Annotated in this window: 49 protein-coding genes and 1 tRNA gene (1 of these 50 only partly in view); 23 read left to right on the top strand and 27 right to left on the bottom strand. The window is 60.0% G+C overall.

Annotation, left to right across the window (positions count from 1 at the left end; genetic code table 11):
* The 8 genes from IH944_03220 to IH944_03185 all read right to left on the bottom strand — a co-directional run.
* Positions 1–132 carry the start of an efflux RND transporter periplasmic adaptor subunit gene (locus IH944_03220; protein ID MCH7903559.1) on the bottom strand. The gene continues 1953 nt to the left of window position 1, outside the view, so the window shows 132 of its 2085 coding nt (coding positions 1–132); its start codon is at positions 130–132; its stop codon lies beyond the left edge, outside the window.
* A 15-nt stretch (positions 133–147) separates the two neighbouring features.
* Entirely contained in the window at positions 148–771 is a 624-nt protein-coding gene (locus IH944_03215; protein ID MCH7903558.1) for a hypothetical protein, read from the bottom strand.
* A gap of 76 nt (positions 772–847) precedes the next feature.
* Positions 848–2188 (bottom strand): TolC family protein, encoded by a 1341-nt coding sequence (locus IH944_03210; protein MCH7903557.1) that lies wholly within the window; start codon positions 2186–2188, stop codon positions 848–850.
* A gap of 819 nt (positions 2189–3007) precedes the next feature.
* Positions 3008–3862: a hypothetical protein gene (locus IH944_03205; protein ID MCH7903556.1), complete on the bottom strand. Its 855-nt coding sequence runs from the start codon at positions 3860–3862 to the stop codon at positions 3008–3010.
* 367 nt (positions 3863–4229) lie between these two features.
* Entirely contained in the window at positions 4230–5246 is a 1017-nt protein-coding gene (locus IH944_03200) for a hypothetical protein (protein ID MCH7903555.1), read from the bottom strand.
* A 30-nt stretch (positions 5247–5276) separates the two neighbouring features.
* A complete protein-coding gene (locus tag IH944_03195) occupies positions 5277–8540 on the bottom strand; it encodes a molybdopterin-dependent oxidoreductase (protein ID MCH7903554.1) in 3264 nt (1087 codons plus the stop codon).
* 25 nt (positions 8541–8565) lie between these two features.
* Positions 8566–9753, bottom strand: coding sequence for a polysulfide reductase NrfD (nrfD, locus tag IH944_03190; GenBank protein ID MCH7903553.1), 1188 nt, complete (start codon positions 9751–9753; stop codon positions 8566–8568).
* A 10-nt stretch (positions 9754–9763) separates the two neighbouring features.
* Positions 9764–10741 carry a 4Fe-4S dicluster domain-containing protein gene (locus IH944_03185; GenBank protein MCH7903552.1) on the bottom strand — a complete coding sequence of 326 codons (978 nt, stop codon included), beginning with the start codon at positions 10739–10741 and terminating at the stop codon, positions 9764–9766.
* A gap of 471 nt (positions 10742–11212) precedes the next feature.
* On the opposite strand from IH944_03185, the gene IH944_03180 reads away from it, so the two are divergent.
* Complete coding sequence (locus IH944_03180; protein ID MCH7903551.1) at positions 11213–12823, top strand: NAD(P)/FAD-dependent oxidoreductase; 1611 nt, start codon at positions 11213–11215, stop codon at positions 12821–12823.
* A gap of 104 nt (positions 12824–12927) precedes the next feature.
* Here IH944_03180 and IH944_03175 read toward each other — a convergent pair whose 3' ends face one another.
* On the bottom strand, positions 12928–13539 hold the full coding sequence (locus IH944_03175; protein MCH7903550.1) for a hypothetical protein: 612 nt from the start codon (positions 13537–13539) through the stop codon (positions 12928–12930).
* Positions 13540–13688: 149 nt separating this feature from the next.
* On the bottom strand, positions 13689–14597 hold the full coding sequence (locus IH944_03170; GenBank protein MCH7903549.1) for an NmrA family NAD(P)-binding protein: 909 nt from the start codon (positions 14595–14597) through the stop codon (positions 13689–13691).
* Between the two features lie 493 nt (positions 14598–15090).
* On the opposite strand from IH944_03170, the gene IH944_03165 reads away from it, so the two are divergent.
* The 4 genes from IH944_03165 (at position 15091) to IH944_03150 (ending at position 18638) form a co-directional block, all read left to right on the top strand.
* Positions 15091–15375, top strand: a complete 285-nt coding sequence (locus IH944_03165; protein MCH7903548.1) for a hypothetical protein — start codon at positions 15091–15093, stop codon at positions 15373–15375.
* Positions 15372–16019 (top strand): MOSC domain-containing protein, encoded by a 648-nt coding sequence (locus IH944_03160; protein MCH7903547.1) that lies wholly within the window; start codon positions 15372–15374, stop codon positions 16017–16019. The genes IH944_03165 and IH944_03160 overlap by 4 nt, the downstream gene beginning before the upstream one ends.
* 391 nt (positions 16020–16410) lie before the next feature.
* Complete coding sequence (locus IH944_03155; GenBank protein MCH7903546.1) at positions 16411–17451, top strand: alpha/beta hydrolase; 1041 nt, start codon at positions 16411–16413, stop codon at positions 17449–17451.
* A 149-nt stretch (positions 17452–17600) separates the two neighbouring features.
* Positions 17601–18638 carry a zinc-binding dehydrogenase gene (locus tag IH944_03150; protein MCH7903545.1) on the top strand — a complete coding sequence of 346 codons (1038 nt, stop codon included), beginning with the start codon at positions 17601–17603 and terminating at the stop codon, positions 18636–18638.
* 208 nt (positions 18639–18846) lie between these two features.
* On the opposite strand, the gene IH944_03145 is transcribed toward IH944_03150, so the two are convergent.
* The 7 genes from IH944_03145 to IH944_03115 all read right to left on the bottom strand — a co-directional run bounded on the left by IH944_03145 (position 18847) and on the right by IH944_03115 (position 26312).
* Positions 18847–19251: a carboxymuconolactone decarboxylase family protein gene (locus tag IH944_03145; GenBank protein ID MCH7903544.1), complete on the bottom strand. Its 405-nt coding sequence runs from the start codon at positions 19249–19251 to the stop codon at positions 18847–18849.
* A gap of 128 nt (positions 19252–19379) precedes the next feature.
* Positions 19380–19787: a hypothetical protein gene (locus IH944_03140; protein MCH7903543.1), complete on the bottom strand. Its 408-nt coding sequence runs from the start codon at positions 19785–19787 to the stop codon at positions 19380–19382.
* 27 nt (positions 19788–19814) lie between these two features.
* Positions 19815–21320, bottom strand: coding sequence for an apolipoprotein N-acyltransferase (lnt, locus tag IH944_03135; protein MCH7903542.1), 1506 nt, complete (start codon positions 21318–21320; stop codon positions 19815–19817).
* Between the two features lie 68 nt (positions 21321–21388).
* The gene (locus tag IH944_03130) at positions 21389–22891 is read right to left on the bottom strand and encodes an AAA family ATPase (GenBank protein MCH7903541.1); all 1503 of its coding nucleotides are present in this window, start codon (positions 22889–22891) and stop codon (positions 21389–21391) included.
* Between the two features lie 6 nt (positions 22892–22897).
* A complete protein-coding gene (locus tag IH944_03125; protein ID MCH7903540.1) occupies positions 22898–24106 on the bottom strand; it encodes an amidohydrolase in 1209 nt (402 codons plus the stop codon).
* Between the two features lie 67 nt (positions 24107–24173).
* Entirely contained in the window at positions 24174–25271 is a 1098-nt protein-coding gene (locus IH944_03120) for a histidinol-phosphate transaminase (GenBank protein MCH7903539.1), read from the bottom strand.
* A 156-nt stretch (positions 25272–25427) separates the two neighbouring features.
* On the bottom strand, positions 25428–26312 hold the full coding sequence (locus IH944_03115; protein MCH7903538.1) for a PD40 domain-containing protein: 885 nt from the start codon (positions 26310–26312) through the stop codon (positions 25428–25430).
* A gap of 140 nt (positions 26313–26452) precedes the next feature.
* On the opposite strand from IH944_03115, the gene IH944_03110 reads away from it, so the two are divergent.
* Entirely contained in the window at positions 26453–28792 is a 2340-nt protein-coding gene (locus IH944_03110; GenBank protein MCH7903537.1) for a M1 family metallopeptidase, read from the top strand.
* Between the two features lie 72 nt (positions 28793–28864).
* On the opposite strand, the gene IH944_03105 is transcribed toward IH944_03110, so the two are convergent.
* Together IH944_03105 and IH944_03100 are read right to left on the bottom strand one after the other, a co-directional pair.
* Entirely contained in the window at positions 28865–29524 is a 660-nt protein-coding gene (locus IH944_03105; GenBank protein MCH7903536.1) for a CoA transferase subunit B, read from the bottom strand.
* A gap of 78 nt (positions 29525–29602) precedes the next feature.
* Positions 29603–31951 carry an MCP four helix bundle domain-containing protein gene (locus tag IH944_03100; GenBank protein MCH7903535.1) on the bottom strand — a complete coding sequence of 783 codons (2349 nt, stop codon included), beginning with the start codon at positions 31949–31951 and terminating at the stop codon, positions 29603–29605.
* A 313-nt stretch (positions 31952–32264) separates the two neighbouring features.
* On the opposite strand from IH944_03100, the gene IH944_03095 reads away from it, so the two are divergent.
* Positions 32265–32891 carry a hypothetical protein gene (locus tag IH944_03095; GenBank protein ID MCH7903534.1) on the top strand — a complete coding sequence of 209 codons (627 nt, stop codon included), beginning with the start codon at positions 32265–32267 and terminating at the stop codon, positions 32889–32891.
* Positions 32892–32897: 6 nt separating this feature from the next.
* Here IH944_03095 and IH944_03090 read toward each other — a convergent pair whose 3' ends face one another.
* Positions 32898–33182, bottom strand: a complete 285-nt coding sequence (locus IH944_03090) for a hypothetical protein (protein ID MCH7903533.1) — start codon at positions 33180–33182, stop codon at positions 32898–32900.
* Between the two features lie 360 nt (positions 33183–33542).
* Here IH944_03090 and IH944_03085 point away from each other — a divergent pair, with 360 nt between their 5' ends.
* Complete coding sequence (locus tag IH944_03085; GenBank protein ID MCH7903532.1) at positions 33543–34625, top strand: hypothetical protein; 1083 nt, start codon at positions 33543–33545, stop codon at positions 34623–34625.
* Between the two features lie 124 nt (positions 34626–34749).
* Here IH944_03085 and IH944_03080 read toward each other — a convergent pair whose 3' ends face one another.
* The 3 genes from IH944_03080 to IH944_03070 all read right to left on the bottom strand — a co-directional run bounded on the left by IH944_03080 (position 34750) and on the right by IH944_03070 (position 36487).
* The gene (locus IH944_03080) at positions 34750–35286 is read right to left on the bottom strand and encodes a hypothetical protein (protein ID MCH7903531.1); all 537 of its coding nucleotides are present in this window, start codon (positions 35284–35286) and stop codon (positions 34750–34752) included.
* 5 nt (positions 35287–35291) lie between these two features.
* On the bottom strand, positions 35292–35993 hold the full coding sequence (locus tag IH944_03075; protein MCH7903530.1) for a CoA transferase subunit A: 702 nt from the start codon (positions 35991–35993) through the stop codon (positions 35292–35294).
* Between the two features lie 170 nt (positions 35994–36163).
* Complete coding sequence (locus IH944_03070; protein MCH7903529.1) at positions 36164–36487, bottom strand: hypothetical protein; 324 nt, start codon at positions 36485–36487, stop codon at positions 36164–36166.
* A gap of 82 nt (positions 36488–36569) precedes the next feature.
* Between IH944_03070 and IH944_03065 the strand changes: the two genes are divergently transcribed.
* Together IH944_03065 and IH944_03060 are read left to right on the top strand one after the other, a co-directional pair.
* The gene (locus IH944_03065; GenBank protein ID MCH7903528.1) at positions 36570–37826 is read left to right on the top strand and encodes a thymidine phosphorylase; all 1257 of its coding nucleotides are present in this window, start codon (positions 36570–36572) and stop codon (positions 37824–37826) included.
* Complete coding sequence (locus IH944_03060; protein ID MCH7903527.1) at positions 37823–38398, top strand: hypothetical protein; 576 nt, start codon at positions 37823–37825, stop codon at positions 38396–38398. Before IH944_03065 ends, IH944_03060 begins: the two co-directional genes overlap by 4 nt.
* 258 nt (positions 38399–38656) lie before the next feature.
* Here the strand turns inward: IH944_03060 and IH944_03055 are convergent, their stop codons facing one another.
* Positions 38657–39400, bottom strand: a complete 744-nt coding sequence (locus IH944_03055; protein ID MCH7903526.1) for a phytanoyl-CoA dioxygenase family protein — start codon at positions 39398–39400, stop codon at positions 38657–38659.
* A gap of 6 nt (positions 39401–39406) precedes the next feature.
* The gene (gene maf, locus IH944_03050; protein ID MCH7903525.1) at positions 39407–39979 is read right to left on the bottom strand and encodes a septum formation protein Maf; all 573 of its coding nucleotides are present in this window, start codon (positions 39977–39979) and stop codon (positions 39407–39409) included.
* Between the two features lie 92 nt (positions 39980–40071).
* Here maf and IH944_03045 point away from each other — a divergent pair, with 92 nt between their 5' ends.
* The gene (locus IH944_03045) at positions 40072–41193 is read left to right on the top strand and encodes a DegT/DnrJ/EryC1/StrS family aminotransferase (protein MCH7903524.1); all 1122 of its coding nucleotides are present in this window, start codon (positions 40072–40074) and stop codon (positions 41191–41193) included.
* 61 nt (positions 41194–41254) lie between these two features.
* Entirely contained in the window at positions 41255–42370 is a 1116-nt protein-coding gene (locus IH944_03040) for a TIGR03790 family protein (protein ID MCH7903523.1), read from the top strand.
* On the opposite strand, the gene IH944_03035 is transcribed toward IH944_03040, so the two are convergent.
* Positions 42367–43368, bottom strand: coding sequence for an iron ABC transporter permease (locus tag IH944_03035; GenBank protein MCH7903522.1), 1002 nt, complete (start codon positions 43366–43368; stop codon positions 42367–42369). The genes IH944_03040 and IH944_03035 overlap by 4 nt on opposite strands.
* A 96-nt stretch (positions 43369–43464) precedes the next feature.
* Between IH944_03035 and IH944_03030 the strand changes: the two genes are divergently transcribed.
* From IH944_03030 to IH944_03020, 3 genes are all read left to right on the top strand, one after another.
* Positions 43465–44592, top strand: coding sequence for a pyridoxal phosphate-dependent aminotransferase (locus IH944_03030; GenBank protein ID MCH7903521.1), 1128 nt, complete (start codon positions 43465–43467; stop codon positions 44590–44592).
* On the top strand, positions 44589–45293 hold the full coding sequence (gene rnc / locus IH944_03025; GenBank protein ID MCH7903520.1) for a ribonuclease III: 705 nt from the start codon (positions 44589–44591) through the stop codon (positions 45291–45293). The genes IH944_03030 and rnc overlap by 4 nt, the downstream gene beginning before the upstream one ends.
* Positions 45294–45522: 229 nt before the next feature.
* On the top strand, positions 45523–46236 hold the full coding sequence (locus IH944_03020; GenBank protein ID MCH7903519.1) for a PEP-CTERM sorting domain-containing protein: 714 nt from the start codon (positions 45523–45525) through the stop codon (positions 46234–46236).
* 64 nt (positions 46237–46300) lie between these two features.
* Here the strand turns inward: IH944_03020 and IH944_03015 are convergent, their stop codons facing one another.
* Positions 46301–47407 carry an aminopeptidase P family protein gene (locus IH944_03015; protein ID MCH7903518.1) on the bottom strand — a complete coding sequence of 369 codons (1107 nt, stop codon included), beginning with the start codon at positions 47405–47407 and terminating at the stop codon, positions 46301–46303.
* A 62-nt stretch (positions 47408–47469) separates the two neighbouring features.
* On the opposite strand from IH944_03015, the gene IH944_03010 reads away from it, so the two are divergent.
* From IH944_03010 to IH944_02975, 8 genes are all read left to right on the top strand, one after another.
* Positions 47470–47543: transfer RNA gene (locus IH944_03010), tRNA-Gln, on the top strand.
* Positions 47544–47602: 59 nt separating this feature from the next.
* On the top strand, positions 47603–49117 hold the full coding sequence (locus IH944_03005) for an erythromycin esterase family protein (GenBank protein ID MCH7903517.1): 1515 nt from the start codon (positions 47603–47605) through the stop codon (positions 49115–49117).
* Positions 49118–49175: 58 nt separating this feature from the next.
* Complete coding sequence (pruA, locus tag IH944_03000; protein ID MCH7903516.1) at positions 49176–50807, top strand: L-glutamate gamma-semialdehyde dehydrogenase; 1632 nt, start codon at positions 49176–49178, stop codon at positions 50805–50807.
* Positions 50808–50906: 99 nt separating this feature from the next.
* Complete coding sequence (gene cadA / locus IH944_02995; GenBank protein ID MCH7903515.1) at positions 50907–52982, top strand: cadmium-translocating P-type ATPase; 2076 nt, start codon at positions 50907–50909, stop codon at positions 52980–52982.
* Between the two features lie 42 nt (positions 52983–53024).
* On the top strand, positions 53025–53546 hold the full coding sequence (locus tag IH944_02990; protein MCH7903514.1) for an RNA polymerase sigma factor: 522 nt from the start codon (positions 53025–53027) through the stop codon (positions 53544–53546).
* Between the two features lie 68 nt (positions 53547–53614).
* Positions 53615–54184, top strand: a complete 570-nt coding sequence (locus IH944_02985) for a rhodanese-like domain-containing protein (protein ID MCH7903513.1) — start codon at positions 53615–53617, stop codon at positions 54182–54184.
* Positions 54185–54186: 2 nt separating this feature from the next.
* On the top strand, positions 54187–55617 hold the full coding sequence (locus IH944_02980) for an MBL fold metallo-hydrolase (GenBank protein ID MCH7903512.1): 1431 nt from the start codon (positions 54187–54189) through the stop codon (positions 55615–55617).
* Positions 55618–55931: 314 nt separating this feature from the next.
* Complete coding sequence (locus IH944_02975; protein ID MCH7903511.1) at positions 55932–57605, top strand: DUF4091 domain-containing protein; 1674 nt, start codon at positions 55932–55934, stop codon at positions 57603–57605.
* Positions 57606–57671 lie beyond the last annotated feature (66 nt).

Below are 57671 nucleotides of genomic sequence, written 5' to 3'. Positions count from 1 at the left end.
GATCTGTACGTCAGGAACGACGATCTCCGCTCCCGCAGACTGGGCAAAGGCATACGAAGGCGTCAGCGCGAGCAGCGCGAGCCCGCCGAGCAGAACGCCCTTTGCCTGTACCTTACGAATGCATTTGCCCATGTTGCTCACCGCCTCCTACTTCAGCGCTCCCTCCGGATAGATCTCCGCGATCGCGTCAAGGACGGTCTGAAGCCGCTTGTTGAGCGCCTCAGTCTCGTCCTGCTTTTCGTCGTCTCCGGCTTCGTCAAGTTCAGCTGCGAGGCTGACGACCGATCCGACGCCTTTGGCTAGGTCGGCTTTTGCGTCGCCAGAGAGATCGTGCGACTTGTCCGGCAGCATTTTGACGAGGTCTCGGATCGCGAACGCAGCCTTGTGGACGTCTAAGAGCTCCTTGGAGGCAATTATGCCGTCCAGCTCTGTTTTCAAAGTCATGACCTCGGCCCAGACGGCTACCACGTCATCGAAGGATGCGGAGGAGAGGTCGGACTCTCCGTCCTCGCCATGGCCGTCATCATCCTCATCATCGTGGTGTTCGTCGTCATCCTCGTCATCGAGATGATCCTCGTCGTCATCGTCATGGTTGTCCGCGGCGGTTGTGCCGGATGTTCCGACGTCGCTCGCGTCCACGGTACTTGAGCCATCGCCGGACTCGTCGGAGTCAGACGGGCCGCAGCCGGCGACGAATGCGACGACCGCGAAAACGGCAGCAAAGGCGAGTATTGCCGACAAAAGCGGCAGTTTTTTCAGTTTTTTAATCATGATAGGCTCCTGGATTTCTCCGCGAACGGTACTGGTCTAGCTGCCCTCCGTGGCAGCCTCAGAACTAAGGTTCTCTTCATTGATGACCTCCGTTCACGGACGTGTCTTGGTTGAAACTTGTTGTTGCCGGAGCGAGCCCCCGGCCGACCGCTCGGTCGAGGTCGGCGCGTGCCTTGGCGTTGTCTGCGAGCGCGACCAAGTACTCGAGCTGCGTCGATCTGTACGTGCGCTGTGCTTCCAAGAATTCGAGCAAGGTCGATCCACCGCGGGCGTAGCCGAACTCCGCTTTGGCAAGAAGATCTTGCGCACTCGGCAGAATCGCGTCCACATAGCGGGAAACGAGAGTCTCGGTCATTCGAACGCGGGTGAAAGCGTCGGCCACGTCCAGTGACACGCGGAATCGTGTGTCGATCAAGACGTACTCCATTTCCTTCACATGGGACTCTGCCTCGCGGACTCTGCCTCGGATGCGCCCTGTGTCAAAGATCGGAAATACAAGCGACAAGCTGAGCCCGGTCGATCGTGGATTGTAGAAGTCTCGACTCCTCACGTCGGTGTTCTGGAGCAGGCTCAGCTCAAGATCCGGCCGGTAGTCCGATCTCTCCAATCCGACGTTTGCCTTGGCAGCGCTTACGGCTGACTGGGCTGCTGCGATTTCCGGACGCGACCGCTGGGCTTCTGCTATCAGTTCGTCGAGTTCGGCGACGAGGCGAGCGAAAGTCGTCGGTTCAGCAGCTGTCGTTGGAAGCTCCACTGCCCTTCCGATGGTTACGTTGAAGACTTGACTGGCCCTGTCGCGCACGCTCCGCGCCCGCAATGTCTCTAGCTCTGCCCGCGAGAATTCGATGTTAGCTTTGACTAGCTCTTGGGCCGGAATTTCGCCGACTTCGACCTGCTTTTCAACGCTGTCGCGGAGCCGTCCAATCACATCGGCGACGTCGATTGCGACTAGTACCCCGCTTTGGGTCTGGACAAGGTCGGCGTAAGCCGACTTGATGTCTCTCACGAGATCCCGCTCGGCCGCATCGTACTGTCTCTGGTCGATCTTCAGCTCGTGCTGAGCGACGGCGGTCCGTGCTGAACGGCGGCCACTGATTTCAAACACTTGCGTGACGACCGCGACTGCTTCTTCGCCACCGATCGATATACCAGGATCGAATTCAAGCGGCAGGAGCGAGCGAGCGCTTAGTAGACGACCACGCCCTGCGGCGACGCGTGCTCGGGCTGCGGCAAGCACAGGACTGTGAGCAACTCCGAACGCAATGGCGTCCTCCAGCGTGAAGGCGAGCTGATAATTCGAGTCTTGTGACTCAACGCCGTGGCTCGCTTCGTCGGAAACAACCCCGGCGGCGAGCGGAGGCTTGACGGCCTGCGCCTGACTGATCGCGACCGCCAAAGAGGCGATGATGTTCAACATTTATGATTATCTGTGCTTAAAAGTAAGGGACTTGCGTCAACGACGAACCCCGCTCGCCAGTTATGGCGGGCAGGCGGTTACGCAACGTGCACAGGAGGGGCGCGACCAAAAAACGAACACGGCGGTCGCCGATACGGTGGTCCAGAGTCCTGACTGAAGATTCCAGGCTCCGTTGTCGGGGTAAGCCGGACCTCGATAGCCGGGCCCGCTAGAAGGATAACCGGAAGATCGGTAGAAGTCGGTAAGCGGAAAGCGACTGCCCCGGCGACTACTAGTTCGGTGCCGGACCAGAACAGCTGTTGACAGCAGTTGGCGGAATCTTCGTCCTGGTCGCCGTGATGTCCATCGTGACTCTCGGAGCTGTTCGACCCATCGTGGCTACCGTGGTGGTGGCTCTCGGGATCGTGCCCTGCCTTGGAGTGAGAATGAACAACGCTGGAATCCAAGGCACAGAACATGGCGAACGCGCTTGGGGCCGCTAGCGCAAGGAGCGCGAGCGCGGCCACCAGAGCTTTTGCCGGTCTGTGCCAACTGAACACGATACTAGGCTACCACAACACGTTTTGCGAGCGTGTCGTTGCGGCAAGATCGCCGACGGCTGTCCTTCGCTTCGAATGAACGGGATAGATGACGCGTTGCTGCCAGTTCATCGTCGTGCGTGGTCAAGCCGGCAAATTGCATCGCGAGCGAGTACCGGGAATCCCTTCCCACCGGTATGGAGAACAGCCTCCGCAGATCGTCGGCGTACGAGGTCGTGGCGCTACCCTGATCGCAAACGAGTCACGAATTTTGAGAACCTTCGATCGTGCCAATCTGACTTTAGTCGCAGATGATCCACACCGTCTGATCGATGCTGACCAGCCACGGGTATGAGAGTATTATGCCGGCTTCCAGGTAGCTGACCTTGGCTGTCATCTCCTTCGTGCCCGCCTGTACGTACCGCCATGGATCGTTTGTGATGGTGACCTCGACGATCGAATCTACCGTCGTCGCGATCATGAAGTCGACAAGATCGTACGAATTCGTGATGTAGTTAAACAGTTCGATCCATTGACCGATGTTGTTGATGTCGGCGTGGGCCTCCACTCTGAACCGAAGCTCGGTGGGGTTTTCCGTCGGAGCAGTACCGATGACGATTAGCTGCACTGAGGGCTCAGTCTGCCCCAGCGTGATCCCCGGTCGAACCGTCATCCAGCTGTCGTCGCTCGCAAGCAGTTCGTTCAGCCCGCCGCCAGTCAGAATCCCGCGGAAAAGCCAGAAGCTGTCAGGACGCGTGGGCGGCACGATCGAGAGATCGCCGTTGCTGATGTCGTAATAGTCCGTACCAGAGTTATCCATGCGGACCCGAACCCTCACTTGATTCGAGGCGTCATCGGGCACGGTCCAATCGTAGGTGTGAATACTGCCGACAGCGAAGCTTCCGGGCGGCAGATCCATAGCGATCGCAATCCAAGGGCCTCCGGAACCGGTTGTGGAATACCAGAGGTCCCAATTCAACTGGTTGTGCTGGATGTCGATTCGCCAGCGGATCTCGACTGTGCAACCCACTCCCAGCACTTCGCCCCCGTTCGGAGCCTGCAGGGTCACGTGCGCCCACGCGGGCGACACCGTTGCACACATGCCGACAAGAAGCGCAATGGACTTGACGACTGATTTACCTAGAATCCCGTTCATTTGGATTTCACCTCTCCGTGTCGCGGTTCAACACCGCCATCTCCCGAACACGTTCCTCAGCTAGGATACCTGTCCAAGCGCGGCTCGGGCCTAGATGGATCGGAAAAGTGCATGTTGTCGTGCGTACCGTATACATATGCCGACTGTTCCTTCACGATGTTTTGCACGACACGAACTACTCCTGTACTAAGGATTAGTGCCCCGTTACTACCCGGTTTTTACCAAGACGCACCTTCAATCGGGTGGAGGACTCCCTCTCTCTTCGCCAGATTCCCTTTGAGGTTCAAGTGAACCTGGCCATTTGGTCGCCGCCTCCTTCACGCAAATGCAGGCAAGATGGCGAGCACCCTTCCGGCGTTCTGCGTCCTTAGAACTTGACGGAAAACGTCATGCGGACGAACACGTTGTCAGCGACGCCTGACCCGTCGTACGTCACGAACTCGATGTTCGGAATGAACCGGACGTTCTCTCTCACCTCCATGTCCAGACCGACTATGTAGAGCGTCGGTATCGCGTCCGGCGAAAGCGACAGGTACGAGATATTCTCGGCGCCCGGCACAGGCGCATTGAGCTTGTCGACGCGGACGAAGAGTTTCGACCTGTCCGAGACTCTAACGTCTGCGTACAGGGACCAGAGGCTTACCGTGAAGTTTCCTCCGCCGCTTACCTGCCTCCGCTGGTCCGCCCACAGCAGGCCGGCTCGAAAGCCGCCTTTCTTATACGCAAGAAATACCTGTGTCGTTTCCCGGTCCGTGTGCCCAGGCTTGTCCCAGAAGTCTCTGTACACCATGACCGACACGCTGTCGGACACCTTGTGATCCAGCGAGAGATAGATCGTCTTGCCAGCGTCCGTCTCGCCGCCTGTGCCGCTGCCGTTGCCAATCATGAGCGTGTACTTCGTGGCGCTGCCCAGTTTGCCTTGCACTGATACGCCCTGGTCCCGCGAGGACCCCAGCTTGAACAGGTCGAGCGGAGTCTTCTCGATCGGCCGATACCCGAACGCGTTCTCCAGCGTCGACCAAGTCGGCGTCACGTGGAGACCGAGGTAGTAGGTCATGTCGTTCTCGGTGAACTTCAGGTAGGCGTCTTTGAAGAACGGCGTCATCTTGCTGCTCGAGCTAAAGTCTCCCGGACTCGCCGCCTCGAATCTGAGCCGCAGCATAAGGTTCTCATCGATCGTTCGGTCGTACGTCAGGTAGATCCTGCGGAACCAGAAGCCGTTCATTCCTTCTATCGAGTTGTCGTGGTGCCCTCCGACGTAGTAGATGTCTCCGAACACCGTGCCAGAGATCTTGCCTGGGTCAGATCCGCTCTGGGAGAGTGCAGCAGATGCTGCGCCGAGTCCGACAGCGATCACGATCATCTTCCGTAGTTTCATCTTCATGGTTTGATACCTTCTGTTCGTTAAGGGAAGTTAAACCCTCGCTACTTTTACCATCGAGTCGTAGAACGCGACGCTCGCGCCGATGTGATCGGTGAGAGAGACGTTCTTGAGGATCGGATCGACGCGGTTCGCTGCGTTCAGGTGGCAGCCGCGGGATCTCCGAGCGTCGCCCTTCACAGTCTGTCCGTCGATCTCTATATCTGCCGCTCCGTACGCCCAGTGGCCGAACCCCAGCGCGAAGGAGACGTTACCCGGTCGCATTCCCTGCATGACCTTCGCTTTGATGTGCAACGGCACTACTTGTCCGTTGGCCAGGTCCCAGAACCCCTCGGGGTTGGACGGAGACGTCACTTTGACCAAGTCGCCGTCCGAGATTCCGAGTTTGCCCGCGTCCTTTGCGTTGATCAGCAGCGAGTTCTCGGGCAGAATCGCTGACAGCCAGTAGTTCCCGGAGGTGCGCGACTTCGTAGCCGTGATCTCGCGGTACGTCAGGAGCTTCATGTTGTATTTGGGATCCTCGACGATGAGGTTCCCTGCCGAGTCTTGCATGGGCTGTTCGTAAATCGCCACGCCGCTGAAGTTCTTTCCAGACATCGAGTTCTTTACGCTCGCTGTGTTCTCTGCGTAGAAGTTCAGGAACTTCCCGTGCCTGTGGGCGACCCATTCTCCTTCGTAGCCGTCTTCGAAGTCCTCCCATCGTCCGCCCCGGTTGAGGACGTACACGACCTTCGGCCACACCTTTTCGCCGACAGCCGCCTTCCAGACGTTTACGTCGTACACGCTTGGCGGGAGGTGCCTTCGGGCCTTCTCGAACAGCGCCATCTCCTCCTTGCTCGCGTCCGGGAGCATCTGGCCCTCCTTCTCGCCAGCCGCGATGTTTGCGACTATCTTGAGATACAGGTGCTCTTGCCTAGTCAGGTCCATTCCAGGACCGAGCGCATCGGGACCGAAGCCTGAGCTGCCCAGCTTCTCAGCGAACGCCATCAGCATCGACTCGAGCGAGATCGGCTGCCTCTCTCCGAAGACGGTGACCTCCTCAGGAATCGGGGAGACCGCCGGCTGGCGCACCGGAGCGATCTTGTTCGCGAACGACGGGTGGCTCCCTTGAAACTCCCACCGCTCCAGGTAGGACAGGTCGGGGAAGATGTAGTCGGCGTACATCGAAGTCTCGCCGACCACTATGTCGTTGGCGATGTACAGCGGAATCTTCTTCGTGTCGGTCAGGATCGGGATCAGTTTGTCACCGGCCGGCAGCGCGTATACGGGCGAGCCCATGTAGGTGATCAGGCACTTGCACGGATACGGGTATCCGTCGCCCATGCTCGGGATGATCTCCTGGTAGATGTCGGTCGCCAACGGGTAGAACGGACGCTTCGCGGGATACCCCTCAAAAAGCGTCGTGTCCTCGTACCTGACCAAGTGCCGGATGATGGAGATCCCCATCTTCTTCATCTTGCCGTCGTGCGTGGACTTCCACTGGAACGGCTGCCCGCCGTACTTGGTGCCGTCCTCGTTCCAAGAGTGCTTCTTGATGAAGCCGCCCTTCCAATCGTAGTTGCCTACGAGCAGGCTGATCGAGAAAGCGGACAGGACGTTGTAGTACCCGTTCGTGTGCTGGCTGACGCCGCGGTGGCTGTCGACGCACGCCTTCTTGCCGTGGCTCGTAAGCTCGCGCGCGACGTCGACGATGTCATCGGCCTTCAGGCCGCAGATGTCGGCCCATTCTTCGATCGTGTGCTCCTGTGTGGACTCGAGCAGGACTTGGCAGGCGGTCTTCACCGTGAAGGTCCTGCCGTCTGTGCCGGTGAACGTCTTCGTCCCTAGGACGTCGCCGTACACAGGGTTCGTCTTGTCGTTCGTGTCGAACGCCTTCGGCGTCCCGCTCTGCAGGACGACGAACGATGGATAGTCGTACTCCACGTCGCCCTCGGTCCGCCGCTCCGGCGCTCCCAGACCGATTTCGTGGCCTCGCAGCAATGCCCCGGGCTTGCCGTCTGCGCCGATCTTGACGAGCCAGGAGGCGTTGCACCAAGTGGGCTCGCCCGATTCGTCCGCAGCGGCTTTGTTCGCGCACGAAAGGTACTTCGCGTCGTACCGTTTGTTCTCGATGATCCATCTCATCATAGCGTGCGTGAACGCGCACTCGTGGCCAGGCTTGATCGGCAGCCACTTCCACGCCTTCGCCGCAGTTTTCGAGAACCGCGGGTCTGCAACCGCGATCTTCATCTTTCCGCTCTTGATGTTGTTCACGATGCGCGGCGTGCGGCCCGGAGGCCCGTAATTCCCCTCGAACGGGGACGCGCCGATGAACAGGATGAACTCGCAGTTGCCAGTGTCCGCCTGCCAGTACAGGTGCTTCGTCCCGATCCAGTCGGCCTTCTGGAACGCTTTGTCATAGCCGAACTGCTGGATCATCGCCTGGCCTGTGAAGTACAGGCTTCCCTGGCAGACGGTCGTGTGGCCGTGCGTGTTCGTGGAGCCGAACGAATCGTTGACGAACCGCTTGATGAAGTCGGACCTTCCGTGCTTCAAGCGACCCCAGTTGAACACCAACTGGTTGTTCTTGGGACCGAGGTCAGGATGGTCAGGGTCGATCAGGACGTCGAGGTGATCCCGGTGCTTGGCCTTGAACTCCTCGACGAGCGGCGTGACGTCCGCATCGACTCCGTTCGCCTTCCGAAGATTCCTGATCTTCCTTGTCAGAGCGGTGATGTCCGAGGCGAGCGACTTGGCGACGACTGGATCCTTCAGGGCCATGATCTCGTCCAGGCCCTCGACGTGGCGGTTCTCCTCGCCGGGGACTTTGCTGAACAGTTTTCCGCCCCTGACGATCTCGGTGACTGCCTGGTCGAACTCGATGCTCTCCCACTTGTTCTCGCCGCGTTTGCCGGCGCGCTTGAGGACCTTGCGGATCCGATATGGGTCGTAGACGGACTGCAGGCCGGCCTGCCCCTTCGGACAGATGGCGCCGTCGATGCCTGCCATGTCCCACGGAGAGGTGTTCGCCGGCAGGTGCGGGTAGAGGCACTGAGGCGCCAACGGGTTGCCGTCGATCTTCGAGGCCACGCCGTCGTGGAACTTGACCTTGATGCCGCATCCCGTGTTGCACTGTAGGCAGACCGTGTTGATGATGTTCTCGGGGTTGTTGAGATCGTAGTCGCCGACCTCGCCTCCCCATCCCATGATTCTAGCCCTATCGCAGCCTGCGACAAGCGCACCGCTGCCCAATAGCACCGTCGACGTGAGGAGGTCGCGTCGCGACAGTTTCGGAGTTTCTGCTTTCTTCTTTGACATGACGTTTTCACTCACCTGGGTTTTCTTATTTCTCCTCATAGATTAGGTCGCTCGCCTGCCCGTCGCCCGCGTTGTTGCCGAGCACTCTGCTGCCGACGTAGAACATCGCGAACCCCGCACAGACGATGAACAGGAGTACCTGCCACTCGTGCAGGCTTGGGACGTATGCGAACTGAAGGCGGTCGCCCGTGAACGAGTTCTGGAGCCCCTCCAGCTCCGGAGTCATGAACGCCGGAATCACGATGTTGAGGCGCACTGCCATGAAGGTCACTGCGATCAGCGAGCCGGCGAACGCAAGTGCTTTGGTGCTCTTGCTGCGAAGCAAGATGTAGAGCGGAATCAGGCTTCCGATGAGAAGATGAACCACCCAGAACACCCACCAGAACTGTCCGAACAGCACCATTCGCAGCGCTTCGAACTCGTGCCCTACGCCGTACCACATGGGGATCGAGAACTCCGCCCATTCGAGCAGAAGATCGAAGATGAGGAAGCCGGCCACGAGCTTCGCAATGTACATGGCGATCTTGCGGCGGGTCTCAGCCTCGATCTTTCCGTAAAGGCCGACGATGAGCAGCAGGAGTCCGCCGCCCGAGACCAGCGCGCCGGTCAAGAAGAGGATCGGCATCATCGGGCTGTGCCAAGTCGGGCGCGCTGCAACAGTTGAGAACAGCGCGCCGGCACCGCCGCTGAATGCGACGGCCAACGGCAAACCTACAGAGGCGATTATCCGGATCTTCCGTTTCTCATTCGGCTTCTTCAAGACCAAGTACAGTTCTGATACCAACAGGATCGCATAAGCCGTGTACAGCCATACCATCCAGGTCATCATCGAACTGAAGTTCGGACTTGTGAATATCCGATAAAACCGCCACATCTGTCCGAGGTCGAACAGGATTGCGACAAGCGCACAGATCAGAGTCACCAACGCCGTGAGAAGTGCAAACTTGCTGACTCTTTCAAGTCTCTCGACACCGAAGACGTAATGCAGGCTAGAGAACAGGAAAGCGCCAGCGGACAGTCCTACAAGCCACATGTACGCCGAGACCCAAAGCCCCCAGGGAACATAGCTGCCGTAGTTCGTCAGCAAATGGCCTTGGGTGAACCGCTGGACAACCGCGATCGATCCGATGATGAACAGCACGAGCCACATGATCTTTGGCCAAATTGCCGCCTTCTTTGTTTGAAGGGATAAGGTATTCGTGATCGTTGACATTCTCTGACTCCTATGTGAGATAGTAGACGCGAGGCTTCGTGCCTAACTCCTCCTTCAAGCGCATGACGTTGGGCTTGCTGATCAGCTCGGCCACGAGGCTCTCCTCATCGTTGGCGTCACCGAAGTACGTCGCCCGACCGATGCAGCTCGATACGCACATCGGCAGCTTGCCCTCTCTTACGCGATGCAGGCAGAAGTGGCACTTTCGGACGTTGCCGACTGGCGACTTATCGTCTTCCCGAGTCCAGTTCTTTCCGTACTCATAGGAAGGCATTTTCTCATGCTCTGCGATAAAGGGGGTGTCGTCCGTGTAGTGCTCGCCAAAGTCAAACGTGCGAGCGCCGTACGGACAAGCGGTGATGCAGTAACGGCATCCGATGCACTTGTTGTAGTCGATGTGGACCACGCCGTCCACAGCCTTCCAGGTCGCTCCGACCGGGCAGACGGGCACGCAGGGCGGTTCGTCGCACTGCATACAGGGACGCGGAAGGAATCGCCGACCAACGTTCGGGTAAGTGCCGATCTCCTCTTCAATGACCGGCCGGTACACAACCCCGGGCGGAAGTTTGTTCTCGACCACGCACGCGATGGTGCACGAATGGCATCCGATGCATTTTTGCAGGTCGATCACCATGACCCAGCGGCGCTCTTCGACTGGCTTTTTCAAGGCCGTTCGAAGCTCGCGCATCATGCGGATCAAGATGTCTTCGCCGAGGGTTGGATCAGGCAAGGCCGGCATCGAGTCTAGCGAGACCGTGGCCAGCGCGTCATCTTCCGCCTCACCCAGCACGAGCGGTGCGGCGAGCACGCCGAAAACTGTGCTCGCGAAACGCTTCAGCGCGGTTCGCCGCCCGACTGGCTGCCCTTGGAGGACTTTGAGCGGGGTAAGGCGCTCACCCGCCTGGGATTTGTCGAGCAGCGCATCCCAGGCAGAAGCCTCCTCCTGTACGTCGGTGATTCTCTTCGAGGTTTCTACTTCAACGTTCATGATGGGACTTCCTTGAGTCGCACATCATGGACTGGTGTCCTGTCCGGCGCACCCTGCGCCACATTCCAATTCATCGGCTGTTTGAGCCCTGTGCGACCGCTGGTCGCTATCGAACTGCGTTGTCGTCAAATGGAGTCGAATAGTGGCTCATTTCCAGCTAATTGAGCCGTGCCATGGATCGCACACATTTCGTTAGCCGGTGGAAACCGTATTCAGAGTTGGTCGGCCAATTCTGCCTCGCCCTGCAATACAGTTTCAGGCTTTGCATGTGCAGACTCCATCTTCACTCTCATTCTGCGAGCCTCCGAAAGCCGCCCATATGACGCCCGTCATACGGCGGGACTATTCTCTGCGCGGACTGTCCTTTTCTTCGATTTTGGCACTCTCACAAGCTGCGCCCAATACGCTCTGGCGCTCTTCTGCGCGAAAGAACGGCCCACTCCGCTCGTCGACGCACACTACGACGTTGCGGTGTCACAATCTGAGACTGGTGACCACTACGTGACTTACGATGCGATTATCATTGGCGCTGGCCACAACGGCCTCGTGTGTGCGGCATACCTGGCCAAAGCCGGCAAGAAGGTCATCGTCTTGGAACGTCGTGACATCGTCGGCGGGGCTGCGGTCACCGAGGAGATTTTCCCCGGCTACAAGTGCTCGCGCGCGTCGTACGTAAACTCCCTGTTCCGACCGAAGATCATCAGGGACCTCGAACTGAAGTCCTTCGGCCTGGAGTTCATACCGCGCCAGCCAGCCAGCTTTTCACCGTTCCCGGATGGCAGCCATCTGATGCTCGGCGCGGACATGCAGGAGAACCAAAAGGAGATCGCCAAGTTCTCTACCAAGGACGCCGAGGCGTATCCAAAGTACGAAGCGATGCTCGACCGGATCGTCAGCTTCGTCGAGCCGACCTGGGATCAGCCTCCACCGTCCGCAATGTCCGGCAAGCCCGGCGATGTTCTCAGCCTAGCCAAAATGGGAATGAAAGCGAAGAAGCTCGGCCCGGGATTTCTGCAAGACACCGCAGACGTTTTCACGCTCTCAGCGGCCGACTTCCTTGACAGGTGGTTCGAGTCAGAAGCGCTGAAGTCTACGCTGGTCACCGACGGCGTGATCGGCGCGATGGCCGGGCCGTACTCCCCCGGCACTGCGTATGTGCTGCTGCACCACGTTATGGGAGAGACGGACGGGGTTCGAGGCGTCTGGGCTTACGTGCGCGGAGGCATGGGCGGGCTGAGCGATTCGATCGCCGCAGCGTGCCGTTCGCTTGGTGTCGAGATCAAGACCGGATCGCCTGTTGCTCGGATCATCACCGAAAACGGAGCGGCAGTCGGCGTCGTCTTGGACAGCGGAGAGGACTACCGGGCGCGTTGCGTGGTTTCTACCGTCGATCTGCACATGACGTTCGTAAGGCTGATGTCAGCGGACCAACTGCCTGAGGATTTTCTGGCGGCAGTCAAGAACATCGACTACAAGTCGGGCACGGCCAAGATGAACTTGGCCCTTTCCGAGCTTCCGGATTTCATAGCCGCGCCTGGAAAAACCGTCGGGCCGCAGCACAAAGGCACGATCCATATCTCACCGACAGTGGAGTACCTTGAGCGCGCGTTCGACGACTGCAAGTACGGCTGGTATTCGCAGAACCCGATGCTCGAATGCACGATCCAGTCTGCGGTCGACGACAGCTTGACGCCCGACGGCAAGCACGTCATGAGTATCTTCTGCCAGTACGCTCCTTACTCGCTGAAGGACGCAGATTGGGCGGATGAAAAGGAGAACTTCGCGAACCGGATCATCGACGTGATGACGGAGTTCGCGCCGAACTTTCGCGACTCGGTCGAGGGGTATGAACTGCTGACGCCGGCAGACATCGAGAGTATCTTCGGGCTTCGTGGCGGCAACATCTTCCAGGGGTCGATGAGCCTCAACCAACTGTTCTTCATGCGCCCCGTAGCGGGCTGGTCCGACCACCGGACGCCAATCAAAAACCTGTTCATCGCCGGCTCAGCGGCACACCCCGGCGGCGGCGTCACCGGCGCACCGGGACACAACGCCAGCAGAGTGATCCTGAAATGCATTTGACCAGTGCGACGCCAATGTTGGCCACGTCCAACGGACGAAACGGTGAACTCGCGCACGGATCCCACGAGCTCTGTAACCGGGTTCCAGCCGCCCGCTGTGCGGGTTCATGACGCCACCACAGCGCCCCATCGCAAGGCGCGCGCTTTCAAGAGCGCGACCGCGTGCAGGATCAAAAAGGCGGGCACCAAAAAGCCGGGGATCAGCGAGAGCGGCATCTCCGCCATCGCCACGGTCGTCGGGTTGGTCAGGCCCGGGATGAGCCCCGAGGCGAGCGCGAAGGTGCCGAGAGCGACCGAGGCATCAAGTATGCCGAGCCAGTGGAAGGTGGCGAAGGCGCCGGTCGTAGCAAAGCTCGCGTCACGGACCACGCGCCAGGCGACCAAGGGTGCCGCGAGGCCGACCGCGACGTCTCCTAACCCTGCCGGCCACGCGAATAGGCCCGGCAGATGGCCGAAGACGAGGAGCGGCAGGAACACGAACCCGGCGACGCGCCAGGCCTGGAAGCTGGTGACGAGTCCGATATCGACGCCGAGCACCGCCGCCTGGAAGCGCGGGATCGCCCGGTAGGCGGCGAAGAAGATCGCGATCGGGAACGTCACTGCGATGAAGATAGGGATTGGCGGGCTGCCCGGCGGCGTACGCAGCAGGCCGGCGTAGTGGGCGACGACCACGCCGGCTAGCCAAAGGATCACGATCGCGGTGACGACCGGGCCCACGCCCGGGGCGGTCTGAGATTTATCGCGTTCTGCTAAGGCGGTCACGGGAGGTCTCTCTTCGCTGGCGCTTGCCCTCTGGCGCGAGCCACTTGGGATCCTAAGGGGTTCACTTTGATCGAGTTCCTGGTCAGGGCCCTGGCTGTGTTGGTTCACGACACGACCGCTTCGGCCGCACCGAAGACGGCCCGGTGCTCGCGGATGAACGAGTCCAGCGCCTGAGACGGCTGACCGCCAATCCGCTCGACGACGTCGGTCTCGCCGCGGAAGATTCCGTTCTGGTGATCGACGGCCACTGCCTTGAGGTGGGTCACCAGCGAATCGGTCATGCCTTCAACTCCGGCGAGCACCTCGCCCCAGGCATCCACCGGCAAGTCGACGTACTCGACGGGATTGCCCAGCTCCTGCGATAGCACGCCGGCTATTTCGGTCAGCGATAGGTTGCGGGGTCCGGTGACGATGTAGCGCTCGCCAACGTGTCCTGCCGGGTCGGCCAGGATGCCGACTACCACACGGGCGATGTCGGCGGCGGCGACTGGCGCGTGCTTCTCGGTGCCGTAAGGCAGGTAGAGCTTGCCCTCGGTGGCCACCGTCGCCGCGCCGAACATGAGCAGGTTCTCCGCAAAGAACGTCGGCCGCACGTGCACCGCATCGATGTCGGCCCAGTCGAAGATGTTCTCCGACAGCCAGTGCTGGCGTGCCAGCGGACTCTTGGAGTCTTCCCGCGCCGAGATCTGCGACATGTTGACCAGTACCTCGACGCCCGCATCCCGGGCGGCAACGGCGACGATTGTGGTGGCTTCCACTAGCAGCTCACCTTGCGGCGGATAAACGAAGTAGACGCGCTTGACGTTCTGCATCGCCGTGCGCATCGATTTCAGATCGTGCAGGTCGCCGACTATGATCTCAGCGCCCAACGCTTCGAGCCGCGCCGACCGCTCATCATTGCGACGGACGAGCGCCCGGACGGGGAATCCGCGATTGAGCATCTGTTCGACAACCGGGGCGCCGGTTTTGCCGGCGGCGCCGGTAACGAGAATCAGGATATTGTTCTTCTTCATTGTTCATTCCTACAATTAACTTCCGTACAAAGCTTTGGTTTCAAAAAAAGTTCCCGGCCTGTCAGCGCTTTGCGCGCCTCAACGCGGTTCCCTTCCCACCAGCGGCTGTGGCCACACGGTTCCGCTCGTAGCGCTCGAGTCGAGCAGCGCCAGTCGTTGCTGTTCTGCGGTCGCCGCCGACTGCCGGAACGAGATATTCCGCGACAAGAGAGACGCCGTCGAGCGGATCGGCGGGCCGCCGCGAATACCGGGCCGTCTCTAGTGCTGTTGAACTTTAACGTTGATTTCGCCCGGCGTCCCGGCTCACGGGCTGTCGCGCAGTTCGCCCTTACTGCGAGTACTTCCGATGACGGACGCGGGCGATTCAGCCACACAAGGATCCTTATGGTTCTTCCTGGGTACTGTAACAGGTTCAGGGGAACCGTAGAGCGCCGTCATGCCCTTGTAGCGGCATAACGACTCGACCGATGTCGAAACATTGGAGCAAGAACTAGTGAAGAAGGCAAATATCCTAGTCGCATCAGCAGGCGGCCATACCGGAACTCCCGCTGGCTATCAACTTCTCGAACAAGGCGATCCCGTCCGCGCAGCGGCCGTGATGCTGACGGGAATCATGGGGGTAGCGACCAGCGTGCACATGGTGGTGGACGATCCGTCCCTGTTCCATCTGCAACCGAACGAGCCGAACATCCCGCTGGTCGTCAACGTGATGAGCCCGTACGTCCTGTGGAAGGGCGCCGGTTCGCGGAGTCGGGATTTGAAAGTGAGGGCCGCGTGAAACTGGTCTCCGTCAACGTCGGACTTCCTCGTGAGGTCAGTTGGAAGGGTAAGACCGTGACGACCGGGATTTTCAAGTTTCCAGTGGACGGCATCGTGGCGCTTCGGCGGCACAACCTCGAGGGCGACCGACAGGCGGACCTCTCAGTGCATGGCGGACCGACGAAGGCGGTCTACGTCTATTCGTCCCAGCACTATGAGTTCTGGCGTGGCGAGCTACCTGACGCCGAGCTTGGTTGGGGGGCGTTCGGTGAGAACTTGACCGTTGATGGAGCGGACGAAGAGACCATAAACATCGGTGATGAGTTTCAGGTCGGCAGCGCCCGCGTGGTCGTTACCGAGCCCCGGATGCCCTGCTTCAAGCTCGGGATTCGCTTCGGCCGCGATGACATGGTGAAGCGGTTCTTGCAGAGCCAGCGCACCGGCTTTTATTTCGGCGTCGTCGAGGAGGGCCAGATCCAGGCGGGCGACAGCCTTGAGCGCGTTTCGGAGCACCCGGCCGGGCTGAGCGTCGCCGACGTCACGCGCCTCTACACGACGGATCGCGCAAACGAGCCGCTCCTGCGAAAGGCCGTTACCGTCGAGGTTCTACCCGAGCGTTGGCGTGGCTTTTTCGAGCATCAGCTTGAGAGGCTTTCGGGATAGCGGCTTCTTTCTCAGCGCCCGGACTGACGGGCTGTCGCGCCGTTCGCACTCGCTGGCGGAGCACGGAAGTATTCGGCCGGGGTCTAGCCGGAGCTAACTGCCTCAGGACGTGGATCCGTGGAGGGCACACGAGTGGTACGTTCGTGGTCACCACAGGCCACCCGCCGGATACGGGTCTTTAGACTAAGCCAAACCTCCTGCCACAAATGCGGGGAACCGTGACGCGCTGCTCCGCCCTTGTAGCCGCGTAACGAGTTCGAGAGGTGTATCGCCGCAGGGCGGAGCGCTTGTCACTCAAGTGCGCGGCAACGCTGCCGGGCACAGGTCAACTTGATTAAGTTGGCCCAGGAATCTAATCATGAATCTAACGAAAATGTTCACTAACAATCCCATGAGATTCGCCTTGGGAACGTCCCTTGTCATGTTTGCGCCGCTGCTGTCCGGGAGTGAGGAGACTCAGACCAAGATCGCCGATACGAACCAAGCCAAGATTGCCGACACGAACCAGGTCATGCACCGCACGATCGAAATCGATGGGCAAACGATCTTCTATCGCGAGGCCGGTTCGCCAGATGCACCGACCCTACTATTGCTGCACGGTTTTCCGACTTCTTCGCACATGTTCCGGGATCTTATCCCTGCACTGGCAGACCAGTTTCATTTGGTGGCGCCGGACTACCCCGGATACGGGAACAGTTCGATGCCTGCGGTCGATGAGTTCGACTACACGTTCGACTATCTCAGCCAAATCATCGACAAGTTCACTGAGGAGCTTGGCCTCGATCACTACAGCCTCTACCTGATGGACTACGGTGCTCCGATCGGCTTCCGTCTGGCAGCTAAACACCCCGAGCGCATCGATTCGCTCATCATCCAGAACGGCAACGCCTACGTCGAAGGAATTGACAATGATTTCTGGGAGCCGATCAAGGAGTACTGGAAAGATCGTGGGGCCGTCAACAAGGGTCTTGACAACGAATGGTGGAAAAACGTCAAGGCTGCTTACAAGCAGCCCAATATGGCGAACGAAGACGCGATCCGCTTTCTCGTGACCCTGGACGCGACGAAATGGCAGTACACCAACGGCGTTCGTAACCCGGAGACGATCAGCCCCGACAATTGGCACGTCACGCAGAGACTCCTGGATCGGCCGGGAAATGCGGAGATTCAACTTCAACTGTTCTACGACTACGGCAGCAACCCGCCTCTGTATCCTAGCTGGCAAGCGTATTTTCGCGAGCACCAGCCGCGGACGCTGATCGTGTGGGGCGCGAACGACGAGATTTTCCCGGCTGCGGGCGCACACCCGTACAAGCGGGATTTGAAGAACCTCGAATTTCACCTGCTGGACACCGGGCATTTTGCCCTTGAAGAAGACGGCGATGTCATCGCGAAGCTGATCCGCAACTTCATGACCTCGGAGACGCGCTAACGGCGGGCACACTCACGACTCCGAGAACCGCAATTCTGGTAACCTTCGCAGCACATGGGTCTTTAGGACTCAGCCAAGCCTCCCGCCGCAAATGTGGGGAACCGGGAGGCGCTGCGAGGCCCTTGTAACCGCGTAACGAGGAAACTCAGATGAAAGCAACAGTAATTCACGAATTCGGCGACATCGACGTGCTCAAGTACGAAGACATCGACGTGCCGAGCCCGAGACCCGGCCACGTCCTGGTCAAAGTGCTCGCAGCAGGCGTCAACCGCCTGGACCACTACATCCGCGAAGGAATCATCGTTCCTGAACTTCCGTTCCCGCACATTCTCGGCGCAGACGCCGCTGGCGAAGTAGCCGAGCTCGGGGAAGGAGTCACCGGCTTCCGCACTGGCGAGCGAGTGATCGTAGCCCCGGGATATCCGCAAAACGCGGACGAGACCGACGTCCGTCCTGCGATAGCCGCCCCGAGCTTTGCATTGCCAGGGCTGCACATCTCCGGGACTTACGCACAGTACATGGAAGTCCCTGCCTACGCCGTTATCAAAGATGAGACTGGGCTTACGCCCGAAGAGGCGGCTACGCTTCCGGTCGTTCTGGCGACGGCTGTACATGCTCTCAAACAGGTCGGCGAAGTCAAGGCCGGCGACAAGGTTCTGATTCATGCAGGCGTTTCCGGTTCCGGCAGCATGCAGATTCAGGTCGCCAAGGCGCTGGGCGCGGACGTCGCGACGACGGTTCGTAGCGATGAGAAGGTCGAATTTGCCAGAGAGCTGGGCGCGGACCTTGTGATCAACACTCGCAACGAGGACTTCGTCGAGCGCGTCACGGCATGGACGGACGGAGTCGGCGCCGACGTCGTGATCGACAACCTCGCTGGAGACGTCTTGGCCAAGAGCATTGAAGCCACGAAGCCCATGGGCGTTATCGTCGCCTTCGGCTTTGCGGCCGGTCCCGAAGTCAAGTTCGACATTCGAAGCCTGTTCTTTGCCCAGAAACAGCTCCGCGGCTCGATGGCGAGCGACATCGAGGACCTCGAATGGGGACTGGAGCAGGTCCGTGCGGGCCGCATCAAGCCGGTGCTCGACCGCACTCTTCCGCTCAGCAAGGCGGCAGAGGCTCATCGCCTGATCGCTGCCGGCAAGGTCAGCGGAAACCTCGTGCTGTTGCCGTGGTCAGAGAACTAGGGCAATCGCCCAACGACCGAGTTCACCGACGGACGAGCGGCGCGACCGCAAGTCCGTCGGTTGGAGCGACTTGTTAGGGGTCAGAACTGTCCTATCGCCACTGGTAGCCCAAGCCAGCAGACCCGTCCCGAGGGTTTGTCCCCCTGTCCCTCCCGGCTAGGGCGCGGATTGTCTGCGACCGCTGGGCATCTTGTTGGCCTGCGAGGTCCTACGAAGCGTCCACAGGGACTACCGGGCCGATATCGATCGGCACGCGCAAGGTTTCTGCGATTGCATTGAAGCTGCAGAACAGCTCGATGATCTGTCTGGTCTGATCGATTTCCTGGTCGGTGGCGCCGCTGTCTCGTGCCATTCCCTCATGTGCGACGCAGCAGTACTCGTTCTGATTGACCGAAGAAACCGCATAGGCGATCAGCTCTCGCGTTTTGCGGTCGAGACCGCCGGAAGAAAGCATGATAAGCTTCTGTCTTTGCCAGTTCACTTCGAGCCACTCAGCGTCCACCGCAGCCTGCGCTTTGAAGAAGTTTGGAACCTTGCCGAACTCCTCCTCGATCTCCGCATACACCTCGGCGACCTTGCCGTCGGCTTCCTCTTCTGATAAGAGTCTATTCATTGCTGTTTCTCCATTCATGACAGCTCAACAACCTATTCTCTCACATTGTGAGCTGATTTTGGCGGACTATAGATGAAACTGGAGGCGAAGGATGCGATATCTCAAACGGATATCTTTCACCGCCAGGTTTAGTCGAAGAACGGAAGCCAGTCCCGCAGGTGGCCGTCGAAGAGGTTGATTCCGGCGCGGGTTTTGACGATGTACAGAACTACAAGCCCGGTGAACACAACGACCGTCGCCAAGATCACGGACCATGCGCGCAGGACGATCTTGCCGCCTTCCGATCGGCGGTCGTCCATGACGTCCTCGGTCTCTTTGCGGGTGTCACGACCGATCAGGAACACGACGTACAGCTGCGTGAATATCAGCGGGATCAAGATTCGCACGTCGATGAAATGACGTCGTTTGGACGTTTGGCGACTGACCGCCTTGCGAATCGCCTGCAGCTGCTCGCGCGACATGCCCGTGCGGATTTCGACCGGCAGGTCTCGCACGACGATATCGGGCATCGGATCGGTCTTGGGCGCGGCGGCCATTACCCCTGATTATCGGCGCGCAGTTTCCTATTTCTCACCCCGTCCAAGCCTGGGCCTCACAACCGATTCCAGTCCGATCCAGGCCATCGCGAGCCAGCAGAGCCACACGAAGGCGAACCGGTACGGTGCGGCGTCAGAACCAGCGGGAACGATCAGTTCAACGTCCATCGGCACCGTCAGACCTGTCGGCGCCACCTCCAAAAGATTGCCCCGCGAGTCCGTCGCCAGGCTGACCCCGGTGCTCGCCGCGCGGACCAGCGGCAGCCCCGACTCGATGCTCCGCCATACCGTAGACATCCAGAGCTGGTCATGCGCCATCGTTCCGACGTACCAATCGTCGATCGACATGACCGCCAGCAGTTGCGCGCCCATCCTCCCCTCGCGCTCGGCGATATCGGGAAAAACGCCCTCGAAGCAGAGCATCGGTCCGACGATCACGCCGTTGATCTCGATAACCGAGAGCTTGTCGGCCGGGGTGATGTCGCCGGACGGAAGGTCGAACGCCTTGAGAAACGGAAGACTGTCGCGCAGCGGCACGTACTCTCCGAATATGACGAGTCGCGTCTTGTCCGCATGCGCCCAACCGTCGCCGGTGTATGCGATCGCGGTCTGATACGTTTTCCCGTCCGCATCGACCCTGTTGCCGCCGAACAGCACTGGCGTTTCTGGCTCGCGGCCAGCAAACTCTGGCGGAGGAATCATCGTTGACGGCGACGTTGTGCCCTCTGGCAGCACGACAAGATCGGCGCCCTGCAAGACAGCTGCCGCCAGTATCAGGTCGATTGATTGCGCCAGGTCGGACGCGCGCGTTTCGGGGTCGCCAAACGCAACGTCGACCCCGGTCTGGCCGACGGTGACGGTAAAACTCTCACCTTCCTGCGGCTGGCCGTACCGAACCAATGAAAGCGCAAGCAATCCAACGAACACGCCGCCGTAGCGCCACACTTTTCGCACCGTGCTCAGCGAGCCTTCACTCTTGTCGGTCGGCCAGATGTACATCGCGGCAAGCAGGTTCGGCAGGATCACCCACGCCGACACGAGGAACAAGGTTCCCCACGCGGCGTGCTGAACGATCGCGGGGAATCGCCACAACGGCATGGCAGCGATGCCCCAGGGGAAAGCCAACTCGTGGATGTACGATCGCGCCGCCTCCGACCCGGCCCAGACCAGCGGAATCACCCACGGTCGCGAGAGCTTCCAGCATCGGTGGATCAGCCACCCTGTGAGCACGTAGTAGAGACCGGCGATCGCAGCCGCGAGAACCCACGGAATAGCGGCCAGCAGGTAGCTCCCCGTCCAGTGACTGACAAACGGAACCAGCCAGAACATCTGAAAAAGAAAGTAGACAAAGCCGAAAATCCAACCGGACTTGCAAGCGCCGCGACCATCCGTGTCACGAAGAGAAGCCAGCCACGGCGCAAGAGCGATGAACACGATCAGCGCGACATTTGCGGGCGGAAACGCAAGGCTGAGCAGACCCGCGGCCAAAAGCGCCGGCCATGCACGACGAATCGACGCCAGCGCCTTCTTCACCGCCGCCCTCCGCCAGCGAGATGCGCGGGGCGCTTGCAGAACGGGTTGCGATTTCGATCCATGGAGCCCTAGTCGTCAGCAGTGCGCTTTGAACTTGGTCGCGCGCGGTTCTTGGCCCAGGCTCGCAACATCGAAATCTCTTCCGGCATCATCTTGCTCAACGGCACCTGGTTCTTCGCTTCCTGCATGATGTCCTTCGTCTCAAGCTCGCGACCTGCGTCGAAGGCGAGGTGCAGGGCGCCGATCACGAGTTGCTCGATTTCAGCGCCGCTGAACCCCTTCGTTGCCTTTGCCAGCTCTGCGACTCTGAACTTTCGAGGCGATCGGCCACGCTTCGTTATGTGAATCTTGAAGATCTCCTTGCGGTCCTCGAGGTTCGGCAGATCGACGAAGAAGATCTCGTCGAACCGGCCTTTGCGCAACAGCTCAGGCGGCAGTGCTGAGACATCGTTGGCCGTCGCGATGAGGAACACCGGCTTGGTCTTCTCCTGCATCCATGTCAAGAACGTCGCGAACACGCGCGCGGTCGTTCCGCTGTCGCTGACGCCGCCTCCCACGCCGGCGAACCCCTTCTCCATCTCATCGAGCCAAAGGACGCACGGCGCCAGCGACTCCGCCAGCCGGATCGCCCTCCTCATGTTCTCCTCGCTCTGCCCGACATAGCTTCCGAAGATTCGGCCCACGTCCATTTTGAGCATCGGCAGGTTCCAAGTCGACGCGACCGCTTTGGCTACGAGCGACTTGCCGCACCCCTGCACGCCCAAAAGCAGGATGCCGCGAGGGGATGGAATGCCGAACGCTCGCGCCGCTTCGCTCAACGACTTTGATCGCTTCCCAAGCCACGTCTTCAGCAGTTCGTGCCCGCCGACGTCCGCAAGGGTGTTGTCCGCCGGATAAAACTCAAGCATGCCCGTCTTGCGCACGATCTGCTTTTTCTCTTCGATGATCGTCTCAACGCAGAGCGACTTCTTCACTACCAGGCTGCGAGCAAAGGCGGACTCGATTTCAGCGCTCGTCAACCCCTGGGCGGAGTGGATCAGCAGCTCCCTTTCGTCGTCGGTCAAATCTACGTCGACAGCCTCGACGTCCTTCATCGCCTCGATCACTTCATCGAGCTGCTCGGCGATGTCTTCAGCGCTTGGCAGCGGGAACTCGACGACGGTCAAGTCCTTCTCCAGCTCCGTGGGCAAACTCAGGCTTGGTGACACCAGGAACAGCGTCGACGCACGGCTGCGCAGGCGAACCGCGAGATCGCGCAGAAGCCGGATAACCCGCGCATCTTTTAGATAAGCGTGAAAGTCCTTCAGGACGAACACGGTGAACTCCGGCGATTCGTGCACCTGCGCGAGCACCTCCAGCTCACTCGCCAGTTTCGAAGGTTTTGCCGGACCTCTCGTTCTAGCCACCGGCGGTTTCAACCCTTGTGTAATCGACCAAACATGGAGATCGCGATCAAGCTCCTTGGCCACTTCTGCAATCGCTTCCAAGAAGCGCTGCTCTTCCCAAGTCACGACGTAGATGATCGGGTACTTGGCCCGAATGAGGACTTCAAATTCCTTCTTTGATTGCATGTTTCGTTAGCCCAGTTCGACCGGTTGAAGCGCCAGTTGGCTCATCATTTCAATACAGTCGGGGATGACGGTGTCGTTGAAATTGAAAAGCGGAGTGTGCACCGACGGATACGACTCGCGATCGGCCGGACACAGGCCGACGAAGAAGAAGCATGCGGGCACGTGTTCGCCATAAAAGCTAAAGTCCTCGCCACCCATCACCGGGGCCGACTCCTCTTGCATACGGCCTTCACCGATGACGGTTGCGGCAATGCGACGGTACCTGTCGGTTGCCGCTGTATCATTGAACGTCACCGGGTATCCCTCCATCCACTCGATCTCGACTTCCACGCCCATGGCACGACCGACGCCCTCGACGATTTCGTCGAACCGCTTCTTGCCCTTCTCCTGTGTTTCTGTGGTCAACGTGCGCATCGTGCCACCAAAATCAATGCTCGACGGGATCACGTTGAACGCATTTCCGGCGTTAAAGAAGGTCACCGTCAGGATGTACCCCTCTGTCGCGATGATGTTGCGCGATGCGACCGACTGCAAGGCTGTCACAATTTGCGAGGCTGCAACGATCGTGTCGCTCGTCAGGTGCGGAGCGGCGGCATGACCGCCAGGGCTCTTCAAAACCACGCGGAACTGGTCAGTTGCAGCCATCATCGCACCGTTTTTCACGCCGAACACTCCTTCCTTCCCCGTCGGCCAACCGTGCAAACCGTACGCAACGTCTGCTTTCGCCGGATAGATCGTGCCGTCCAGCACCCCGTCTTCGCACATCCGCCGACCGCCCGCGCCGCCCTCCTCCGCTGGTTGGAACATCAACAAGATGTTGTTCTTGCGCCCCGTCTCTTTCACAAGCGCGCGCGAGGCGCCGATCAGAATCGAAGTGTGTCCGTCGTGGCCGCACGCGTGCATCACCCCCTCATTCGTGCTGGCGTAGTCGAGTCCGGTCGCTTCGAGAATCGGAAGCGCGTCCATGTCCGCGCGCAGCGCAACTGTTCTTGCCTTCGCAGAATCAGCTCCGTTCGCGGGAAGAAATCCGAGCACGCCCGTTCCACCGGCGAGTCCGGCTGTGAACTTGATCCCGGCCTCGGTCAGCTCGCGTTGGACGACCTTCGTCGTCCGCTCCTCCTTGTACATCAGCTCCGGATGCCGGTGCAGATCGTGCCGAATCTCAGTGATCGCTCCGTGGTCGGCTATGATTCTCTTTCGCAACGTGCTGGACATGCCTGCATCGTACCTGCCCGCCAGCTAGCCTCCTGGCTGTCGTATGGTGAAGCCACAGGCCCGATTCCTAGTTCGTCACAGATTCAAATGCCTCAAGGAACCGGATCATCTCGTCCGGCGTACCGATGCTCACCCGGATGTGGCGCGGCATGCCGAGCGCGTGACCCGACCGGACGATGACTCCCTGTCTTAAGAGCGCTTCCGCGACCTCTTGAGCCGGACGCTTGACGTCGATGCAAATAAAGTTGGCAAAGCTCTCAATCGTGTCGAACCCCAGCTCCGACATGCGCTCTGAGACCCGGTCGCGCCCCTCCCTGTTCACCGCGAGCGTGTTGGCCAAATGCTCGTCGTCGTCGAGCGCGGCGATCGCTGCGACTTGCGCCAGAGAGTTGACGGCGAACGGCTCGCGAACGCGGTCGATCGCATCGACGACCTCGACCGGCGCGAACGTGTAGCCAATGCGAATGCCGGCCAATCCGTACGACTTGCTGAGCGTGCGCACGACGATCACCGGCTTGCCGTCGCGCAAGTATCGCAAAGAATCTGGATACCCCGGCTCATGGCGCGCAAACTCGTAATACGCCTCGTCGAACACGATCACGACGCCCTCAGGAATCGCGCTCATGAACTCGTCCACTTCGTCCACATTCAATATCGTGCCCGTCGGGTTGCCCGGGTTGTCAATGAACACGAGCTTGGTGGCAGGAGTGATCGCCGTTGCCATCGCGACGAGATCGTGCCGCCAATGGCCGTTGACAGGCACGGAAGTGAACGCGCAATCGGCGAGCTGCGCCAACGCCCTGTATCGCACGAACGACGGGCTCCCGGCCACGACCACATCCTCATGCCCGCCCAAGAAGACCTGGCCGATCAGGTTGAGAACCTCATCGCTGCCGTTGCCCAGGACGATGTGCTTCGGATCGATCTCGAACCGCTCGCTGATCTTCTGCTTGACCGCATAGCCGCTCGCGTCCGGGTACAGATTCATTCCGCTCGCTGCGTCCTTCACTGCCGCGACAGCCTTCGGCGACGGGCCAAGCGGGTTCTCGTTGCTGGCGAGCTTGACGACCTCCGCCAGCCCCAGCTCGCGCTTGAGCTCATCGATCGGTTTCCCCGGCGAGTAGGCACGCATCTTCATCACGTTCGGGCGCACACGGTACGGCATGACGATCTGATTTTGACAGACAGCGCAAAACTGAATCGCGATTCACTGAAATGAGTAACGAGTCACAAGTATTGAGTCCCGAGGTCAGGTGCGGGATAAGAACACGACAGACTCCCTTGCGCTTGCCAGCGCCGGAGTGCCATACGGTCAGTCCTTCTACCAAAGCGGGAAGGAGGGAGATTCAGCTCTCGCTCCGTTATTCGTCAGGTTCGTCTGTCCAGTGCCGCCTGCGCTCATGAAGTAGATCTCCCAGTTACCGTCGCGGAAGGACGCGAACGCGATCTTCGATCCATCAGGGCTGAACGAAGGGTTGCGATCTTCAGCCGCGTTATTCGTCAGGTTCGCCTGCCCCGAGCCGTCCGCGTTCATGACGTAGATCTCATCGTTGCCGTCGCGCCTGGATCCGAACGCGATCTGCGACCCGTCAGGGCTGAAGGTAGGATGGTTTTCGGGAGCCGCGGTATTCGTCAGCCGCGTTACTCCTGTGCCGTCCGCGTTCATGACGTAGATCTCAAAGTTGCCGTCGCGGTTGGACATAAACGCGATCTTCGACCCATCCGGGCTGAACGCAGGGTGACCATCGGAAGCCGCATTGTTCGTCAGCCGCGTCTGCCCCGAGCCGTCCGCGTTCATGACGTAGATCTCACGGTTGCCGTCACGCAGAGAGTAGAACGCGATCTTCGATCCATCTGGGCTGAACGCCGGAAAGCCATCGTTCGCCGCGTTATTCGTCAGGTTCGTCTGTCCAGTGCCGTCTGCGTTCATGATGTAGATCTCAAAGTTGCCGTCGCGGTAGGACGCAAACGCGATCTTCGACCCGTCCGGGCTGAACGCAGGGAAGATATCGGAAGCCGCGTTATTCGTCAGGTTCGTCTGCCCAGAGCCGTTCACGTTCATGACGTAGATCTCATTGTTGCCGTCGCGATCGGACCAAAACGCGATCTTGCTGCCGCTGTCGCCGACTCCGGTTCCTCCGTCGCCTCCGCATCCGCTCGCAGCAAACGCCGCTATCAGCGCGGCCGAGACAACTAAGGTTTTCATGTAGGTTCTTTCCATGTCCCTACCGATGCGACATTTGCGGCAATGTGAGTACGCAAGGACCTTTGCGCCCACGATCTCGCTGATTGTCCAAGCCCCGCACCTCATTCCACCTTTTGAGACGCATAAAGTAGAATCACCGAATGACTTTGCGTCGAGCCTCGACCTTAGCGCTTCTCGCGCTGCCGTTTTTCGCCTTCGCGCAGCCGCGCGAGGGTCGCACCTACGACCTCCAGCATGTCGCATACCGGCTCTGGTTCTATGAAGAGCAGCGATCCTTCGCCGGTCAGGTCACAAACACGGTCGCGCCGCTCGCCGACGGCATGACGTCCGTCTGGTTCGACGCGGTCAACCTCAACATAAAAGAGGTCTCGGTCGACGGCAGACCGCTCGACTTCGAATACGACGGCAACAAGATCACGGCCGACCTCGGACGCTCGTACGCCAAGGGCGAAAAGATCGACGTACTCATAAGGTACAGCGGCCAGCCTACCGCCGGGCTCTACTTCGTCCACGAGCGCGACGCCTGGCCCGCGAAGTCGTCCATGATCTACAGCAAAGGCGAGCCGGAGTACAACCGCCAGTGGCTCCCGACCTACGATTACCCCGACGACAAAGCGACCAGCGAGTGCTGGCTGAACTGCAAGCCCGGTTACACGGCAGTCAGCAACGGCGTCCTGCTCGGCGTCAACAAGGGCGATGAAGAGTGGACCTACCACTGGCGCATCGACCAAGACCACCCGACGTACCTGATCGCCTGGGCGATCGCGGACTTCGTCAAAGGCGAAGAGCGGATCGGAGACCTGCCCGTCGAGTGGTACGTGCCGAACGGTCTCGTTAGCCGAGGGGTCGCGTCGTTCGCAGGCACGGCGGAGATGATTGGCTTCTTCAACGAATTGACGCACTTCGACTACCCTTACGACCGGTTCAGCCAGCTCGTGGTCGGCGATTTCGTCACCGGCGGAATGGAGCACACGACGATGGTGACGAACACCATTCGTACGCTCCACGAGCCGTTTGAACAGCCGCTGGCCAGCTCCACCGGGCTCGTTTGCCACGAGCTGGCGCACCAGTGGTTCGGCGACACCGTCACCTGCGAGGGCTGGTCGCAGATGTGGATCAACGAGGGCTTTGCATCATTGATGCCGCACTTCTGGACCCGCCACACGCGCGGTCTGGTTGCGTTTCAGCTGCAGCGCAAGGGCACGATCAACGGAGCGTACGGAGCATCCAGCCGCGACCGCAAGCCGATCGTGACCAAGGATTACGGCGACAACCCGGACTTTATGTTCCGCAGCGTCTCGTACGGCGGCGGCGCCGCGCGGATGTACATGCTGATCGACGTCATCGGGGAAGAGGTTTTCTGGAACGGCATCGGAAACTTCCTGAAGAAGTACCGCTTCCAAGCGGTCAACACGGACCAGTTCTTCGACGTGCTCTCCGATACCGCCGGTACCGATCTTTCATGGTTCCGCGACCAGTGGTTCTACCGCGAGGGAGTGCCAGCGATCGAGCTTTCGTTTGCCAACGGCGTGCTGACGTTCACGCAATCCGGCGAACCGTGGGCGCTGGACATGCCGGTCTGGAGGTACACGAACGGTCGATGGCAGAAGCTGTTGGTGCGCGTCGACAGCGCGGAGTCGACCGTCTTCCTCGGCAAAGACGCAAGTTTCCTTGTCGATCCTGAACGCAGGTTTGTCGCGCGGTTCTCCGGCGCACCGTCATTCCCGGCGGATCTTGCGATCGCCGCCTATCACGCCGCGCCGAATGCGGGGATCAAGGACGAACTGATCAGCCGCGTGCGCGCTTCCGACGACGCAGAAGCGAAGCAGGCGCTTGCGCTGGGCGAGACCGACCCGGACCTCCGCAGGCGCGTGATTGCTCTGGTCGATATCAAAAACGCGACTGCGCTCCTAGAGTTGGCAGGAGACGAAGACAGACGGATCGCAAACTCCGCAATTAGCCGCCTCGGTTCGGTCGAAAAGTCCGACGAAGTTCTCGCGTTCCTGCACAACGTCATGGAGAACGACCCCAATCCGCGCATCGCCTGCAACGCTTTACAACAAATTTACAAGCTGACGGAGGACGAGTCGCTCATCGAGCGCGCGTGGAGCACTAGCGCGCCGAACGAGTGCTACAAGCTCTTCGCGCTCCGCCAAATCGCTCGGAGCGACGCTGGTCGCGCGAGGGCGATTGCCCTTGATCTGATCGCGAACTCGACGAACACGATACTGCGGCTTGAGGCCATCCGCCGTCTCGGCTCGCTCAAAGACGCCGACGGATCGAGCAGTGTGTACAATGCGCTGATCTCGATCGTCCGCGACGAGCACTCCTACCAAGGCCGCATGGCCGCCGCTGCCTCACTAGCTTCGTACGGAAACAAGGCCGCGCTAGAGTTTCTGAAACCGATCGCGAACGAGGGCTACCCCCGCTTCACCAACCGCATCAAGAGCGCGATCCGCCGATTGGAGAGGATTGAGTAAAGCAGCGCGATACGTCCTATAAGTCATATAGGACGTATCGCGGAACACAAGCCCCCACAAGAAAGCGAGACGTCAGACGGCAACAGTCTTCAAATCGTCAGCGACCTCGAACGTCGCCTCGGTCTTCTCGCGCACTTCGTCGAGCGTCACACCATCAGCCAGCTCGACCAGCTTAATGCTCTGGCCGCGAGAGACTTCGAAAACGCACAAGTCCGTGATGATCAGGTCGATGCAAGCCTTGCCGGTCAGCGGCAGAGTGCACTCCTTGAGCACTTTCGACGCGCCCTTCTTGTTCGCATGCGACATCACGGCGACTACGCGCTTGACGCCGGCGACGAGGTCCATCGCCCCGCCCATGCCCTTGACCAGCTTGCCGGGGATCATCCAGTTGGCGATGTCGCCCTCCTGGCTGACCTCCATCGCGCCGAGGATCGAGAGGTCGATATGCCCACCGCGGATCATCGCGAAAGAGTCCGCGCTGGAGAAGTACGACGTTCCGGGGATCTCGGTGATCGTCTGCTTGCCCGCGTTGATCAGATCCGGGTCGGCCTCGCCCTCATAGGGGAACGGCCCCATGCCCAGCATCCCGTTCTCGCTCTGCAAGACAACGTCCATCGCGTCAGGAATGTAGTTCGCGACCAAGGTCGGAATCCCAATCCCGAGGTTCACATAGAATCCGTCCTGAAGTTCCTTCGCTGCGCGCTGTGCCAATTGTTCGCGTGTCAGTGCCATTGCCAGCGCTAATTGTATCTCAAATAAAGAACCCCCGCCCACTATTGGACGAGGGTTCCTGGGATGAGCGCGACTGGGTTATGCCGCCTCGGATTCCTCCGCGGGGCGAGCCGCTCGCGAACCGGACTCCTCGTACTTGAACTGAGCAGCCAGCGCCTGCAGTCTGTCTCCAGCACTGGAGAGCTCTTTGGCCATGTTGCTGACCTGCTCGATGTTCGCCGACTGCTCCTGGATCGATGCTGCGGACTCCTCGACGTTGGCGGACATCTGTTCGTTGCCCGCGCTGAGCTCCTGGGCGCCTGCCGCTGTCTGCTGAGAGATCGAAGCGACCGACTCTACCGACGCGTTGACTTCCTCTGCGCTCTTGCTCATCGCCTCGACTTGCTCCTGGCTGTCCGCCGCGAGCGTCCCGAAGGTCTCAACTGCGGACAGGATGCTTTGAAGCGCCTCGTTCGCCTTTGCGCTGTATTCAGCGCCAGACTCGACCTCTTCCGATGTTGCTTGCATCGCAGCGATCGACTGCTCGACGCCAGCGTTGATCTCCTTGATCATCTCGCCGATCTCGCTCGTCGAGGTGCCTGCTCGCTCGGCGAGCTTGCGGACCTCTTCTGCAACGACGGCGAAGCCGCGACCGTGCTCGCCTGCTCGTGCCGCTTCGATCGCAGCGTTCAGGGCCAGCAAGTTCGTCTGTTCGGCTATCTCGTCGATCGAATTGACGATCGAGCCGATCTGAGCTTGCTTTTCACCAAGCTCCTTGATCGACGCGTTGGACAGTTCGACCTGCTCTTGGATCTTCGCCATGCTGGAGATCGCCTGTTGTACTGCCTCGCCGCCTTCCTTGGCGGTGCGGCCTGCCTCTTCGCCCGCAGCCTGCTGGGCCTCGCTGCCGGACTTGACCTTGCCGATCGCCTCCAGCATGCCCTCGACAGCGTTGGCGGCGGTGCTGGCGTTGGTCGCCAAATCGCCTGCTCCGGAAGCTATCTCCTGGCTAGTCTTCGCGCCCTGGGTGACTGACTGCGTCATCTCATCCATCGCTCCTGTGATCTGCTCGGACGCCTTTGAGGTCTCGCCCATGGCAGCCTCGACTTTACCGCCAGAATCTTTGACGAACGTCGCTTCTTTCACGAGGTCGCGCATCATCGTCTTTAGACTGTCCTGCGATGCCGTAAAGGCCTCGATCATGCCTGTGGTCTGATCCAGCAGACCGTTGAACTGCCGACCCAGGTCGCCGACCTCGTCCTTGCCGCAGTTTTCGATCGGTTCGGTGACGGCGACGACGTCTTTTGTCAGATCGCCAGTTTTGAGGGCGTCGATACTGGCCTTCAAGTTAGCGAGGCAGTTGTCCTTCAGGCTTGTCATCTGCTCGATCAGCGCCTTGACCGCGCCGGTCATCGCACCTGTGATCGCCATTGCCATCATGACCGAGAAGAGCGCAACAACGACGAACACGACAATCATCTTGGTCGTGCCAATAACGTTGACCCTCGTCAGGTCGGATGCGGCGAAATCCGCCTCCCCGTCTCCCCAGGCCTCCAGCGCGTTGATCGCGGGCAGGAACACGTTCTCGAACTGGACCTCCGACTGGTCTTCGATCACTCGGGCCTGTACCTCCTCGCCGGCGAGCGCCAAGGTCTCGATCTGGCGGAGCAATATGGACTGTGCGGCCCAAGCATCGTCGATCTCGGCGAGCAGCTTGATCTCCTGAGGATCGTCCGCCATCCCGTCGTAAGATTTCAGCGCCTCGTCTACGCCATCAAGTAGCGGATCGAGCATAGCGGCCTCGATATCCATCGCCTCGTCGGTTTCAGCGTGCACTGTGTTGAGAATCTGAATCCTGGCGGCGAGCGCGCCCGTCTCGATCACGCCGATTATATCCATGTCGCCTATGATGTCTCCTACAAGCTGCTCGCCCTCTCCGTGAAGCTGTTCTTTAGCGACCATTCCGAACCCGCCGACCACAGCCGTGCCGAACAGCGCGACGCCGAACCCGAGCGCAAGCTTCTTAGCGAGCTTCAGGTTGCCGATCCATGTCTGGAAGCCCTTGAACCTCATGGCGAAGAACACTGCCACTGCGATGCCCGCACCGATGAGCCAGATCGGCAGCGTGTTCGCATTTGCCGTCTTCGCTTCCGATGTGGGTACAGCCGCACCGACCGAACCTTTGCTGGCGCTGCTAGCAGGTGGCGTGCCAGTAGCCGATGCGTCTTCTGACTGGCCGTAGCCGACCAGCTGCATGCCAACGACGGTCGTGGACTGACCGTTGTCGGATGCAGGCCCGGGCTGGGAGCCTGCGACGAATTGGGTGTAGCCACCCATGAGCATTTGCTTCACTGCGTCGTTCGACATAGTGCGAGCGCTCGCGTGGGAAGCGAAGGGTAGGGCAAGCACCGCCAACAGCAGCGCGAGCGTTCTAAATTGAGTTGTCATTTTTGGGTCTCCGGTCTTGCCCAGCAATAATGCTCGGCGTCTGAAAGGAATCCTAGGCAGGCTGTATCTGTATCGTTAGATATACGAGGGAGAAGGTCTTCCTAATTATTTCAGCAGATCTTGCCGCGTACCAGAACGCAGCTGCTCGTCCGTGTTTCCGTTGTAGGCCGCCTACAGCTGAGCGGCTGCGATGCCTCCGGGGTCCGACCGGGGGCTTTTCACTGCCCGCACCGCGTTCCATGCCACGCCATTACCCGTAAAATTACTGCTCTATAAAGTGCCGTACAGTGGAATTACTAGCTTCGGAGGAACTGTGAAAACCAGAGTAATTCTAGTCGCGCTCGCCTTGTCATTGCCTACTGCCGCCTTCGCCGGTTGGACGGCGCTCGTCTTGATGCCGATCGCCGACATCTTGGGCCATCGGGAGGCGTACTACGGGTACAGCGTCTCGGGAACAGAGCCGAACGTCTCGAAGGGCATCGGGCACTCGCATGGTATGGAGTTGGGCGTGTTCGACAGGCTGGAGCTGGGCTACGACAACGACTTCGACGGCTCGACGGTCTTCAACACAAAGCTCCTGCTGTTCGAGGAGCCGGAAGAAGCGAAGTATGCAATCTCGATCGGCGTCGCCGACTGGTCGGACGCCGCTGGTTCGGCGGTGTTGCTGGGCAGGCACGACTTCGACGGGTTTCGGCTTCACGTCGCGGTGATGGCCGAAGGCTCTAACCGTTTGGCGGTGGGCATCGACGCTCCGTTTCTCGACATTGGAACCTGGACTGTCGAATACGCGAGCGGCCCAGGCGCGTACGCCTGGGGCGGTCTGTTCCTGCCTATCGACTCAGTGCCCGGGCTAGAACTCGATCTATTCCTCGGCGTACCGTCCAACAAGAGCGACGGCGTGCAGTACTCGGTCGGATTCGTCTACGGCTGGACGTTCTAACGGGCGCTACTTGATCTGGTCTGGCCGCAGATACGCCTTGCTCTTGCCATCTAGATCGGGCAGGGACACCACGTCGCCCGTCTCCCACTTGGCGTCGGCGCTCTGGAACTTGTCGTGGCGGCGATCCTGAACGAAGATGTGAACCCGGCGGCCGTTCCGCTCAACGATCAGCTCGGTTTTAATACGGCTCCCGAAGCTTCCGGCGAATATCTTCTTGACCTCGACGTCGACGACCGTGTAGTCGGCTGGGGCCGTCATGATTGCAGTTATGAGGGTGAGTGTTGCTAACATGCTTTGTTCTCGCTTACTGTGTACTCTACACCGAAACTGGGGCAACTCCTGCGCCAGTCGCGACGATCGTAACAGATACGGCAACCTTGCCGGGTCGCTTGCCAATCAAAGTGCAGGGCACCAACGCGATTGCGAAGGTGCCCTGCTATGCTTTATCAAGTTTAATGTTCGGAGAGAGATTCACAAATCTATAGAGACGTGTATAGAAATGGCCCAGTACAGACGACTGCCGGTCTGCCAAAGCCACCCCTTCCGTGCCAGTATCGAATTAGTTACAGAACGCCCTAGTGCAGGGAATGAGACCTGCCAAAAATGCTGGCTATGCACCGTCAGCATCTTAGTCGCGTAATAGGCTCGGCCTTGTGCTTCGCCTTCATAACGACTGCAACCGCGCAGCACCAAGCGAGCGAGTCCAAGCAGACCCATTCGCACGAAACCGAAAAGCACCATGCGAATGGATCCGACCAAGACCATTCTAAGAAGTCCGCGCCAGACCATGGCAAGCTATCAGTCACCGTTTTCGCCGACGCCTATTTCGCTGCGGACCACCACAGTTCGACGGTGAACGGCATGGGCGGATTCTGGTTCCGCCGCATCTACCTGACTTATGACCGCGAGCTCGAAGGCGGCTTTGCGGCACGCCTGAACTTCGAGGCCGCCAGCCCCGGCGACTTCACGACCGACGACAAGCTGTATACAAAGTTCAAGGACGCTTACATCTCGCATCATGGCGAGGCAGGACACGCGTACTTCGGACTGACGATCAACCCGCTGATCGGCAGCTACGAGAAGTACCACAAAGGGTACCGCGCGATCGAAAGGACGCCGCTCGACCTTTTCAAGATGTCAGGCAGCAGGGACACTGGTATCGGTTTCAAGGGCCACCTGAGCGGCAAGACCGACTACTGGCTGATGGTCGGCAACGACAGCAGCGTCGGGTCTGAGACGAACAAGGGCAAGGCGTTCTACTTGAATCTCAATCACGAGCTCGCTCCGAATCTCGATCTGAATGGAACTGCCGTGTACGCGGACAAGGATGGGTCGGACCACTGGACGACCGCAGCCGTGTTCTTGGGATATAAGGGCGACAAGATTGAGGGCAGCCTCTTCTACGCGCACCAGGCGAGATCGATCGCGGCAGGCCCGGACGTCAGCCTCGATATCGTGTCGCTGTACCTCTCCTTCCATTCGTCCGATACCGTGAAGCCGTTCTTCCGAGCGGACTTCGTGAACGGCGCGGTTCCCAAAGCAGACAAGATCAAGTATCTGAAGCTCTCAAAGGACGCTAGCCCATCCCTCTTCATTGTCGGGGTCGACATGAAGCTGAGCAAGAACGTTCACCTGATACCGAACATTGAATGGGTTACCTACAGCAACCCGACGTCAGGCCCGACGCCCGGCAACGACATGTTCATACGGCTGACCGTGGTCGCCAAGTTCTGAGACTGGCGAATCGGATGCCCGCTTGCAAGGGCGCCGTCGCATCTGTTACGGCGCCCTTTGCCAACTGTTCGCGCGAGAGGGCCATAACGTGATTCTAGCCAATTCCGAGCCCTGAACAAGGCGGTTACTTGATTGGCTGAGGACGATAGACACCGATCCAGCCGCCAGTCAGCCTACTCATTTGAAAAGTGTGCCGCTGCACCGTCCGCTTACCGTTGACGTTCTGGTGCAGCATAGTCCATCTGCGCTGGTCGTCCGAGGTCATTTCCAATAGCGCGGTGTGGTGACGAAACTGCGCCGGCACGCTGGTTCTGGGAACTTTGATCTTGACGTTCCTGAACTGGAGAATATCGCCTGCCTTGGCCTTGTTCTTGGGATCGACCCACTCGAATACAGCGCGGCCGTTTGACGCGACGTACAGTGTGCCGATGTGCTCGCCCCACACATAGTCGCCGTTGTTCGGATCGTCCCTGAACGACCTATTCGTCTTGGCGCCGACCGCCTTCAACCCCGCAAGGATAAAGTCCGTGCACTCGCCACGGCCTTGTGCATAGCCGACCTGTTCCTTTGACCAGGCGACAAGCTTGTCGTTGAGCGTCGGCTCTTCTGGGGTGAAGGCAGAAGACGCGCAGATGGTTGCAAGGATAAGGCTAATTGTCATACCGACTACTCGCGATCTCTAGTCGTCAGACGTTCGATGCGCTTCTCATAGTTCGTGCCCTTGATGATCCGGTCCACCGCTATGCCGGGGGTGTGGATCCTGTCGGCGTCCAGCTCGCCGGGCTGCACCAGCTCTTCGACCTCCGCGACGCAGACCTTGCCAGCCGTCGCCATCATCGGGTTGAAGTTCCGGGCGGTCATGCGGTAGACGAGGTTGCCCTCTATGTCGCCCCTCTGCGCTTTCACGATCGAGAGGTCGGCGTGCAGGGCGGTCTCCATCACGTACATCTCGCCGTCGAACTCGCGCGTCTCCTTCCCTTCCGCAATGATCGTGCCGTAGCCGGTCTTGACGAAGAACGCAGGAATCCCCGCGCCGCCCGCGCGGCACCTTTCAGCAAGCGTCCCCTGTGGGTTGAACTCCAACTCCAACTCTCCCGAGAGGTACTGCCGCTCAAACTCGTCGTTCTCGCCGACGTAGCTCGAGACCATCTTCTTGATCTGCTTAGTCTGCAGGAGCACCCCCATACCAAAGTCGTCGACACCGCAGTTGTTGCTGATGACCGTGATGTCCTTGACGCCGCTGTCGTGCAGAGCCAGGATCAGGTGCTCGGGGATGCCGCAGAGCCCGAAGCCCCCCGCCATGATCGTCATGCCGTCGAACAGCAGCCCGTCGAGGGCTGCCGAGGCGTCTGGATAAACTTTGTTCATACGATCGCTCGGTATCGCCCATTCTACCGATGCGCGGAGCAAAAAAAATGGGCGGAACGACTAGCGCCCGCCCAAAGCAATCTGACAGTGCTATCTCTGTCACTTCTGACCCATCTATGACTTCGATGGTCGGGGAGTTGTTCCCGCGGCCGGCTGCAGTCCAGGTGGTTTTAAGGGACGCGGGAGAGAGTTGCCTTGAGGTTCTTCGCCAGCGCGCCGTTTGATGCGATGAAGTCACAACCCGCCGTCATGCCCGCCTGAATCAGCTCCTTCTCCTTGTGCCCAGATCTGCCGACGACCTTTCCACCCCCCTCCTTCAGCAACGGAATCGCGGCGACGAAATCCGGCACTGCAAGGTCTATGATCGCGATGTCGAAGTCTGGAGTTGTTTGCGGCGCTTCTCCCAGCACCTCGACGGTCGCGCCGAACGCCTCGGCGGCGCCCTTCAGCCGAACCGTCCACATCAAATTCCGATCTAGCAACAACAGCTTCACTTGCCTGCACGCTACCACATCGGCTTTAGGTCAAAAACCCGCACCAAGTCCATCAGCGCATCTTCTACACTGTTGACAGCCAATGGACGTTCAGAAGATCAGCGGTAAGCGCCATCAGGGTCTGGGCAACTCGCAGAAAGAGTTGCGGTTCGTCGCAGATGGTGCGGCCGACGGCTCTCTCTCTGACGAAGAGCTGACGGCATGGCTGAAGGCAGCTTTCGACAACCCGCTGTCGCCCGAGGAGACAGCACAGCTAACCCTCGCGATGGCCCAGAGCGGAGAGCGGCTCGACCTGACCGGACTGCCGAAGCCGTGGGTGGACAAACACTCGACCGGCGGCGTCGGCGACAAGACCACCATCGTCCTGCTGCCACTGCTCGCGGCGTGCGGGCTGACGGTCGTCAAGATGTCCGGGCGCGGGCTCGGGATCACCGGTGGGACGGTTGACAAGCTTTCGTCAGTGCCGGGGTTCCGTCTCGACCTCACGCCAGAGGAGATGAAGGAGCAGGCCGCGCGAATCGGTATCGCGCTGACGGGCCAAACCCCGCGCCTCGCGCCGGCGGACAAGAAACTGTACGCGCTTCGCGACGTCACCGGCACCGTCGGGAGCGTACCGCTCATCGTCTCGTCGATCCTATCGAAGAAGATCGCAGGCGGCGCCGAGACGGTGATCCTCGACGTCAAGTGCGGCTCCGGCTCGTTCATGAAGACCTTGCCGGAAGCGAAAGCGCTGGCACAATCTCTGCACGATACCGCCATGTTATGCGATCTGAACTTATACACATCCATTACAGACATGGACCAGCCGCTCGGCCGCGCGGTCGGCAACGCGCTCGAGGTCAAAGAAGCGATCCGCGTGCTGCATGGCGAGGAGCAAGGCCGATTCAAAGACCTCTGCCTCCACTTCGCAGGCAAGACCCTAGCGGCAACGGGCAAGGGCACAGAAGACGACGCTCGCCAGACGCTAGATTCCGGCAGGGCCTTAGAAAAGGCCAAGGAGTGGTTCGACGCGCAGGGCGCAGACCTCTCGGTCTTTGAAACCGAGGACTGGTGCGCCAACTCCACGATCACGGAAGTACGACACGAAGGCGAGCCCGGCTGGGTCGAGCGCGTCGACGCGCAGGCGATCGGCCAAGCCGTCGTCGACATGGGCGGCGGACGCAAGCGCAAAGAAGACGAGATCGACCCGACCGTCGGCATCGTGTTGCACGTCGAGGTCGGCTACAAAGTCGAGCCGGGTCAGCTCTTACTACAAGTGCATGGCGTTGCAAGTGCAGCGAGCCAGGCTTTCCAAATCTCCGACTCACCGGTAGCCGCTAGGTCGATTCTACTGACATGATCTCCACACTGCTGCTAGCGATCTCGTTCGTGCCGAGTTCAGGTTCGTCCGACTTGCTCGACCACGCCTTCGCGCAGTGGAAGGCGACCCCGGAGATGCGAATTGAGGACGCCTACAAGTGGCTGTTCCACGCGACTCTCGGTGGCGAGCACGCAGTGCAAGACGTGAATAGTCCAAGGAATTGGATGGACAGCGAGTGGGCTTCGCTCGAACTCTCTGAGCAAGATGAGCCGGAGGTCGTCAAGCTCACTCCGGACGGGTCGGTGCTGCGCGTCAACCTGCGACCTTACAAGGACAGAGGAGGAAACAAGGAGATGCTGCTTTGGGCGTTCGTGTTCTCCGCCGAACGGTTCAAGGCCAACAAGTCAGTCTTCCGAAACGCATGGAACAATCTCGGCGACCGCCTGTCAGTAGCGAGCCAAGGCCACGTTACACGCAAGGAGTGGCAGCGGCTCGACGAAGAAACGCATGCGCTCGGCTACCCAGCGATCCACCACTCAAGGCAGTACGAACAGAAGTACAAACCCGCCTACCGCGTCGTGCTCGGCGAAATATGGAGCGCGGGCATTTAGCCCGCACCCCGGTCCGCGGGCGTTTGGCCCGCAGACTTCGTGAGACGACTCGATAGGCGCGGCTCGCGAGGACGCTCGACCTCCCAACCTGAACCAACCCGAACAAAACTCCTCCAGCCGTGTGCCACGGCCAGGCCCGGAGGGTCTGTCCGTGCGAATGTGGCTGCCATAACGCTGGGCGGCGCCACGGCAGTGGACTGAGAGTCCACAGGCCGGGTTGCGGACTAAGAGTCCGCGCTCCGACCAGGACAACTATCCTCATGTCCGATTCGCAAGATCCCGCGTCATGCGGCGGTTCCAACCGCTGAGCACCAGATGCTCGTCGGGGTGCTGGCATCCGTCTTCTACAACATCGTCGCCGGAGTGCATCTGCACGAGCACGGTCTTGCGCGTGCGGTCGCTGATGTTCGGCTTGGAGCCGTGCACCGTGAAGTAGTGGAAGAACGCCACGTCCCCCGGGGAGGCTTCGAGTGCGACGGAGTCTTCGATCGGATATCTCACGGCGAAGTCGGCGCTCTGCCCGCCAGAGTCCGGCATCCGCCCCATCTTGTGCGACCCCGCCACGACGCGGAGGCACCCCATCTCGTCCGTCGCCTCGGAAAGATGGATGACAGCGGCGATCATCGTGTCCTTCTCGCACGGGAAGTACGCCCAGTCCTGGTGCATCGGGATCGGCGCACCCTTCTCCGGCGGCTTGCTGAACAGCTTCGTGTGGTGCAGGACGATATCTGGTCCCAATAGGGCGCGCGCGCAGTCCAAGAACGGCTCGTGCAGCAGCGCGCGCATCCAAACCGCCGAGTACTGCTGCACGTTGTGCGTATGAATCAAGACGCTGTCCTCGTCCGTCCCCGCCCACCGCGCGTTGATCTCTTCCCCGCTCTCTTCAAGTTGCCTGACTATCCGATCGAAATCCGCAGCCATCGCATCAAGCAGCTCGCCGCCGAATACGCTCTTAGCCAGTGCAAAGCCATCGCGATCGAACTGTTCGGCAAACCCGGACATTGACATTCAACTCCTACCAATACGGCAATCAACCAGCGCCTGCTCCAACCGCTCCGTCGGCAGACCGATGACGTTGCTGACTGAGCCTTCGACTCTCGCTATGAAGCTCTGAGACTCGTCCTGCAGTCCGTACGCGCCGGCTTTGTCCATCGGCGAACCGGTTGCGACGTACGCTCGAATCTCGTCATCGGACAGCGCGTGGAACGTGACCTTGGTCGCCTCGGTGAACGCCGACAGCCCATCCGGCCACCGAAGGCAAACGCCCGTTACCACCGTGTGCGTCCGACCCGAAAGCTCGCGAAGCATCCGCCTCGCCTCGCCCTTGGTCGCGGGCTTGCCGAGCTGCCGCCACCCGCCCTCATGTGGCAGTGCGACCACGGTGTCTCCAGCGATCACCAGCGCATCGGGGTGCTTTTCGGCCACGAACAGCGCCTTCTCGCGAGCCGTCCGCTGTACGCTGTCCCAGGGGTCTTCGCTGGTCAGTCGCGACTCGTCGAGATCTGCCGGTACCACGGTGAAATCGCTCACCAGGCTGCGCAACAGCTCCTGACGACGAGGAGACGCGCTGGCAAGCACCACCGACAAGCTCAGTTCAAGCACCCGCAGATTGTATCCGCTCCATCCCAAACCGAACGGCAAGCCACCTGATACAATTGGTCAGAGGTCAACATTTGCGAGTCCCATTCCTTGATCTAAGAGCGCAAACCGACGAGGTTCGCGAGAGTATCGATTCTTCGATCGCCGAGATATTCGACTCAAGCGCGTTCGTGCTCGGAAAGTACTGCACCCAGTTCGAAGACGAAATCGCACGGCGCCACGGCGTCAAGTACGGGGTAGCGGTGAACAGCGGTACCGACGCCCTGCGGATCGCGCTCCAAGCTGCGCGAATCGGCGAAGGGGACGAGGTCATCACGAGCGCGTTCACGTTCGTCGCGAGCGTCGAGGTCATCGCGCAGCTCGGCGCGGTACCGGTCTTCGTCGACATCGAGGCGGACACGTTCCATATGAATCCGAGCTTGATCGAAGCCGCGATCACGCCGCGCACGAAGGCGATCATGCCGATCCACTTGTTCGGACAGCTCGCGGCAGCAAAGCAGATCAAGCAGATTGCCGACCAGAACGGCCTGACGGTCATCGAGGACTCGGCGCAAGCGTTGGACAACCACTGCGACGGCGTCTACACCGGAAAGTTCGGCCTCGCCGCTGGATTCAGCTTTTACGTCACCAAGAACCTTGGCGCTGCCGGCGACGGCGGGTTGATCCTGACCGACGACGAAGAGATCAGGGACAAGTCGCTTTCACTGCGGATTCACGGCATGGGCAAGGAGCGGTACTACTACGACGACCTCGGCTACACGAGCCGGATGGCGGAGATCCAGGCGGCGGTGTTGTGCGCAAAGCTTGAGAAGCTCGACGGATGGAATGCGCGCCGGGCGGAGTTGGCACAGGTTTACATCGACGGGCTAGAAGGAACCGACGTCGAGACCCCCGTCACATCGGCTGGCAACAACCACACGTACCATCAGTTCGCGATCCGGTGCGACAGCCGCGGCGAGCTGATGAAGCACCTTCAGGAAAGCGAGGTCTCCTGCAGCATTTTCTACCCTGTCCCGCTCCATCTGCACGCGCCGTACCGAGCGTTCGGCGGCGGCGAGGGGAGTCTGCCGGTCACCGAGCGCGTGTCCAAGCAAGTGCTATCGCTGCCGATCAATCCCCATCTGTCAGAAGAACAGGTTCGGTTCGTTTGCCAGTCGATTCAGCGTTTTTGCGCACGGTGCATTACGGCACGCTGATTGCAGGCTGAACACTCGCCCGTCGATCAAACGTCCGAGAAATGATTGTCCAGAGCAGTCCATGTTGAACAAACGCCATAGCTTCCGCAGAGCCGCAGCCGTTATCGCCCTTGCTGCGGCGGTGTGCGCGCTGGGCGGCGGCACGACGACATCGAGCAAGGAAACACAACAAAGCAAAGACGCAAGTCGCGTTCTAATAGTCATCAACCAAGCCAGCCCCGACTCCGTCCAGGTCGGCAGCTACTACCGAAACAAGCGAGGAATCCCTAAGACAAACGTTGTTTTCATCAACGTGCGGGACTCGGAGACGATCCCGATCGCCAGGTATAGATCTGAGATTGAAGCCCCGGTGCGAACCGCGATCAAAGCTCTTTCAAAGCCCATCGACTTCATCGTGCTGACGAAGGGCATTCCGATCCGAATATCCGGAAAGCCGGGGTATTCGGTCGACGGCCACCTTGGAGGCATGGACGTCAACTTCCGTCCAAAGAGCGAAAACGACTCGAAGATCGGTCGTTTCGCGAATAATCCGTACTACCGGAAGAGCGAACCGTTCAGCAGCAAGAAGTATGGCTACTACCTTGTCACACGGCTCGACGGTTATACGCTTGAAGACGCGAAGCGCCTCGTCGACAACTCGCTGGCCGCAAAGGGCGACAAGGGGCCGTTCTTCTTCGACACAGCCGCCAATAGAAGAAAAGGCGATTACCTGACTTGGCAGAAGAAGCTGACTGGGGCGCACAATACGCTGACGAAGAAGGGGTTTGATTCGCGACTTGAGGAAACCGCCAAGTTCGTCGCGCCACAATACGCGCTCATGGGGTACGCGAGCTGGGGCAGCAACGACGGCGCGTACGACAAGGCGACGTACAGGAGGATAAAGTTCAAGCCTGGGGCGATCTGCGAGACGTTCGTCTCTACCAGCGCGAGGACGTTCAAGCACACGGACAAGGGCCAAAGCGTTATCACTGACCTGATCGCCAACGGTGTGACGGGAATAAAGGGCTATGTCAGCGAACCGTTCACGTTTGCGCTCGCCGACACAGAAATACTGTTCGACCGATACACGAGCGGCTACAACCTCGCCGAGAGCTTCTACATGGCGTCGGCAGTCATCAAATGGAAGGACCTGGTCATCGGCGACCCGCTCTGCAGCCCATACGCGAAGTCGGACTAGCGCTGCTTTCGGAGCAGAGCAAGCAGCATCGGCGCGCCGATGATCGCTGTTACAGCGCCCAGCGGTAGCTCCATGAACTCGAACGCCCTCTGCGCAATCACATCCGCAAAAAGCAGAACCGCCGTGCCAGTCAGCGCCGAGCCGAGCAAAGAGATGCGCAGGTCGAGTCCGACGATTCGGCGGGCTATGTGCGGGGCGACCAAGCCGAGAAAACCGATGATGCCAGCAGAGCCCACGGCCATAGCCGTCATCAGTGTGACCGTCAGCAGGGTGATCGCCCGCAGCCGGGGTACATCGACGCCCAGGCGCTCTGACGTGAACTCACCTACGGAGAACGCGTTGAGAGCCCGCGTCTGGGTCTGAAGAACCGCGAGGCAGACCAGCAGCACGACCGCCAGCGTCTCCACCCGCGGCCACTGCAGATCGGCGGTCGTGCCCAGCAGCCAGCGCAGAATTTGATTCGTGTCTTGCCCAGCGGCCAAGAGCATCGCGGTCATCGCAGAAGCCAGCATCGCCGATACCACGACGCCGGCGATCAGCATCGTTGTGATCGAGATGCGTCCGCCCTTGCGGGCGATCGCGACTACGAGCCACAGCGTGAGCATTCCTCCCACGAACGCCAGGCCGAGCTTGCCGAGCCCGTACGCCGCGCCAGATACGCCGAGCATCAGCGCGACCGTCCCCCCGATCCCGGCCCCAGAAGAAACGCCGAGCACGTACGGTTCGGCCAGCGGGTTGCGAAACAGCGATTGAAACGCGCTTCCGGCCGCACCCAAGATCGCGCCGATCAGCGCGCAACCAACGGCCCGAGGCATCCTCAGCTGCCATACGATCACGTTCGCCTGCTCGTCGCCTCCGTAACCGGCGAACAGCTCGCGCAGCACGTCCACCAGATTGACCGCGCTAGAGCTTCCGAGTCCGATATGCAGCACGAACGCTAACGCCGCCGCGATGAGCAGCGCGCACAGCTTCGCTACGATCGATTTGCTCAAGAGCACGGCCAGCATTATGGGCCAGAGGTATCATCAAATGCGGTGACCCTAGCTACTCTTTCGCAACGGGCGAGACGGCTCCAACCATCACCTACGCTCGCCATGGCGACGAAGGCGAAGCAGATGAAGGCCGAGGGAGTGGACGTCGTCTCGTTCGCAGCGGGTGAGCCGGACTTCGACACACCCCGCGCGATCACCGAGGCGGGAAAGGCTGCGCTCGACGCTGGCCAGACCCGATACTCCCCGACCTCCGGTTCGCTCGACCTGCGGCAGGCAATAGCAGAAAAGCTCAAACGCGAAAACGGACTCGATTACGACCCCAAAGAGACGATGGTCTCGACCGGCGCAAAGCAGTGCATCTACAACGCGGTCCAGGTGCTTGTCGACGAAGGCGACGAGGTCGTCATCCCCGCACCGTTCTGGATGACGTATGAGGCGCAGGTCCAGTTGGCCGGCGGCACTGCGGTCATCGTCCCCTCGACTTACGAAGAGGGATTCGTTCCGCCGCCGGAGAGGATCGCAGAGGCAGTCACACCAAGAACGAAGGCGATCATGCTCAATACGCCGTGCAACCCAAGCGGCGGAGCGATCAAGCGCGAAGACCTCGAGGCGATTGCGGAGATCGCGGTCAAGAACGACCTTTGGATCATCAGCGACGAGATCTACGAGCACCTGACGTACGGGCACGAACACACCAGTATCGCGACGTTCTCAGAGGAGGTCAAAGGTAGAACGGTAACGGTCACGGGCTGCTCCAAGAGCTACGCGATGACCGGCTGGCGAATCGGCTTCATCGCCGGCCCGCTCGACGTCATCAAGGCGATGACCAACCTGCAGGACCAGGTCACCAGCGGCGCTACGACCTTCAGCCAAGCCGGGGCAGTCGCGGCGCTCAACCTCGACCGGGCAGAGGTCGAAAAGATGCGCGCGACGTTTGAGCGCAGACGAAACCTGATCACGCAGAGGCTCCGTGAAATACCAGACCTCCGCGTCCGCGACCCGCTTGGCGCCTTCTACGTATTCCCCGATTTCTCGGCCTACATCGGCGGCAAGTGCCAGGACGACGCCCAACTCGCGGCATACCTCCTCGAAGAGGCCAGGATCGCGACAGTGCCGGGCACCGTCTTCTATGGCCCTGGGCACCTCCGCCTCAGCTACGCGCTCAGCGAAGAGGACATTGAAAAGGGCACGGCGCGCATCGCAGAAGCCCTGCAGAAGCTCTCCCGATGATCCCGAAGGAAATCCCGCTTAAAGACGAGAGCCTGTTCAACCTGGCGATGACGCATCGCTCGGCCGTGGACGACTCGCTGAAGGACAGCTACGAGCGAATGGAGTTCTTCGGCGACGCGGTGCTGGGGCTGGTCGTAGCACAATATTTATACGAGCACCATCCTGAATGGGATCAGGGCGACATGAGCAAGGCGCGGGCAAGCGTCGTTCAAGAAGGCCCGTTGGCGGAGTCGGCGCTGCGCCTCGGTCTGGACGAGAAGATGGTTCTCGGTGCCGGCGAAGAGGCCACCGGCGGTCGGAGAAGGCCGTCAATACTGTGCGACGTGTTCGAGTCCGTGATCGGAGCGATCTACATCGAGTCCGGACTTGAGAAAGCACGGTGGTTTGTACTAGAGCAATTGCATCCGTTTCTCATGCAGATCAGCGCCGGCGACGTAAGTCCGCACGACCACAAGTCGCGGCTTCAGGAAGTCGCACAAGCCATTTGGCGCAAAACGCCCGAATACCGAGTCTCGGGACACGGATCAAGCGAGCACGAAAGACGGTTCAACATTCAAGTCTTGTTCGACAATGAAGTCATGGGAGAGGGGTTTGGCCGGTCCAAGAAGGAGGCCGAGCAGGCAGCGGCCAAAGACGCGCTGGAAGTCATTGAGCGCGCCAGGCGAGCCCGAGAGCAGGCTGACGAGTCGCGCCGACAGTAGTCTCGTTCCTCGCAATTGCACCAGATTCAGGTGAAAATTTCGGAACTGTTCGCTTTAGGCATGAGTCTAGATAACCCCTGGTGTATCATTGGGTGGTATCTGGCGGGTTCGTCAGGTCACATTTGGTTGGCTTGCTACCGCAGCCAGAGTTTGATCTTTTAGACAATATGAGTTTCTGGAGCCAGTGGCTCCAGGGAGTGGTAATTCGATGCGACGTAACGTTTATGCGATGACCGCATGCTTAGCGGTCTTGGCTCTAGGGACATTTGCGCTTGCGCAATCTGTGCCTAATCCATTCATCAAGAAGCCCGCGCCCACGCTCGAAGCGTTGTTGGGGCAAATCGACAGCGATCCGATCGTGATGGATCGGTATATGCGGCACTTTGGCATGATGCCCGAAGAGGTGCTGTCTTACATCGGCACGCTCTCTTTGGGGACCGTCAAAGAGGACGGTGTGTACTTGATGTACAACACGCCAGAGAGCGGCGAGATCCGGGCGCGCGTCCTCTTCTTCAAGAAGGGCACGAAAGTTTGGGTTGACGTTGCGGGCACGTACATCCTGAAAGTCTCGTGCGGGAACCCGATGGTCCGTGGGACCGACGACCGCGTGGTTGAGCAGGACGAGACTGTGGCTTTGCAGCCGACTGGAACTCTTCGCGAGCTGGCTGGGTCGCCCCCGTCGGGCATCGGACATCAAGAGCTTGTGGCAACGACGCAAACGCCGGGACTCCCCGACGTCAACGCGATGCTGTTGGCACACGCGCCGCCACCGCTGCCGGTCTTCACGAGTTCGCCGCAGCTCATCGGAGCTCTCGTCGTACCGTTTACAGCTGGGTTCCTCTTCAACAGAGGCAATCCCATTCCAGAGCCAGCAACGCTACTGGCCTTAGGCATGGCGATTTCTGGATTCGTCGTCGCTCGGCGCAAACGAAAGGTCGCTTAACAAACCGATCCGCTTCACCACGCAGCCGCCCCTCAACGACCACATTTGAGGGGCGGCGACTGTTCTATCCAAGCTCGATCACGGTCGGCGAGGGCTCTGCGTTGAAGCTCTTCGCGACACCTCCCGCGATGTGGAGGATGTTCTCGATCCGCACGCCAAACCGCCCTGGCAGATAGATTCCAGGCTCGTCGCTGAAGCAGTGCCCTTCTTCGAGCAGTTCTGTGTTCCCTTCGACCATGTACGGCTCCTCGTGAACGCGCATCCCAAGCCCGTGGCCCGTGCGGTGTGTGAAGAACTCGCCGTACCCAGCGTCCGTGATTACTTTCCTTGCTGCTCGATCGACTTCTTGACAGGCGACGCCCTCCTTGGCGGCTTCTCGCGCGGCCATGTGCGCGGCGTGGACGATCTCGTACACCTTCTTCGCCTCGTCGCTCGCCTGGCCGACGCAGACGGTGCGCGTGATGTCGCTGTGGTACCCCTTGTAGCCGCACCCGAAGTCCATGATCAGCACGTCGCCGTCCTGGATGACCGTCCGGTCGGTGTAGTGGTGCGGCTCGGCGCCGTTCGCTCCCGTCGCGGCGATGCAGAAACTGACCAAGCCGCCGCGGTTCTGCATCCCCTGCGTCAGCAGCATCGCGACGTCCCACTCGGTCATGCCCGACTTGATCTGAGGCATCACCTCGTCCCAAGTCGCGTCGGCGTACCGCGCAGTCTTGTACAGGTTCTCCAGCTCCTCCGGGTCCTTCCTGCGCATGAGCTGAGCGATCAGCGAGAACCCCTTGCGATACTTTGCACCGGGCGCGACGGCCTGCATCGGCAACAGGTACTGCGCGGGCATCTCGTCGTCGACCGCGACGGTCGCGTCCGCCAGCCCCCAGTCTTCGACCAACTGCCGGTAGTGCGCCATAGGGTCTTCCCCGTCCTTCCACGTCCGCACGTCCTCGATCCCGCAGCGCCGCGCCTGGTTCTCGCTCAGCGACGGGCAGATCATCCGCACGCTCCCGTCGCTACGGATGCTGAGCGTCAGGAACCGCTCGCCCCCGCCCTCGGTGAAGCCGTGCAGATACCCCATGTTTACGGTACTGCTCAGCACCAGCGCATCCACGCCCTCGCTCTTCAGAACGTCCGCAAGCCGCGCCAGCCTGCTGCCCTTCATCACGCCAGTAGACATCGTAACGACGAGTATGGCACGGGCTCACGCTGCTCTCGGCTAGGCTGTATAATGCGGGATGTTGGCGGATCGTCTAATGGCAGGACTCTACTTTTTGGTGGTAGCTATCTAAGTTCGAATCTTAGTCCGCCAGCCAACTCATTTCAAAATCACGGTGCGACAGAACGCGTATAATTCCCTTCGAAGGAGTACTTCATGTTGGCCCTTACTATAGCCGCGCTGCTCTGTCAGACGCAATTATCGGACGACCTGCTGATCGAGTCACTGAGTAGGGCCTCTCTGCCATTGAAGACTGTCGTCGCTGGAAATGGGTTCGACGACATGGCACTGATGGCAAAGTCGCTTCAAGGTGTCGAGGTCGTTGGAATGGGCGAGCCGACGCACGGCTCTCGTGAGGTGTTCCAGATGAAGCACCGCATGTTCGAATACCTCGTCGAGAACCATGGCTTTACCGTGTTCGCGCTAGAGTCCAACATGTCGGATACAGTTGCTCTGGATCGCTATGTCCTCTACGGTGAGGGATCCGTACAAGAGGCCGCTAGGGCACAGGGATTCTGGACGTGGTCGACCGAGGAGATCGTCGATCTGCTCGAATGGATGCGAACGTATAACACAGACCCAGAGCATCTTCAGAAACTCAGGGTGGTCGGAATCGACATGCAGAACCAAGCCACGTGCACGCTCTACTTTCAGAAGATTTGTCGAATATTGAACAGCGATGGTCAGGCGCAGTTTTGGGAAGAGATGAGTTGGGATGATCCGACGGACGAGCAGATGTCAGAGTTCGCAGACATTGTTTCGCGCGACTTACCTGTCGTAAGGGAGAAGGTCGGCGAGGACGCCGCGAGGCTCTATGAGCGTATGGTCGTCGTGTACAAGCAGGCTGTCGACAACAATAGGATCAAGCACTTCATCTGGGCCAGAAGCAAGGCGCTCCCACATCTTGCTGAAACGTTCAAATCCGTCGAGAACCTGATGCAAGGCTCAAGGAACATGCCAGATGGTGTCGAAGCAGGCCTGTCGTTCTTGGTAGAGCACGAGAACAGGAGAGTCGCAGAAGAGAGCGTCGACAAAGATAGCTTTATGAAACGTGCGCTGGCAATAAGAAAGTACGCGAATTCACAGGGCGACAAAGCGCAGGCGTACACACGTTGCGCAGAGGTTTTAGAGTTCCTCGCGCTCGCGCAAGGCATGTCTGGGCTGAACGTTTCGGCACACAGAGATCAAAGCATGGCGGAAAACTTGCTCTGGATACAAGACACGTATTTGCCCGGAGCGAAGGTCATGCTTTGGGCGCATAACTATCACGTAAGCAGGCTCCTCGTAAACGACAAGCCGATGATGACCGGGGCGTTCCTCGCTGAATCGCTCGGCGAAAAATACTTCCCAGTCGGGTTCTCGTTCTACGAAGGCGGGTTCCGGGCTGTTGGAACCGATGGGAAGTTGAAAGCTTGGAGCGTTCCAGCGGCTAGGAAAGGATCTATCGACGAGGCATTCAAAAGGGTCGGATACTGTCAGTTTTTCATTGACTTTGGACAACTCGACGAAACGGGTCGGAAATGGGCCTCGCAGCTGCACTCGACAAGAAACTACGGGGCGGTGAACAACGAGGCCCAGGCTGACTCGTATTGGGGCGAGATTACGCCCGGTCAGATGTACGCAGGAATGATCTTCATTGCTAAGACTAAGCCTGCCAGGGCCATAGACTAGACGTTCGCCAGCCAATCTCCTCACGGAGATTCACAGCCCTCGGTACACTGATCTCAGAATGGATCGAGGCTATTTTAGGTACCCCGTCCCGGCCAACGAGCCGATCAAGAGCTACGCCCCCGGTTCGCCGGAGCGTGCCTCTCTGAAAGCAAAGCTCGCCGAGCTTAAGTCGCACCAGGCGGACATCCCGATGGTCATCAACGGCGAAGACGTTCGCACGGGGAACACAGTCTCCATCCACCCTCCGCACGAGACGGCCCACACGCTCGGCCACTACCACAAGGGCGACAAGAGCCACGTCACCGCCGCGATCGACGCAGCTCTACAGGCGAGGGAGTCATGGGGCGACACGCCCTGGCAAGAGCGCGCCGCGATCTTCCTGCGCGCAGCCGAGCTGATCGCCACGAAGTACCGCGACGACATCAACGCCACAACGATGCTCTGTCAGAGCAAGAACGTCTTTCAGGCCGAGGTCGACGCCGCCTGCGAACTCGCCGACTTCCTGCGGTTCAACGTCCACTTCCTCAGCGAGATTTACCGCCAGCAGCCGGTCAGCGGCCCAGGCGTGCACAACCGCACCGAGTACCGCCCGCTCGAAGGGTTCGTGCTCGCGATCTCGCCGTTCAACTTCACCGCGATCGGCGGGAATCTGAGCAGCGCGCCCGCAATGTGCGGCAACGTCGTTGTCTGGAAGCCCTCCTCGACACAGGTCTACAGCGCGCACATGACGATGAGGATCTTCCAGGAAGCCGGACTTCCGCCAGGGGTCATCAACCTGATCTACACGGACGGCCCGACGGTGGGAGACACCACGTTTAGCCACCCGGACTTCGCGGGCGTTCACTTCACCGGCTCAACGGGCACGTTCCAGCACATGTGGCGCACGATGGGCGCGAACATCGCCAACTACAAGTCTTACCCGCGCATCGTCGGAGAGACCGGCGGCAAGGACTTCATCGTCGCGCACAAGAGCGCGGACCCCGACGTTGTCGTCACCGCGATCATCCGCGGCGCGTTCGAGTACGCGGGCCAGAAGTGCTCCGCCGCGAGCCGCGTCTACATCCCCAGCAACCTCGCCGACGAGATCAGAGCCAAGCTCGTCGAGACGACCAAGGGCCTTAAAACGGGTTCGGTCGAGGACTTCTCGAACTTTGTGAACGCCGTGATCGACGAGAAGAGCTACGAGAACATCATGGGCTACATCGAGGGCGTCAAGTGCGACTGCGACTGCGAGATACTTGCCGGCGGAAAAGGAGACAAGAGCGACGGATACTTTATCGAACCGACGATCATCGAGAGCAAAAACCCTAAATCGACGACCATGTGCGAGGAGATATTCGGCCCAGTCTTGACGTTCTACGTCTACGACGCCGAGGACTTCGAGGGCTGTCTTGATCTCGTTGATTCGACCTCCGAATACGCCCTCACCGGAGCGGTCATAGCAACTGACCGCGCCGCGGTCGACTTTGCAACGAAGCGTCTCCAGAACGCTGCGGGCAACTTCTACATCAACGACAAGTGCACCGGCGCGGTGGTCGGCCAGCAGCCGTTCGGCGGCGCGCGCGGAAGCGGCACTAACGACAAGGCAGGATCGATGCTCAACCTCTACCGATGGCTCAGCGCGCGCACGGTCAAAGAGACGTTCGTCCCACCGACCGACTACCGGTACCCGTTTATGGATGGGGAGTGAACGCACGCAGCTATTGGACATATAAGTCCTATAACTGGAATCTGCTGCATCCCCCCAAATTAGCGCGAGCTTTTCATTAGTCAGAATCTCAAGACTGCAATGCCAACCACTAAATACAGTATTCAGCAGATGGACTGCCCCACCGAAGAGCAGATCATCCGCAACCGTCTCAAGACCATCGACGGCGTGGGCGAGTTGGAGTTCGACCTGGTCAATCGAATCCTGACGGTAGAGCACTCGCTGGGCAAAGACCACACGATCTTAGCGGCCTTGAAATCCGTCGGCATGGGGCCGGCTGACGAAGGCGGCGACAAGAATCGCTACAAGAACCTCCTGGTCGGCGTCGCGCTGGCTCTCGCAATCGGTGCGGAGGTGTTCCACCAACTGACAAGGGGAAACTATGAGGGCGTGACCATCGCCATGTCGCTGGTCGCGATCGCGCTCGGGGGCGTGCCCGTTCTGAAAAAAGCGCTCATCTCCGTCCGGACGTTCACGCTCAACATCAACTTTCTCATGGCCCTGGCGACGGTCGGCGCGCTGGCGATCGGTGCGTGGGCGGAGGCGGCGATGGTCATCGTGCTCTTCGCCATAGCCGAGATGATCGAGTCGCACTCGCTCGACCGCGCGCGCGACGCGACGCGCTCTCTCATGGACCTCGCGCCGAGCGAAGCGCTCGTGCAAGGCGACGACGGCGAGTTCTACACTGCGATGACGGGGGACGTCGAAGTCGGCGCCGTCGTACGAGTCAGGCCTGGCGAGCGCATTCCTTTTGACGGCGAGGTCGTGTCGGGGCATTCGGACGTCGATCAGTCTTCCATTACTGGCGAGAGCATGCCGCTGCCGAAAGAGAAAGGCGACGTCGTGTTTGCAGGGACCGTGAACGGTGCCGGCTCCATCGACTTTCGAGTCGAGCACACGACCGGCGATACGACGCTCGACCGCATCGTTGCGACGGTGCAGGACGCACAGGGCAAGCGCGCACCCGTGCAACGGCTGGTCGACAAGTTCGCAAGGTGGTACACGCCGTCCGTCGTACTGCTGGCGGTGCTCGTCGCGACCGTCCCTCCACTGATGGGCGAGCCGTTCAGGGAGTGGCTGTACAAGGCGCTCGTCCTGCTCGTGATCGCGTGCCCCTGCGCGCTAGTGATCTCGACCCCCGTCGCTCTGGTCAGCGCCCTTACCCGCGCGGCCAAGATGGGCATCCTCATCAAGGGCGGCATGCACATCGAGACCGCGCGCGGCGTCACCGACGTTGCGCTCGACAAAACAGGAACTCTTACCGAAGGCAAGCCGCGCGTCGTCGCCGTCGAAACATTGATGGAGATAGCCAGCGAAGACGCGCTTAGGGTGGCGGCCGCCGTTGAGGCGCGGTCCGAGCACCCGGTCGCCCAGGCGATCGTCGCTGCGGCCGATCGTCGCACGACGGCGACTGAATTCCTATCGGTACCCGGCCGAGGCGCCGAGGCGACCGTCCAGGGCAAGCGGTACCGGATCGGCAATCACCGCTGGATCCATGAGCACGGGCTCTGTTCGGACGAGCTGGAACAAAAGCTCCAGAGGCACGAAGAGCAAGGCCGCACGGTCGTCGTCCTGTGGGGCGACAGAGGGCCGGTCGCTCTGATCGCAGTCGCTGATGCGCTCAGGGATTCGTCCAAGTTGGCAATAGAAGAGTTGCACAAACTCGGCATCGAGACCCACCTCCTCACCGGCGACAACGCCACGACCGCCGCTGCAATCGCAGGGCAGGCAGGCATCACCAATCAGTACGCGGAGATGCTCCCCGAGGACAAGCTCGAGTGGATCGACAATTTGGTCGGTGAAGGAAAGATCATCGCCATGGTCGGCGACGGGATCAACGACACGCCTGCCCTCGCCAGGGCTAACGTCGGCATCGCCATGGGCGCCGCCGGCACGGACGCCGCGCTCGAGACCGCCGACGTCGCACTGATGAAGGACGACCTCTCCGCCCTTCCCCGCTTCCTCCGCCTGAGCCGCGCGACGTGGTCGATTCTGTGGCAGAACATAATAGCGAGCATCGCGATCAAGGCCGCGTTCATCGTGCTCGACTTCATGGGGCTCGCGACTCTCTGGATGGCCGTGTTCGCAGACATGGGCGTCAGCCTGATGGTCGTTTTCAACGGGATGCGCCTGCTCGGATTCGAAAAGCGGCGCTGACCCCTGCCCGTCCGAAGGTTCTTCTGATATCCTAGAAGACAGATGGACATCGAGAGGGAGATCGCCAGGCACAAAGACGCCGTCTACCGCCAGATGGTACGCCTATGCGGCGATGCAGATGACGCCGAAGACGTGCTGATGGAGGCGCTCATCAGCGCGTTCCGCGCGAGCGACCAGCTCAAAGAAGCGACCGCGTTCCGTAGCTGGCTGACGAGCATTGCCAGCAGGGCTTGCATTCGCTTGCGGACGTCCAGGAAGTCAGGCGCGTTGCTCAGCCTAGATGCGCTAGTTGAAGCCGGGATGCCCGTGCCAACGTCGCCAGGGCTGGAGGGGGCCGCGCAGCTCGCGCAAGCCGAGATGCACGACTGCATCGTTGAGGTGCTGGACAGTCTGCCGGAGATGTACCGGGACGTCTACGACCTGCGCGAGATAAACGGCGAATCAGCGATTGCGACCGCCGAGACTCTCGGCATTTCCGTTCCTGCTGTGAAATCGAGGCTCCATCGGGCAAGAAAGCTGGTTCGCGAAGGGCTGGACAACTCTCTGTGCGGCAGCTTGGCCTAGGTCGTAGTTGCAATCGTGAACCCTATCGCGACGAGCGATGCTCTGGACCGTATGACGAGGAAACATCCATGGAGATGACAAAAAGCAGTCACGGCAGAATCGACGCGGGGGGTCTGAGGGGCCGACTGGATTCAGGCGACCGCTTGCAATTAGTCGACGTTCGGTCGAGAGGCGAGTACGACGCAGGGCATCTGCCTGGGTCGATCAACGTGCCTCTCGACCAGATCGAGCTTCGGATGGACGACTTGAGCGAACGATGCGAGGTTGTGCTCGTCTGCCAGACCGGAGGGCGGGCTGCGATGTCCCGCGATCTCATCGGCGCGGGCAAGCCGCGAGTACTGGTTTTGGAAGGAGGGCTAGACGCATGGAGCGCTGCAGATTGCATCACCGTGCAGTCGCAGTCGGCTCGATGGCCGCTGGAGCGGCAAGTTCGCCTGGTCGCAGGTCTGCTGATCCTCTTGGGAACGATACTCGCGCTGACGGTGGCGTCCGGGTGGATTTTCGTCGCCCTGGGGGTCGGCGCTGGGCTGACGTTTGCCGGACTCACCGGAATCTGCGGAATGTCGAGCCTGTTCGCCCTGCTGCCCTGGAACAGACCGCGAAAACCGCAGGTACAGTGCGGAGACGGGAGCAGCTAAAAGTGATTGTAAAACGGTTCTATGACGAGAAGCTCGCGCAGGCGAGCTACATGATCGGGTGTCCGGCCGCTGGCGAAGCGATCGTCATCGACCCTAGCCGCAACATCGACCAGTATTTGGAGGCAGCGAAGAAGGAACGCCTCAAGATCACGGCGGTGACAGAGACGCACATCCACGCCGACTTCCTGAGCGGGATTCGCGAGCTCTCCAACAGGACAGGCGCGCGGATGTATCTGAGCGACGAAGGAGACATCGACTGGAAGTATGGGTTCTCTAACGAACCATTAGTGACCCTCGTGCGCGACGGAGACACCATCCGGGTCGGCCCCGCTCGGTTAGACGTCATGGCGACGCCAGGCCATACGCCTGAGCACATCGCGTTCATACTCACCGATGAGGCGACCAGCGAAGTCCCGCTTGGCGCATTCACCGGCGACTTTGTCTTCGTAGGCGACGTCGGGCGGCCTGATCTGCTCGAGCGCGCGGCGAACATTAAGGGCACGATGGTAATCGGCGCGAAACAACAGTACGAGTCCGTCCAGAAGCTCAAACCGTTCAAAGACGGCATGATCATTTGGCCCGGGCACGGCTCGGGCTCCGCATGCGGCAAAAGCCTGGGAGGAGTCCCAGTCAGTTCGCTAGGCTACGAGAGGGTCTCCAATTGGGCACTGAAGTCTACGGACAGCGACGCTTTCGTCGATGAGATCCTGAAAGGCCAGCCTGAGCCGCCGACGTACTTCGCGATGATGAAGAAGCTGAACAAGGAGGGTCCGGCAGTCCTGGGTGAGGTGGCCAAACCGGCTCGCCAGTCGGCTGAAAGCCTGACCGATGTACTGAGCGGCGAGAACACGGTCGTCGACATTAGAGACTCTGGCAAGGTAATGGCAGGGCTGTTGCCCGGAAGCGTCCACATTGCAATGGCCAAGGGATTCACGAATTGGGCTGGCTGGCTCGTCCCGTACGACAAGCCGATCTACTTCCTCGCGGAGAGCGAACAACAGGTGTCGCAAGCGGTGCGAGACCTGGTGACAATCGGTCTCGACGACGTTCGTGGCTGGTACGGCCCGGAGGAGATTCAGTCCTACGCCAGCAACAACGGCGAGCTCATGACCGTCGAACAGACTAGGGCTAGCGAGATGGCGGATATGGCGGCGAGCGGAAATACCGTGATCCTGGATGTGCGAAGCGCGACGGAGCGCGAGGAAGGTTTCGTGCCTGGCAGCCTGCACATTCCGCTCGGCTACCTTGAAAGTCGGCTCGACGAACTCCCGAAGGGCAAGCGTGTCATCGTCCATTGTGCCGGTGGAGTTCGGTCTTGCACCGCTGCCAGCATCCTAAAGAACAACGGTTTTCAAGATGTCTGCAACCTGACGGGCGGGTTCGACGAATATGTAGAGGCGGGGTTGCGGGTTCAGGAACCCGCGCTGGCATAGACGTTTTTACTTCCTCCTCCCACACACACGGCCCCCTCCGCTTGCGGACGGGGGCCTTTAACTTTGGGGTCGCGCGCTTCGCTGATTCGCGGGGACTGACACTCGCGGGCTGACTTGGGTGGGGTTCTTCCAGTTGTGAAAGAGATTTGGCCCCCTCCTAGCCTTCCCCGGCCACAGAGGTCGTCGGCATAGGAAGATTGCAGGCCGGGAGAGGGACTTGGCAGCTGTCGCGCCGGGTTGAGTAATATGGCCCCGAGGCTGAGTTGCGCTGGCGTCGATCCTCGCCAAAGCTTGCCCTCGATTCGGGCAATCAAATGATGATCAGTTCTTTGCAGATAGCGTTTCTCCTTTTTGCGTTCGATGGCGTGGCTGCGGGGCCTTCAACAGGCAACACGTACCTGCTGGTCGCCGAGTCGTCGATGGTGAAGGTCTTGCCCGACGTTCCGCTCACAGATGGCCCGCACAGAGAGACGGTCAAATTCGCGGTCGCGGGAGGGGAGGTGGAGGCCGGGCAGATCGTCATCGCGGCCGGGACGGAGCCGTTGCGCGACGTCGAGTTCTCCGTCTCGGAGCTCAAGGGCCCGGACGGGGTCGTGCTACCGGAATCGGCAGTAACGCTCTCGGTCATGGGCTATGTGCTGACGAAGGTTGATGAGAGGATAGTGTTTCCGTATGAGCGTACGGGCTGGTTTCCCGATCCGATCCTTCCCTTCGTCGAGCGATTCGACGTGGAGGCGGGCAAGGTTCAGAGCCTTTGGCTGAGCGTCACTTGCCCTGCCGGGCAGAGCGCGGGGGTGTATCGGGGGCGCGTGACCGTCTCGCCGGCTAACGCGGCGGAGCAGACGATACCGGTCGAGGTCCGGGTGTTCGGCTTCGACATACCGAAAGAGCGAAGCTTTCCCTTCATGATTGCCACTTTCGAGAATGAACTTGAGCGCCTTCATGGTGACGCCTGGAACCAGGACATGTACTGGCGGTACGTTGACTTCCTGCAGGCGCATCGGGTCAACATGAACAACGCCTATCGTCAGAACGAGGAACCGCCGACGGTTGAATTTGTCAAGAGGTTGGTTGCCAGCGGGCTTGATTCGTGGTGCCTGCGCTATATCCGGCAGCCCAAGACCGCTGATAGCGACAGTGGCGAAGAAATCGCGGGCTACGACGAATATGTCACAAGAGGCATCGAAGAAGCAAAGGCGGCATACGAGGTTTTCAAGAAGGCCGGTGCGGCGGATCTTTGCTACATATACATGTTCGACGAAGTGCGCGAGGACCTGTTCGACACTCTCATGGACGTGGCCAAACGTGTCCGTGAAGCTCTGCCCGGAGTGCGCACGCTCACATCAGCCCGCGATCCAAACTACGGCACTGAAAATGGTCTGTCCGAAGTGATCGACGTATGGATAACACCCATATTTGCATTTGATTCCGAGGAGTACATCCCGAAGATCAAAGCGGCCCGTGCAAACGGTAACCGAGTCACGTGGTATACCACTTTCTGGCCGGGCTATCCGTACCCGGACTTCCAAGTTGAACACGACGCAGTCGGGATTCGTCTCCTCTTGGGCGCGATGACGCAGAAGTACAAACCGGACGGCTTTGGCTATTGGGCGAGTGATTGGTGGTTCGGAAATGACAGCCCGATCACCAAGGGGCCGTACACGGACTGGAACCCCTTTACCGGGGTGAGCAATGGTGACGGGAGCATAATCTGTCCCGGCCCGGACGGGCCGCTGACGACGATACGGTTCGAGAACTTTCGCGACGGCATCGAAGACTACGAGTACTACGTCCTGTTGGAGAAAGCGATCGCCGCCGCTCGGGAGCGGGGCGTACCTGATGCGCGGCTTGAGAGCGCCGAAGCTTTGCTGACAGTTCCCGAAAAGCTCGTCAAGGCGTTGAACGATTACTCGCGCGACGTTCGGCTGCTTGAAGGGCACCGGCTACAGATCGCAGAGGCGATCGAGGGGCTGTCGCGCGGGGACTGACGTTCGCCGGGAGCTGACACGCGGGGGCTGACACGCGTGGGGTTCTGCCAGTTAAAAAAGGGGTGT

The organism is Armatimonadota bacterium, from assembly GCA_022563855.1.
Taxonomy (GTDB): Bacteria; Armatimonadota; Fimbriimonadia; order Fimbriimonadales; family Fimbriimonadaceae; genus JADFMN01.
The sequence above is the reverse complement of the archived record's forward strand: the minus strand, read 5'-3'. Positions and strand labels throughout refer to the sequence as shown.

Excerpts from the sequence above, each read along its gene's own strand:
- IH944_03040 (MCH7903523.1), top strand. The coding sequence starts at position 41,255 with ATGTTGAACAAACGCCATAGCTTCCGCAGAGCCGCAGCCGTTATCGCC.
- IH944_03185 (MCH7903552.1), bottom strand. The coding sequence starts at position 10,741 with ATGAACGTTGAAGTAGAAACCTCGAAGAGAATCACCGACGTACAGGAG.
- IH944_03215 (MCH7903558.1), bottom strand. The coding sequence starts at position 771 with ATGATTAAAAAACTGAAAAAACTGCCGCTTTTGTCGGCAATACTCGCC.
- IH944_03120 (MCH7903539.1), bottom strand. The coding sequence starts at position 25,271 with ATGCCGTACCGTGTGCGCCCGAACGTGATGAAGATGCGTGCCTACTCG.
- IH944_03100 (MCH7903535.1), bottom strand. The coding sequence starts at position 31,951 with ATGACAACTCAATTTAGAACGCTCGCGCTGCTGTTGGCGGTGCTTGCC.
- IH944_03145 (MCH7903544.1), bottom strand. The coding sequence starts at position 19,251 with ATGAATAGACTCTTATCAGAAGAGGAAGCCGACGGCAAGGTCGCCGAG.
- IH944_03080 (MCH7903531.1), bottom strand. The coding sequence starts at position 35,286 with ATGACAATTAGCCTTATCCTTGCAACCATCTGCGCGTCTTCTGCCTTC.
- IH944_03170 (MCH7903549.1), bottom strand. The coding sequence starts at position 14,597 with ATGAAGAAGAACAATATCCTGATTCTCGTTACCGGCGCCGCCGGCAAA.
- IH944_03155 (MCH7903546.1), top strand. The coding sequence starts at position 16,411 with ATGAGATTCGCCTTGGGAACGTCCCTTGTCATGTTTGCGCCGCTGCTG.
- IH944_03200 (MCH7903555.1), bottom strand. The coding sequence starts at position 5,246 with ATGAAGATGAAACTACGGAAGATGATCGTGATCGCTGTCGGACTCGGC.
- cadA (MCH7903515.1), top strand. The coding sequence starts at position 50,907 with ATGCCAACCACTAAATACAGTATTCAGCAGATGGACTGCCCCACCGAA.
- IH944_03210 (MCH7903557.1), bottom strand. The coding sequence starts at position 2,188 with ATGTTGAACATCATCGCCTCTTTGGCGGTCGCGATCAGTCAGGCGCAG.
- IH944_03020 (MCH7903519.1), top strand. The coding sequence starts at position 45,523 with ATGACCGCATGCTTAGCGGTCTTGGCTCTAGGGACATTTGCGCTTGCG.
- pruA (MCH7903516.1), top strand. The coding sequence starts at position 49,176 with ATGGATCGAGGCTATTTTAGGTACCCCGTCCCGGCCAACGAGCCGATC.
- IH944_03195 (MCH7903554.1), bottom strand. The coding sequence starts at position 8,540 with ATGTCAAAGAAGAAAGCAGAAACTCCGAAACTGTCGCGACGCGACCTC.
- IH944_03075 (MCH7903530.1), bottom strand. The coding sequence starts at position 35,993 with ATGAACAAAGTTTATCCAGACGCCTCGGCAGCCCTCGACGGGCTGCTG.
- IH944_03065 (MCH7903528.1), top strand. The coding sequence starts at position 36,570 with ATGGACGTTCAGAAGATCAGCGGTAAGCGCCATCAGGGTCTGGGCAAC.
- IH944_03060 (MCH7903527.1), top strand. The coding sequence starts at position 37,823 with ATGATCTCCACACTGCTGCTAGCGATCTCGTTCGTGCCGAGTTCAGGT.
- IH944_03130 (MCH7903541.1), bottom strand. The coding sequence starts at position 22,891 with ATGCAATCAAAGAAGGAATTTGAAGTCCTCATTCGGGCCAAGTACCCG.
- IH944_03005 (MCH7903517.1), top strand. The coding sequence starts at position 47,603 with ATGTTGGCCCTTACTATAGCCGCGCTGCTCTGTCAGACGCAATTATCG.
- IH944_03090 (MCH7903533.1), bottom strand. The coding sequence starts at position 33,182 with ATGTTAGCAACACTCACCCTCATAACTGCAATCATGACGGCCCCAGCC.
- IH944_03140 (MCH7903543.1), bottom strand. The coding sequence starts at position 19,787 with ATGGCCGCCGCGCCCAAGACCGATCCGATGCCCGATATCGTCGTGCGA.
- IH944_03150 (MCH7903545.1), top strand. The coding sequence starts at position 17,601 with ATGAAAGCAACAGTAATTCACGAATTCGGCGACATCGACGTGCTCAAG.
- IH944_03105 (MCH7903536.1), bottom strand. The coding sequence starts at position 29,524 with ATGGCACTGACACGCGAACAATTGGCACAGCGCGCAGCGAAGGAACTT.
- IH944_02985 (MCH7903513.1), top strand. The coding sequence starts at position 53,615 with ATGGAGATGACAAAAAGCAGTCACGGCAGAATCGACGCGGGGGGTCTG.
- IH944_03205 (MCH7903556.1), bottom strand. The coding sequence starts at position 3,862 with ATGAACGGGATTCTAGGTAAATCAGTCGTCAAGTCCATTGCGCTTCTT.
- nrfD (MCH7903553.1), bottom strand. The coding sequence starts at position 9,753 with ATGTCAACGATCACGAATACCTTATCCCTTCAAACAAAGAAGGCGGCA.
- IH944_03030 (MCH7903521.1), top strand. The coding sequence starts at position 43,465 with ATGGCGACGAAGGCGAAGCAGATGAAGGCCGAGGGAGTGGACGTCGTC.
- IH944_03125 (MCH7903540.1), bottom strand. The coding sequence starts at position 24,106 with ATGTCCAGCACGTTGCGAAAGAGAATCATAGCCGACCACGGAGCGATC.
- IH944_03110 (MCH7903537.1), top strand. The coding sequence starts at position 26,453 with ATGACTTTGCGTCGAGCCTCGACCTTAGCGCTTCTCGCGCTGCCGTTT.
- IH944_03015 (MCH7903518.1), bottom strand. The coding sequence starts at position 47,407 with ATGTCTACTGGCGTGATGAAGGGCAGCAGGCTGGCGCGGCTTGCGGAC.
- IH944_02975 (MCH7903511.1), top strand. The coding sequence starts at position 55,932 with ATGATGATCAGTTCTTTGCAGATAGCGTTTCTCCTTTTTGCGTTCGAT.
- IH944_03055 (MCH7903526.1), bottom strand. The coding sequence starts at position 39,400 with ATGTCCGGGTTTGCCGAACAGTTCGATCGCGATGGCTTTGCACTGGCT.
- IH944_03115 (MCH7903538.1), bottom strand. The coding sequence starts at position 26,312 with ATGAAAACCTTAGTTGTCTCGGCCGCGCTGATAGCGGCGTTTGCTGCG.
- IH944_02990 (MCH7903514.1), top strand. The coding sequence starts at position 53,025 with ATGGACATCGAGAGGGAGATCGCCAGGCACAAAGACGCCGTCTACCGC.
- rnc (MCH7903520.1), top strand. The coding sequence starts at position 44,589 with ATGATCCCGAAGGAAATCCCGCTTAAAGACGAGAGCCTGTTCAACCTG.